This window comes from Anabaena sp. FACHB-1391, assembly GCF_014696755.1.
GTDB classification, from domain to species: domain Bacteria; phylum Cyanobacteriota; class Cyanobacteriia; order Cyanobacteriales; family Nostocaceae; genus Dolichospermum; species Dolichospermum planctonicum.
On the sequence record NZ_JACJQS010000022.1, the window covers coordinates 1 to 57,671 of the forward strand.

Genomic DNA, 57,671 nt, shown 5'->3' on the forward strand with positions numbered 1-57,671 from the left:
AAGGCGCAGGGGAATAGTAATATTCCTGACCAACCTACGAATACAAAGCGATCGCGCTTTAACCAGTCGTCTAATACGTCAAACCACCCTCTACTGGGGGCGCGTCCAACTGCGATGGTCATTTGACTACAATCCTTGGTTTTTTACTAAAATTGCTACGTTTTTTAAGCTGTGTTCCGGCGATTCTACCAATTTATGGTAACTACCGTAAGAAATTCAACGTTTTTTCCAATCTCAGCAGCCTTTGAGAATGTGAGATTGTGAGAACTGACTACTTAAAAAAGTCATCACTTCTTTAGAATTATGTCATGTTCAGCCACCATTAACCAGTAATCTGGGTTTTGTTAGCTTAATGATTCTTAACTTATCACATTCACCGGGGTTTGCGCTGGATACGGGCAAGAAAATTAAATATTTACTATCTCCAATCCTATCAATATCAGAATTTTAACAATTTGACACAAGTTTTCTCAGAATCAGAAGACAGAAAAAATTCTCCCTTATCCCCCAAAGCCCATAATATCCTTGATAACTTGCAATTAAGACGGCTTGAGTGTCAAACTTGAGAAAGATAGTCCAAGGTAGTTTCATGACGGTATCAACAACGATTAACAAAGGCGAGAACCTTCTCTATCAAAAGGTTCTGGGTTCACGTCGGTTCAGCAACTACTGGTGGGCAACTATTGTTACTATGGGAGCCAGTGGTTTTTTCTTAGCTAGTATCTCCAGTTATCTCAAGGTTAATTTACTCATAGTTACTGATCCCACCCAACTGATATTTGTCCCTCAAGGATTGGTGATGGGATTATACGGTGCTGCTGGCTTGCTATTAGCCTTATATCTGTGGCTGGTGATCTTATGGGATTTAGGCGGCGGCTATAATGAGTTCAATCGGGAAACGGGGAAATTAAAAATCTTTCGCTGGGGTTTTCCGGGGAAAAACCGTGAAATCCAAATTGACGGACGTATCCAAGATGTACAATCCGTGCGTATTGTGATTAAGGAAGGTCTTAATCCTCAACGCGCTTTGTATCTCCGGCTTAAGGGTAGACGGGATATTCCCCTCACCAGAGTGGGTCAACCCTTGTCTTTGGCTGATTTGGAAACTCAAGGTGCCCAATTAGCTCGTTTTTTGGGAGTATCCTTAGAAGGACTCTAGAAATTTTGGATTTTGGATTTTGGATTGCTGATCAATCAATAATGATCATGCTCGATCTGATCAGAGTTGTTTTCACGGTTTAAAATCCAAAATTCCACATTTCTGCCAGAAAAGATCGGATGCTTTGAGGATTTACGCAAAACTGAAGGAAAGTAGAGGTAATTCATGTAGCAAGATCCCGCAGGATATTACCCCTACCGAGGAATAGGTTTTTAAGTTTTTTTAGTCCACTGAGGTACGCGGTTCATTCCTGATTCCTGTACCTAAGTAGGATAGGAAATGCTATATATCTTCCGTAAGTCCTAACTTTGATTGATTCAGTCACTAACAATGCAATTAAAATTTCCACAATTTTTTGTAGCTTGGTTGATTATTTTTGCTTTGACTTTGGGAGGATGTACGAGCGGTATAGAATCTTCTAATACATCCCCAACTTCAACAGCTACTACAAGCACAGAAACAGTATCAAAAACTACTAATGAGAGTATTCCCAGTATCAAAGATTTACCACGGCTCGAAGGTAAAGCTACAGTGGTGATGACAGTGAATGGCGCACCAATTACGATTGAATTAGATGGCATAAATGCGCCAATTACTGCGGGTAATTTCGTGGATTTAGTGCAAAAAGGTGTTTATGATGGTTTAGTATTTCATCGCGTTGTCCGTGATCCTCAACCTTTTGTCGCTCAAGGTGGAGATCCACAAAGCAAAGACCCGAAATTTCCTGCCAATAGACTGGGAACAGGTGGTTATATTGATGCTAAAACTGGGAGTGAGCGCCGTATACCTTTAGAAATTAAGCCCAAAGGCGCAAATGAGCCTATTTACAGTCAGACAATTACTGAGAAGCCAGAGTTACAGCATAAGCAAGGATCGATCGCTATGGCCCGATCACAAATGCCTGATTCTGCTTCTTCTCAATTCTACTTCGCTTTAGCAGATTTATCATTTTTGGATGGTAATTATGCTGTATTCGGTAATGTAACTGAAGGCTTTGATGTAGTTAATAACATTAAACAAGGCGATCGCATTGAGTCGGCAAAAGTCACCCAGGGTGCGGAAAATCTGAAAAGTCCTGAGTAGTCATTGGTCATTAGTCAGTGGGAAACATCATTGATAATTGGATTTTATTCCCCATTTTTCAAGTATTCCCACTGCTGACTTGTCACTTGTGAATTTTGACATCAAATCTCAAATCTCAAATCTCAAATCTCAAATTGGTTAAGGTTGTTGTTACTGGTATTGGTTTAGTTTCTGCTTTAGGCAAAAATCTGGAAGATAGTTGGCAAAATCTACTAATTGCTAAAACTGGGATTAAATTACATCAACTATTTCCAGAATTGGGGGTGATTCCTTTAGGCTTAATTGCTGAAAAACCTACGACGTTAAGCGCCATAACGGAAATAGTTGTGACATCAGCTTTACAAGATGCCCAATTAGTACCGCCTTTACCTGATTGTGCTGTAGTCATTGGTTCTAGTCGTGGTTATCAAGCGTCCTGGGAAATGATGGCGCAAAACATACATGAACAAGCGGGAGGAGCAAATTTAGACAATTGGTTAAACACTTTACCCCAAATGAATGCGATCGCTGTGGCCCGACAAATAGGAGCATCAGGGGCAATTCTAGCACCAATGGGCGCTTGTGCAACAGGAATTTGGGCGATCGCTCAAGCTGCTATGTTAATTAAAAGCGGTGAGTATCAAATAGCGATAGCTGGTGCAGTAGAAGCAGCTATTACACCTCTAACAATTGCCGGATTTCAGCAAATGGGGGCTTTAGGGAAAACAGGAGCATATCCCTTTGATTTATACCGGGAAGGCTTAGTATTAGGTGAAGGTGGTGCTGTATTTATCCTCGAATCTGGGGAGTTGGCAAGTCAACGTCAAACCAAGGTTTATGGGGAAATATTAGGTTTTGGCTTGACAGCGGACGCATATCATGGTATATCTCCAGAACCAGAGGGCAAAAGTGCTATGGTCGCAATTAAGCAATGTTTAGAACGTAGTCAGATGACAGCAGCAGCTATAGACTACATTCATACCCATGGTACAGCTACCCAATTAAATGACCGCATGGAAAGTAAAATTATCCAAAGTTTATTTCCAGCAAAATTAGCAATTAGTTCTACTAAAGGTAGCACAGGTCACACATTGGGAGCATCGGGGGCTTTAGGTGTAGCGTTTTCACTAATGGCATTGCGGAATAATATATTACCTCCCTGTGTAGGACTTCAGCAACCAGAATTTAATTTAAACTTGATTAGATCAGCACAAGAAAGTAAAATTAAGAATGTTCTGTGTTTTAGCTTTGGTTTTGGTGGACAAAATGCTGTTATAGCTTTAGGAAATCTGAAAACCTGATATTCTACTAGTGAGATTTTTTTAGCTGATTAATTACTGTATATTACCAGTTAATGGCGATCGCGTTTTAAATTAAAAATAACTTTTTCTAAATACCACTTGGTTGATTTACCTGGATGCTTATTTTGTTCATGTCTCAAAAGTCTTTCTGCAGTTACATTATCTGATTGTAATAGCATTAATAATTGTTTCCAAAGCCTTTTTTCTGCACTTCCAAAAGTGAAACGATTGGGATCTAATTTTCCGGTTTTTTGAGCCTTAGATATACGCCGTTTTTGGCTACGAATTACAGATATTGCAAAAAACAAGGCCGTTATTATTAGAATTAGCCAAAGGGATAAAATCAAGGTGTACATATTCAAGGAAATTAGTATAATTAATTACAAAATATAGGAATTATCTAAATATATACATCCGTAAATATTCTGATTTTATTTAGCTTAAAATTAGACAATCAAGCCAGAAATTCCCGACTTACTTAAATTTATTAAAGTTAACTTAAGGATAAGTTATGAAAGAATTTAAAATACTTAAAAACTTATATTCTCAAGATTTAGAAACCAGAAAAAATTGGTATTCCAACGTAGCAGAAGCTTATAATAAATTCAGACCTTGCTATCCAGAAGAAATTATTAATGGTGCTATAGAAATAGCTCAAATTTCCCCAAAAGCTAATATCCTAGAATTAGGTTGTGGACCAGGAAACGCAACTTTAGCATTTGCTAAATTAGGCTTTTCTATGATTTGTCTAGAACCGAGTTTAGCAGCTTGTCATTTAGCAAGAAAAAACTGTGAAATGTACCCACAGGTAGAAATTCAGCAGACCACTTTTGAAGAATGGGAACTAGAACCTGGAAAATTTGATGCTGTTTTAGCAGCAACTTCTTTTCATTGGATTAATCCTAAATCTGGTAATATCAGAATTGCAGAAGCTTTAAAAAACGACGGCGCTTTAATTTTGCTTTGGAATATGACTCCCCAACCAGAATATGAAATATATCAAATTTTCCGGGAAATTTATCAAAAGTATGCTCCATTTTTAGATAGGTACGAAGATATAAAAACTCAAAAACAGATAGTTGAAAAATTAGGACAAATAGCTATTAATTCAGGTAAATTTAAAAATCTAGTTTCTGAACAAATAGTATGTAAAGCTAATTATTATATTGATGATTTTCTACTACTTTTAAGCACTTATACACCTTACCTAAAACTAGATATAGAAACCAGAAGTTGTTTATTTACAGAATTAAGAAAAAAGATAGAAAACAACTTAAGAGGAAATATTCAAATCACTTATATCTCAGCCTTTCAGGTTGCTAAAAAAGCTGAGATATAGTTTAACTGATACCATTCCTCTTGATTTTCCGGAATGTATAAATGTGAAACTACTTACATACCCTCTACCAAAGTCTGATATTGTTTTGCTGTAAGAGAGTCCTCTATTTCAGCAGCATCATTAGCGCGCACTTTAATGAACCAGCCTTCGCCATAGGGATCATCCGCTACTTGTTCTGGAGCGTTTATTAAAGCTTCATTACGTTCTATGACTGTGCCACTAACAGGTGAATTAAGTGTTTCCACGGCTTTTACGGATTCAATAGTACCAAAGGTATCTCCCTTGGTAATAGTATCACCAATGTCTGGTAGTTCTAAAAAGACAATATCACCCAATTGTTCTATAGCAAACTGAGTAATACCGATAGTAGCAATGTCGTCATCCAGACGAACATATTCATGGGAATCTAAGTATCGCAAATTCTGGGGATATTCAGAAGACATATCACTTTCTCTTCAATATTAAAACAATAGTGTGACGAGCGTAACCTAAACTCATTATTCCTCAAAAACCTCAAAGATTATACTATATTCCTCTACTTGACTGAAGTGGGAAATGCTATATCACTTAATAACACGATTTTTTGAGCGATAAAATGGGCGTTTCACAACTACAGCGGGGTAAGCTTTACCGCGAATTTCCACTTCTAGCTGTTGTTTGACCGTTGCTAACTGACTGGGAACATAGGCCAAAGCTATGGGATAACCAAGTGTCAGGGATAGAGTACCACTTGTTACTTCTCCTACGACTTTACCCAGTGATAATACATGGTAGCCGTGACGGGGAATATTCCGTCCTTCCGTTTGTAAACCTACGAGTTTACGCGGTACTCCTTCGGCTTTTTGCTGTATTAAAACTTCCCTTCCTATAAAATCACCTTTAGTATCTAAATGTACTAACCAACCTAAACCAGCCTCTAGAGGTGTAATGGTATCATCAATGTCTTGTCCATAAAGTGCCATTGCAGCTTCTAAGCGCAGGGTGTCTCTACAACCAAGTCCACAGGGAACAACACCAACATTATATAGATTTTGCCACAAGTCTATACCCACAGCGGAATCTACCATGACCTCAAAACCATCTTCTCCTGTATAACCTGTCCGAGCGAGAAATGCGTATTTTCCGAAAATGGTTGTTTCTAAATGTCCAAAAGCCTTAATTGCTGATAAATCCTCTGTGACTAAAGATTGAAGATGATTAGTAGCTGTTGGACCTTGAACAGCAATTAAAATTTTATCCCGTGAAAGGTCTTGAAATTCAACTGTATTTGGATCAAGATGCGCTAATATCCATGTTTTATCTTTATCAGTGGTTGCAGCGTTGACGATAATTACAACCTTTTGCGTATCAAAACTGTCTGCACCTTGGTAGTAAATAATGATGTCGTCAACAATTCCACCTTGATGGTTTAGTAAAACGGTATATTGTGCTTGTCCAGGTTGTAAACGACTTAAATCTGAAGGAACTAAATACTCAAGTTGGGAAATCAGGTTCTGACCTTGGAGGATAAATTTACCCATGTGAGAAATATCGAACATTCCCGCCGTATTTCTAACACTGTGGTGTTCTTCTATGATACTACTATATTGTATGGGCATTTCCCAGCCACCAAAGCTGGTAAATTTGGCTTTAAGTTCTACACCCATTTGATATAAAGGGGTTCGCGCTAGAGATTGGTTTGTATTTTCTGGATTAGCCACAGGTAGGTAGTTATATTTACGTGGAATAGGAATTCAAAAATTTATACATGAAAGACCTGAAAACTTGACTCCTTTATTAAACCTCTCCCCGTGGAGAGGAGAGACTCAGAACCTTTCAAACCCAGTTTTTAGTCAAAAGCAAGTAGAGTTTCTCACTATTTTGAGTATATCTATCCTAGTGGACAGCTTCTAATTTAGCAGAGAATTACTTCTGACTCCTTCCTGCGGTTTAATGATTAATAGTGGAATTGTTGAGATTTATTAAGCAAAGATGATCAAGTATCGCCCAATATTGGCTAGTATGATTTTAGCCTTGGTGTTGTTTGTTTTCCCTTTATCAGCCCAAGCTGCAAGTTCTTCTAATGTTACTAGTTTTAACATGAATCAGGGAGTCGCGGGAAAGGACTATTCTGGTCAAAGTTTAATTAGAACTGAGTTTACAAATGTGAAATTAGGGAATAGTAACTTTAGTAATGCTGATTTGCGGGGTGCTGTTTTTAATGGTTCTTTATTAGAAGGTGCAAATTTACATGGCATTGATTTTACTGAAGGTATTTCCTATTTAACAAGATTTAAAACCGCTGATTTAAGTGATGCTGTGTTGAAAGATGCAATGATGTTGCGTTCTACCTTTGATGATGTTAATATTACTGGTGCTGATTTTACCAATGCAATTTTAGATATGGTACAGGTGAAAAAACTCTGTATTAACGCCAGTGGTGTAAATTCTAAAACAGGTGTAGATACTCGTCAATCTTTAGGATGTAAATAAATATACTTATCCCCTTCACTACGGAGAAGGGGTTTTCAGAAAAACTTAGTAATTCTAAATTTTAGTAATTCTAAATTATGGTTCTTCAGTATTGACTAATACTGATAAAATCCCAAATAGCTTCGGCCACAACATCAGGACAAGATTCTGGTAAATTACTTTCTCCATGGGTAATATTATGTAACTTAATATTGGGAATTAGTCGAGCATAAGTATTACTTCTAGATATAGCAATGGCGGTATCTTCACCACTTTGTAAAATTAAACAGGGAAATTTAATATTAGGCAGGTGTTTTTCTAAAAATTCTGCTTCTATTTCTGGTTTTTTGCGGTTAAAAAGTAAGTGAGAGGCTGTAGGGTAATCTAACAAAGTTTTTCTTAATTCTAAATCCTTAGTGATTTTTTCTTCCCAACCAATCAATTTAATTAAAGGAATAATTAAGCGTAAAAATTTAATTACCCATGGTGGACAATTCAATAAGCACCGTCTTTTTTCCCAATACTGTTTTTGTCCTTCTGCTGCTACACCCTCCGGGGATAACAGTATCAAACCATATATTTGTTCTGGATATTTTACAGCATAACTAGCAGCAATCCAACCTCCTAAAGAATTACCAACTAAATAGACTTTTTCTAATTTTAAAGCCTCTAGAAAATCAGCTAAACACTCCACTTGTAAATCTATAGAATGGTGAATATTAGGATTTGCTGATTCACCAAAACCTAATAAATCTAGTGCAAAACAATGGATACCCTCCGCTATTGATTCCATTGTTGATACCCATTCGCTACCATCATTCCATGCACCATGCAGAAAAACCACGGGTATTCCATTACCAACCTCGCGCCAGAATAATATCCCTTGAGAAAGTTTTCTGCGGGAGTTGCGAAATAAAATATTCATTTTAATACTCATTTACTCATTTTTGTAATTCCTAATTAATAGACTTTGGATTTAATTTTCAAACCCAAAATCTTCAATTTTCCATCTTTTACGCAAGAGTTGTTAAGCCATTTAAATAGTCTTGTAACTGACGAGAATGATCATGAGACATATCTGGTTGTGGTAGAGAACTAAGGGGAAAAGCTTGGATTTCCATAACTTCTAAATTATCTTTTATGGCCATTTTTCCTGCGACTTCGGCTTCCACAACAATACAGATAGAATGAATACGAGGATCACGATCTGGTGACGAGTAAACTCCCACTAAACGGCGAATTTCGACTAATTCTAGCCCCGTTTCCTCCATTAACTCCCGACAGACTGCATGGGGAACATCTTCTCCCCAATCCACCATACCACCCGGTAATGACCAACAACCATCATCCTTTCTTCTAATTAACACAATTTGACCATCAGGTAAAATAGGGATAATGCTTGTACCTGTAATGGGATGGCGAAATATAATACCCAGTATAGTTTGCCCAAAGTGCCATAAGCTACGTGTGGACTGAATCATTGACTTAAAAAAAATAAGAATGTTCAAAGTTCAAATTCCCTCATTATATTTTAGAACAAGAAACCCGTCCAGAACTACCTATTACCTATCACTTACCCAAATTTAGCTTGACATCAGACTTTTTAATAAGATATAATGGTATGCTGTTCAAAGTGTATTGATTGCAGCACTAGGCTAAAAAAGTATATCAATAATATCGGTAGCTAATATGGCCTAAGTCATGCCTAGATGCCATTTTTTTGTTGTTTATTCATGAGGTGAATATGGCAAAGCGCCGTAACCCGAAGAAAGAGAAGGCGCTACGAAACCAGGCCTACGCCAGAAAGTTTCGTAAACGGACTACTACAGGTAGAATGGGCAGAAGATTCCAGCAAAGATCGCCCAAGAGTGAAGAGGACGAAGGCACAGGGGCAGCAGCAATGGACGCTGCTGATTAATGTATCTGGTTAAATTTTACTCTTTCATATTTTGAATTTTTGGGGTGTACACTAGTACACCCTTACTTGTGTGATTAGTCAGTAGTGCGTTGTTCGTTGTCATTTGTCAAAAGTGAATTACCAATTACCAATTACCCATTACCAATTCCCTGAATTGAAAATTATTTTCCGCTGAGTTGAGTCCGGGCATTAATAATAGCCTCTCTAACTTGAAAAAACCCTGTGCCTCCATAGCTATTGCGGGCTGCAACAACTTGACGAGGGGCTATAGCTTCATAAATATCCGCTGCAAAGGCAGGATGAATTTCTTGCCACTCTTCTAACTGCAAATCTTTAAGTAGTTTATCGGCAGCAATACTGGTTTTCACGACTTTACCAACAATATTATAAGCTTCTCGGAAGGGTACACCACGGGCAGCGAGATAATCTGCAACATCTGTAGCATTAGCAAAGTCCTCTGTAACCGCTGTTGCTAATCGCTGATGACGAAATTCTAAACCTTCTTGCAGTAAAATTGTCATTGCCTCTAAACAGGCTTTAACTGTGTTCACGCTGTCAAAGATACCTTCTTTGTCTTCCTGTAGGTCTTTGTTATAAGCCAGTGGTAAACCCTTCATAATCACTAACATGGCTTGCAAATGACCAAATACCCGCCCTGTTTTCCCTCTGACTAATTCTGGTACGTCGGGGTTTTTCTTTTGGGGCATAATGCTAGAACCTGTAGCACAGCTATCTTTAAGGGTGACAAAACGAAATTCTTCTGAAGCCCACAAAATCACTTCCTCGGAAAGACGGCTGAGGTGAACCATGATTATACTAGCAGCACAGAGAAATTCTATGGCAAAATCCCGATCGCTCACCCCGTCCAAGCTATTAGCATAAACGTGATCAAAATGCAATAAATTGGCTGTATAGTGGCGGTCAATAGGAAAAGTTGTTCCCGCTAAAGCCCCACAACCCAAAGGGGAGATATTCACTCGGCTATAAACGTCTGCTAACCGTTCCCAGTCCCGTTGTGCCATCTGAAAGTATGCTAGTAAATGATGTGCTAAACTCACGGGTTGAGCCCGTTGCAGGTGGGTATAACCAGGAATCAGCGTTTCTACATTTTTTTCGGCTATATCTAGTATAACCCCTTGAAACTCCCGCAATTGCTGGCGAATTTGTTGAATTTGATCCCGGAGGTACAATCTAGTATCAGTACCTACTTGATCATTGCGAGAACGGGCTGTGTGTAGCTTTTTACCGACATCCCCGACAATTTCCGTTAGTCGCTTTTCTACAGCAAAATGCACATCTTCGGAGTCAATACCGGGCTGAAATTGTCCCTGGTGGTATTCTTGACGAATTTGTTCTAAACCTGTAAATAGTATTTCCCCTTCTTCATGGGAAATTATCCCCGTGTGAGCTAACATTTTAGCATGAGCTTGAGAACCAGTAATATCATATTCGATAAGTTCAATATCAAAACCTATACTGGCATTAAAGCGAGCGATCGCCGGATGTAGCGCGGACTCAAACCGCTGACTCCAAGTTTGTTTTTTGGTCATAAATCTGAAGAGAGGAAGAATGTGCTAATAGATATTAAATAGATATTAGAGGATGTTTCTAAAGTCTAAACTAATACATGATTTGGCCTTTGTAAACCTTGATTTTCCCTTATTTCCACTCAAGGAGGACTTTACTGGTGTAGTAGCGTTCCGCAGGTGAAAACAGGAATTTTATCACCAATTACCACTTACCTATTACCAGTCTCAACTAGATAACTAGCAACTTGGGTTATTTTACCTTGTTATCTGACTATGTTTCTGCTGTCAAGCGTAATTTTTCTGAAGTTCTTAAAATTTGTCCCGCTAAAACCGCTGCACCAAAGCCATTATCTATATTTACCACACCTATACCAGCAGCGCAAGAATTGAGCATTGTCAATAGAGGTGCTAAACCGGAAAAACTTGCACCATAACCAATACTAGTAGGAACAGCAATCACTGGACAATCTGCCAAACCAGCTACTACACTAGGTAAAGCCCCTTCCATACCTGCTACGACAATTAATACTGACGCTGATTCTAATAGGTGACGGTTACTGAGTAAACGGTGTATTCCCGCTACACCTACATCCCAAAGACGCTGTACAGAGAAACCAGAAAGTTCAGCAGTGACAGCCGCTTCTTCAGCAACAGCTAAATCAGCAGTACCAGCGGAAAGAATGCCGATTTTACCACGGAATTTGACTTCAATTACCGAGGGAACAATGGCACAGATTCGGGCTTGTTCATAATATTGTATACTTCTAACTTTTTTTTGAATTGCGGAATATACTTGAGGTTCTATACGAGTAGCCATGACTACAGAAGTCCGATGTCGCATTACCTCCATAATTTGAGCAATTTGTTCCGGTGTTTTACCAGGTCCCCAAATTACCTCCGGGAAACCGGTTCTTAATTGACGGTGGTGGTCTATTTTAGCAAACTCACCTACAGATTGATAGGCTAAATCTTTGAGGGAGTCGAAGGCTATCTCTGGGGTTATTTTACCATTAGCGACGGATTCTAAGAGCGATCGCAAATTTTCGGGTTGAGTCATGGGATTTTGGATTTTGGATTTTAGATTTTAGAGTTCTCTTATTCAGTCAACAGTTAACTATTTCGTAACTTTAATTTCATGAATATTCCAAAAAGCACCACCAAGAGCGGAAAATTGGATACCTTGAAACCGGTTCCGAATTCCTGACATAGCGTAGGAATTAACCAAATAAATAAAAGGTAAATATTCCTGGGTTAATTGCTGACTTTCCCAATAAATTTCTTTAACTTTCTCTTCATCAAATTCCTGCGCCCCTTGAATATAAAGATCATTAATTTTGATTTCCCAAGGTGTAACTTCTCTCCCTTCAATTGGTTTCTGTCCGGCTTGAGGTTTTTGATTAAACATATGTAAACCTCCTTCAGGTGACCACACATTTGCACCATCATTTGGTTCTAAACCCCCTGTTAAGCCTATTAAACAAGCATCCCAATCTAAAGTATTAGAAAGTTTGTCTATAAAGGTATTCCAAGCCAAAGGTGTGAAATCTACTTGAATACCGATTTTACTTAAATCCTGTTTAATTTGTGAACCCATTGATTCTCGAATTTTATTCCCAGCATTTGTTAATAATGCAAATCTCACCTCATTACCTTGATCATCTAGTAAGAGATTTTTGTCATTATATTTGAATCCGGCTTGTAGTAGTAATTGTTTAGCTTTATCGGGATTATATTTGTAAACCTTCAAGCCTTTTTCTGGTGGTAAAAAATAAGGACTTTGGACAGAAATAGGAGAATCTTGAGGTGTACCTAAACCACGAAAAGTATTATTTAACATGGTTTGTCTATCAATAGCATAGGCTACAGCCTGACGAAATTGGACATTATTAAACCATTTAGATTTAATAGGATCAACTAATGGCTTATCATTTCTTGTTCCCTTATTTAAATTAAAAGACATAAAGGAAGTAGTAGAACTAGGACCACCATTATATATTTTAAAGTTACCTTGTTTTTCTTGAACTTTTAATAGAGAAAAATAATCAGGGGAAACCCCAATAGCATCTAAATCTCCAGAGCGAAATTGGAGTAAAGCCGTATCAGTTGATTCGACAATTTGCCAAATTATCCGTTCAATATATGGTTGGGATTTACCTTGAACATCTTTACGCCAATAATAGGGGTTACGACGAAAAATTATCCGTTGACTTGTATCATATCTTTCCAGTTTGTAAGGTCCATTAACAATCAGTTCTTCAGGAGGAGTATCAACACCCCATTTACTTAAAAACTCTAGTTTACCATCTTTATTTTTGGTTTTGACTGATTTTTCTAAGATATGAGCAGGTAAAATAGACGATCCTGTACTCAGCAAAAAAGGTCTAAATGGTTCAGGTACACTAAATTCTACTCTCCTATTATCTATTTTTTTAACTGTTGGTAATTTGCGATCTTTCCCCACTCTTAAAACATCTCTAGTGTCTGTGGGTATGTCTTGATTTAGATAAATATCATTGTAGGTAAAGACGACATCATCAACTGTTAATGGTTCTCCATCTGACCATTTTAAACCTTCGCGCATGGTAAAGGTTATTTTGGTTTTATCTGGTGATATTTCCCAAGATTTGGCTAATGCTCCTTCTATTTTACCGTCAATGGGATTTTGGGTTAATAGTCCCTCATAAGTGTAACCAAAAATATTTGGTGATTCGGAACTCAACGCAGCATTAAATGTTTTTGGATCACTAAGAATACTGGTTACTAATTGGGGTACTTGAGCGGTACTGGTTTTTAATTTGGTTGGGTTACAAGCGGTAATTCCTATTGCTGTAAAAGCAATGATTGTTATTAGTAATAAAAACCGTTTTGTGTGATTGAGTATTATTTTAGTTAATGTCATAGTTTCGGTAATTAAATAATTATTTTTAAGTTAATGAACGAGAGTTAAACCAATCGAGAAAATGCTGTGTCATTGTAAAATATCTGATTCCAGCATTGCGTAAAGCATATTTAACTTCAGGTTTATCAAAGTCTTTAGTATTGTTGCTGATAAAAGCCTTTTCTTGCCTAGGAGATGTAGGTAAAGTAGCATGATGAATAATAGTCCGTAAAATCAAGTTATCCATGAGATCATTGTTAACTAACATTTGTCCTGGTTGAGTTAAAATTGCACTACAAGTATCTTGTAGTATATGATTTTCTAGATATATACACTTGCTCTTAGCTTGTTGTCTATCTATTGCTCTGGAAAGACGAGTATCTAAATCGTTCAATAAATAGTTATTATCAATAATTGCTTGGTCTAAATTAACTGCTAGAGATTGAGCATGATTAGAAGAAAGATCGCGTCTAGCTTCCCGTCTTCTTTCATTCATTATTTTTGTGAAATTTGTTATTGCTTGCTTTTTCTGTTTAAATACTGCCATGGCTTCAATATAACAAATATTTGGTATATATATTTGAATAGAAGGTGGAGGATTAAATAATAGTAAATCTGCTTGTGGATCTTGTCCTTCTGCAATGGACATTAAGAAATTAGTTTCTATGTAAAGTATTGTCACCTGGATTCACCTAATAATTAACGTTGATTCTAATTTTATTCATCCTGTGTATAAGTATCTCCATCTTTCATTTTTTCCAATAACCCAATTTTGGATAATTCTTTTGTTCCTGGAGGTATTTCTGATTTCCAATGATATGCTAAATCTCTTAACCAAGCTTCTATAAGTGTTCTCAAGTATAAATACAATATTTTGCTATTGCTAAATTCTGGTTCATAATGGCTAAGAATATCCGCAGAAAACAGAGAAATGACGGGATTTAAAAGGTGTTCACTGTTTGATTTAAAAATAGTTATGTTCTGTAGGTTAGCTGACATGGCAAAGCGAATATCTTTTTCGGCATTCTGTAAATACAATTGTGTAACTTCTGATAACAATTTTTTGGACTGTCTTTCTTGTAACTGAATATCAACTAATAATGCAATTTCTTGATTTTTGTCTACTACAATAATATCTGGTTGAGAAAGGGAAAATAATTTTTCTAATTCCGTAGGTGAATTAGACAAAGTATTTTTGAGACTAGAAATAAGCCTCATTTTAATTAGTTCTTCTGGTTTTTCTAAACTAAACATTCTCTTATTCTCCTATTAGTTATCAATTAATCACCACTTACCAACAAAACCACTGCATAAGCACAAATCCCTTCTTCCCTCCCCGTTGGTCCAAGTTTTTCATTAGTGGTAGCTTTGACACCAATTTGATTTGGTTCTACTGCTAAAACTGCTGCTAATGTATCCCGCATTGAATTAATATGAGGTTTTAATTTGGGACGTTCAGCAACTACAACAGAATCAATATTGCCGATTTTCCAACCTTGATCAAGAATTAGCTGATTGACCTGTTTTAATAATACAAGACTATCAGCCCCAGCCCATTGGGGATCTGTGGGGGGAAAATAATGACCAATATCCCCTAGAGATAATGCTCCCAACATTGCGTCTATAATTGCGTGAGTGAGAACATCAGCGTCACTGTGTCCTAACAAACCGAGTTCATGGGGAATGTGAATACCGCCTAAAATTAAATTGCGATCGCTCACCAATCTGTGTATATCGTAGCCATTACCAATTCTAATGTTCATAGTTAGTTGTTATTTGTTAATGGGGGAATCTTCTCCCTGTTACCTGTTACCCGTCGCCTGTCACCTGTCACCTGTTACCTGTCACCTGTTACCTGTCACCTGTTACCTGTCACCTGTCACCTGTTACCTGTCGCCTGTTCCCTGTTCCCTCTCTTCTTGCCATTTTTTCAGTAAATCGGGACGACGTAAAGCAGTACGTTCAATTTGTTGTTGAAAACGCCAACGGGCTATTTTACCATGATTACCACTTAGTAACACATCTGGAACTTTCCAACCGCGAAAATTAGCAGGACGAGTATACTGGGGAAAATCTAACAAACTTTCTTCAAAACTTTCAGTTTTGAGAGATTCCTCCTTACCTACAGTTCCCGGTAACAGACGCATCACGCCATTAATCAAAGCCATAGAAGGAATTTCGCCCCCAGTCAGGATAAAATCTCCTAAGGACACCTCACGAGTTACTAAATTTAGTACCCTTTCATCTACTCCTTCATAGTGACCACAGATGATAACTAATTGGTCGTAATTCGTGGCTAATTCGCGCAGCAAGGGCTGGTTAATCGTTTGTCCTTGGGGACTCATGAAAATCACATCTCGACGGGCTAGAATGGGCAAAGACTCCACAGCAGCAAAAATAGGTTCTGGCTTCATCAACATTCCCACCCCGCCGCCATAGGGTTCATCATCTACTTTGTGGTGCTTATCGGTGGTAAAATCTCTAGGGTTAGTCAGATGCACCTGAGCAATCTGTTTAGCTAAGGCCTTACCCAATAAACCAGAATGGAGAATTGAAGTAAAACAGTCAGGAAAAAGTGTAACTATATCAAAACGCACAGTAATTCGTATTCGATAGAACTAATCTTAGTGGTAGATACTGAGCAAACACAATAACTAATAGCTTAGACTGGCCTAAGCCATAGAAACGGCTAAAATCAAGAAAAAATCTACCAATAGTATCTAAAAGTACCATAACTTTTAGTTCTTTGGTGAAATCAAAAGTTTTTCTAATCACTGGATTTGTGTTTAAATTGTGTTTAAATATTGTCACCACTAAATTTAAGTTAATAATCCCACTAAAGTTAACAACTTCCGGGATGCATCCAGCCAGCCATGGCTACGCTATCAAAAGTAAGAGTGTCAAAACCTACTAAAGCCTAAATCTAGAAGGGAATTGTAGTTGGACTAAGACTATGAAAGCCCCATAGAAGTCGTAGATAGGTAAAAAACAATGGCACTGGCTATGAGAAAGACGGACATGATGTCATAGTTGAAGCCTCATGTCCGTCAAGCCGTGTCCTCTCACACCAAGCAAAAGGCGAAAATTAACAAGTACCAAACCTTGTTCAATTGACCTGAAGTTGTTGACTCCCTCAAGCACAAACACAATGCCGCAGTTAGAAGTTAAATCGCTGGAAATGAGGACACCCCAAGCAACTAAAACCGCCGTTATGGTTATCGGAGGCGCCGAAGATAAAGTTCATGGACGAGAAATTCTGAGAACTTTTTTTATTCGTGCTGGTGGTAACAAGGCGTATATTACAATAATTCCATCAGCCTCTCGGGAGCCTGCCATTATCGGTGGTAGGTATATCCGCATTTTTGAAGAAATGGGTGCGGAAAAGGTGGAAATTTTAGACATTCGTGAACGGGAACAATGTGAAAATCCTGAGATTAAAGCATCCCTCGAAGCCTGTAGTGGTGTCTTCTTGACAGGAGGAGACCAACTGCGCCTTTGTGGAGTCCTCTCCGATACACCAGCCATGGAAATTATCCGCCAACGGGTGAGAGCCGGACAACTGACTCTAGCAGGTACAAGTGCTGGAGCAGCTGTAATGGGCCATCACATGATCGCTGGCGGTGGGAGTGGTGAAACACCCAATCGTTCCCTGGTGGACATGGCAACCGGCTTAGGATTTATTCCTGAAGTGGTAGTTGACCAACATTTCCATAACCGGAATCGCATGGGACGACTTGTAAGTGCCATCGCCTCTCACCCTGATCGCTTAGGCATTGGTATTGATGAAGATACTTGTGCTGTGTTTGAACGGGATGGTTGGTTGCAAGTTATGGGTAAAGGTAGTGTTACTATTGTTGACCCCACAGAACTAACCCATACCAACGAACCTAATGTCAGTGCAAATGAACCATTGACTGTACATAATTTACGACTACATATCCTCAGTTACGGAGATCGCTTCCATCTTTACCAACGTACTGTTTTACCTGCTGTGCATCGCATCTCTAGCTAACGGGATAGAGTATCTAAAGTGACACTGACTTGACCGCGAATTGATTTCTTGCTGTCCCCAGATCCAGATTTAGATATGATCTCACCAGAAAAACTGTTCAAAATGAACAGTTTAGCGGTCAATTCCAGTCAGAAACTAGAATTTTGGTTCCGAATCTCCATCTACCTATTCCCATGAGAATCCTCAAGATCCAGACCTTACGCGGCCCAAACTACTGGAGCATTAGACGGCACAAGCTGATCGTTACGCGCCTCGACTTAGAGAATATTGCCGAAACTCCCTCCAATGAAATAACTGACTTTTATGAAGGATTAGTAGAGGCTCTGCCAAGTTTAGAGGGTCACTATTGTTCCCCCGGCTGTCGTGGTGGTTTTCTAATGCGGGTGCGAGAAGGCACTATGATGGGTCATATAGTGGAACACGTAGCCTTGGAACTCCAGGAATTGGCGGGAATGCACGTAGGTTTCGGTCGCACCCGTGAAACTGCCACACCTGGGATTTACCAGGTAGTGATTGAGTACCTAAATGAAGAAGCGGGTCGTTACGCAGCACGGGCAGCAGTAAGGCTATGTCAAAGCATTATTGACCGAGGCCGTTATCCGAAAGCCGAATTAGAGCAAGATATCCAAGACTTAAAAGACTTTTGGCGCGATGCAACTCTTGGACCTTCAACAGAAGCCATTATTAAAGAAGCTGAGAAAAAAGGCATTCCCTGGATGCCTTTACCAGCAAGGTTTCTCATTCAGTTGGGCTATGGTATCCATCAAAAACGGATTCAGGCCACAATGACCAACAACACAGGCATTCTCGGTGTAGAATTAGCTTGTGATAAAGAGGCCACTAAACGTATTCTCTATGCCAATGGTATACCAGTTCCTAGAGGTACAGTCATCAATTTCTTTGACGATTTGGAAGAAGCTATTGAATATGTTGGCGGTTATCCAATCGTTATTAAGCCTTTAGATGGCAATCATGGCCGTGGTATCACCATTGATATCAGAAACTGGAAAGACGCAGAAGCAGCCTACGAAATGGCTAGACAAGTTTCTAACTCAATCATTGTCGAGCGATATTATCTTGGCCGCGACCATAGGGTATTAGTAGTAAATGGCAAAGTAGTCGCTGTAGCAGAAAGAATCCCCGCCCATGTCGTGGGTAATGGCAAGTCTACTATTCTAGAACTAATTGAAGAAACTAACCAAGATCCTAAGCGCGGTGAAGGTCATGATAATGTCCTCACTAAGATTGAACTAGACCGTAGTAGCTATCAGCTACTAGAAAGACAAGGTTATACTATCAATAGTGTGCCTCCATCAGGAGCAATTTGTTATCTACGGGCAACGGCAAATCTAAGCACAGGTGGTAGTGCTGTAGACCGTACGGACGAAATTCACCCAGAAAACGTTTGGTTAGCACAACGGGTAGTCAGAATCATCGGTTTAGATGTTGCTGGTATAGATATTGTCACTTCTGATATTAGCCGTCCTTTGAGAGAATTAGATGGTGTGATTGTCGAAGTTAATGCCGCTCCTGGTTTCCGAATGCACGTCGCCCCCAGCGTGGGTATACCCCGCAATGTCGCTGGTGCTGTGATTAATATGCTATTCCCCAATGATCAAGCCAGCCGTGTTCCCATTCTCTCAGTAACCGGGACAAATGGCAAAACCACTACTACCCGCCTATTGGCACACATTTATAAGCAAACAGGTAAGGTGGTTGGTTATACGACCACAGACGGTACTTATATCGGTGATTTCTTGGTAGAATCAGGGGATAATACTGGTCCTCAAAGCGCCCATGTCATCCTCCAAGATCCTACTGTAGAGGTGGCGGTATTAGAATCTGCTCGTGGTGGTATTCTCCGCTCTGGACTCGGTTTTGATAATGCTAATGTGGGTGTAGTATTAAATGTATCTGCGGATCATCTGGGTATCGGTGATATAGATACTATAGAGCAATTAGCCCATCTTAAAAGCGTAGTTGCTGAAGCTGTATTCCCTGATGGTTATACTGTACTCAATGCTGATGATCCACGGGTTGCGGCTATGGCAGAAAAAACTAAGGCCAATGTTGCTTATTTTACCATGAATCCCGATTCAGAACTGGTGCGAAAGCATATCCAAAAGGGAGGAGTAGCCGCAGTCTATGAACATGATTATCTGTCAATTGTTAAAGGTGATTGGACACACCGCATTGAAAGAGCGGAAAATATCCCCTTGACAATGGGCGCAAGAGCGCCATTTATGATTGCTAATGCTTTAGCCGCAAGTTTGGCAGCTTTTGTCCAAGATGTCACAATTGAGCAAATTCGTGCTGGTTTGAGAAGTTTCCGCGCTTCTGTAAGTCAAACCCCAGGACGCATGAATTTGTTTAATTTGGGTAAATACCACGCTTTAGTTGATTATGCCCATAATGCGGCTAGTTATGAGGCTTTGGGTTCATTTGTTCGCAACTGGACAACAGGACAGCGTATTGGTGTGGTTGGAGGTCCTGGAGATCGCCGTGACGAAGATTTTGTGATGCTGGGTAAGTTATCGGCGGATATCTTTGACTATATTATTGTTAAGGAAGATGATGATACCAGAGGACGGCCACGGGGTTCAGCCTCGGATTTGATTACTAAGGGTATTAATGAGGTTAAGCCTAATAGTCGCTTTGAATCAATTCTAGACGAAACTAAAGCCATTAACAAAGCCTTAGATATGGCTGCCGATGGTAGTTTGGTGGTGATTTTACCAGAAAGTGTTAACCGGGCGATCAAGTTAATTAAGTTGCGTGGTGTGATAGATGATGAAATACCACTACAAAACTCAATTAGCAATGATTCCCAGACAAAACTTTCTGGGGGGGTAGCACCTTCCTCTGTGGTCAATACGCCGATTTAGTGAACTTGATCTTGTTTGTAAATTGCCCCCGGACTAATTTATAATTTCGGTCTGGGGGTTAATTTTAGCTATAATTCATGTTATTTACGTTTAATAATTAACCAACCTCAGCCGATAAATACAAAAGTGGCAATAATGCTGAAAATTAATCACGGTAGCATTTAGATGAGGCTTCAATACTATCTTACCTCAGAGAGTCCTATACCCAACCAATCACTTAATTCCATAGCTAACCATTCTAATTCTGCTTCAGATTTCAGAGTATCAAGATTAAACTCAAATTTTTTCACTCCCGCCCAAATTTCTAATTTTGCTGGTTGTAGGGTTCTATCTTCCGAATCTCCAGTAAAATGTTGTGGTGTATAAATCAGTTTATTAATACTTGCTCTAGAAGCTGAACGACGACGGATTTTCCATTTTCCTAACCAAGCATTAAAAGTAATTTGTTCTTTATCTATACGTACTTTCACGCTGCCAAATAAAGGGTATAATATGCCAGCATATATCATCGAAAAACCAGCACCCCAAAAAGGTAATGAAAACAAAGCAAAGGGAATATTGGCGGGAAAAGGAGCAGAAAGAGCGCCAATAGTCCAAACTAATATAAATAAATTCCAAAATGTGGCAAAACACCCTATAAATACCATCGAGGGTTTAAAGCCAGTAGGGGGGATGGTAATTTCTAAAAAATCTTCATTTTTTGTGATTTGAATTTCACTACCTGCTGGTTTACCAACAGCTAAAGCTGTAATTTCGGTATATTTTCCCTCTCCCTGTTCTAAAGCTATTAGCGCTTGAGTTGCAGAAGAGAAACGCTTTTCTAAACTCGGTTCTGTGATTTTTTGCAACCAATTAGTAAAATAGGGACTAATATTAGTAAATTGCTCAAACTCAATGCAAAAATCCTTTTGGGGTAAATCTGCTGGGTGAGTCCCCGTCACCAAATAAATTATTGTGCATCCTAAGCTATAAAGGTCAGAAGCGGGAACTGTGCGGCCTCCAAACTGTTCTTGTGGCATATAACCATAGGTTCCGACAATCGTTCTTGTCCCTCCTTCTGCTGCTAAAACAGTCTGAACTGAACCAAAATCTACTAAATAAACTGAACCGACGCTATTACCAGAACGTTCTCCTAATAAAATATTACTAGGCTTAATATCACGATGGATAACTGGTGGATTTAAGTTATGTAAATATATAAGAATTTCTAAAAGTGCTTTGGCAATTTCTTGGACTTCAACTTCTGTAAATTTTCTCCCAGTTTGTAAATATTGTTCTAGGGTTTGGGCTGGGATATAAGTCTGGACGAGGGCAAATCCTTTATATATAGGGGAATTAACCTCAAAATAGTCTAAGTAAGCTGGAATAAAAGGATGTGATAAAGATTTTAAAGTTTGGGCTTCCCTTTCAAATAATTTCAGATCATCCCATTCAAAATCACCACCAAAAGCAAGTAACTTGACAATTACCGATTTTCCAGTTACTACATCAGTAGCTAGGAAAGTGCTTCTACCAGCTTTTTTGCCTAACTGTTGTTGAATCTCGTAACGATTGGCTAATATTTCCCTATTCATGATCATTACAGTATCCTTGTGTCACTCATGAGCATAAATACCAAAATTATCTTACCCATTCCTGATTTTAATTTAATTGTTAATTTAATTGTTAATTTTAATTTTTAATTGCTTATGCCTTCCCCACTTTGGCCTTATATTACTCCAGGGATTCCCGATGAATTATTTGAGCATTTACCAGGTATTCCCCTCAGTCAGCGAGAATTAAGATTGTTGTTGATTTCTCAACTGCGACTACAAGCAGATTCAATATTGTGGGATATTGGTGCGGGAACGGGTACAATTCCTATAGAGGTGGGTTTATTGTGTCCCCAAGGACGGGTAATTGCAATTGAACGTGATGAGGATGTAGCTAACCTGATTAAACGCAATTGCGATCGCTTTGAAGTGAAAAACGTAGCAGTTATTGAAGGTAGCGCCCCGGAATGTTTAAAGCAAATCAAGTTACAACCTGATCGTATTTGCATTGAGGGGGGAAAAGCGATAAATGAAATTGTCCAAGCTGCATGGCAATATTTACCCACATCTGGACGAGTAGTGGCAACAGCTGCTAATCTAGAAAGTCTGTATGCTATTTCTCAAAGTTTTTCCCAATTGAGAGTGAGAAATATCGAAGTTGTCCAGTCAGGGGTGAACCGTTTGGAAACACGGGGTTATTCTCAAACTTTTGTAGCTGGAGATCCCATTTTTATTCTCAGTGGTGAGAAATTAGACTAAATTTGAATGAATTAAAACTTCTGCGGTTTTCGGTTTTGGATTCAATCCAAAATCTAAAATCCAAAATCCAAAATACTATTATGCCCTGGTCTCGAATTGTTAGTGGAATTATTGCGATTGTCATGGCGCTGTCTTCAACCCTATTAGGGGGGTGGTATTTCACCATAGCGATCGCTATTGTTGTATTTTTAGGTCAACAAGAATATTTTAACTTAGTGCGTTCTCGCGGCATTACACCAGCAGTAAAAACTACTATGTTTGTCAGTCAAGTTTTATTGGCAATTTGTACTCTTAATGCTAGTTTAGCTGATGCAATTATGCCCATAGCAGGAACACTGATTTGTTTTTATCTACTTTTTCAACCTAAACTAGCCACAATTGCCGATATTTCCGCTTCTATTATGGGTTTGTTTTATGTAGGTTATTTACCAAGTTACTGGGTACGCTTACGGGAAATTAATCATGATCTTACCAGCAATTTGCCTTTAGGTGGTTATTGGCCATCCCATTGGGAGGATATTGGACAAGGCAATTTTAGCGCCCTATCAACAGGTTTAACAACCACTATCCTCGCTTTTTTGTGTATTTGGGCTGCTGATATTGGTGCTTATATTATTGGTAAATTCTTCGGTAAAACTCGTTTATCGGATATTAGTCCCAGAAAAACCGTAGAAGGTGCAGTTTTTGGTATTGCTGCTAGTTTGGCCGTGGCTGTGACAGGTGCTTATTTTCTCCATTTTCCCTACTGGTTAATTACCGGTTTAACATTGGGTTTGATTATTGGTATTGCTAGTTTATTAGGTGATTTAACGGAATCGTTACTTAAACGTGATGCGGGTGTGAAAGATTCTGGACAATTAATCCCCGGACATGGTGGTATTTTAGATCGGACTGATAGTTATATTTTTACCGCTCCTTTAGTTTATTATTTTGTGACGTTGCTTTTGCCGCTTTTACAAACAACTCTGTAATTCGTAATTTGCGGTTTATTGTCACATATCAGTATGAAATCCTGAAAATCCTTAAGTCCTGGATATCCTGATTCAGGCAGATGCCTATGGGTTAATGTTAATGCGTCCATAACAAATCAGTTGTCCCGGTATCAGAGAGATTTCTTTAATATCAACATCTGTCCCCAGATTTATAATATCAGGAGCATATCCTTCTAGAATAACTTCTTCGTCGCTTTTGATCTCAACTTGTGTCAATTGCAGTTCTTGTCCGTTGAGTAGTTTTAAGTATAAATGAATATTAAAGAATGTTTCTTGCTTATCAGAAATAGTTATACCATGCAGGATCAATAACTGATTGTCAAGGGTAATTTTTCGCCAACTAAGGGACTTGAAATTTATTCCAGATTGTGGTATTAAGGTAATCAGTAAATCATTTATAGCCGTCAATAATAATGGAGATGAGAGGGAGTTATTAAGATCCTGTTCCTCAACTATTAGTTTACCAACAACAGGTACTATTTCTAATAATTGCAGCGGCTGTCCTCTCAATATTGATGAGACATTAAGTTGTATTTTTTCGGCATAAAGTTCGATTTCTGTGATATGAATTCCTCGATACACAGCTTTACTAGCAGAAATAGATACCCCAGGAATACAACCAGAAAAAAGTTGGCGATCGCTCGCTTTGATATGTACATCTAAACCCGATACTTGATTTAACTGGGTTCTTATCCATAACTTGATTGCTGAAGTCAAAACTTTTGTAATGAGCTTAAATTTGTTATTATCTGTATTTGGGGAACTTGTTTCTATCATTTTCCAGTAATTATATGTAAATATGTTTAGCTATTAAGTCAGGACTTACGCAACTGGCACATTAGCAAGGTGCATGACTACCGTCTACAATAGAATTTTAGTGTGACACTTGCGCAAGTGCTATAAGTATCTTAAATAGTTCTTAACTGTAATATAGGAGTTTTTTCACAAAAAAGTCAAAAAATCAGTAATATAATAGTATTCAATGAGAAATAAAAGTGACAATTAAAACATGGAGGAACGATTACAAAAAATTTTAGCTCAATGGGGCATTGCCTCCCGTCGTGAAAGTGAAGAAATGATTAGACAATCAAGGGTGCGTGTTAATGGCATATTGGCACATTTAGGTCAAAAAGTCGATCCCCAACGAGACAAAATCTTGATTGATGATCTACCAGTCCTGACGGAACAACGTCCATCTTTGATCTATTTATTGCTGCATAAACCAGCAGGATTTGTATCTACTTGCCATGACCCCCAAGGAAGACCAACTGTCCTGGATCTGCTACCCTCAGAATTAAGAGAGGGATTGGGTATTCACCCCGTTGGTCGTTTGGATGTAGACTCTACAGGAGCGTTAATCCTGACAAATGATGGGGAATTAACTTATGGACTTACCCATCCTAGTCATAGTATTTCTAAGAGCTATCGTGTTACTGTCCAAGGACATCCCCCCGCAGCAGTTATTCAAAGGTGGAGTCAGGGTGTAATTCTGGAAGGAAAAATCACCAGACCAGCCCGGGTGCGTTTAATTGAAACTTATATTAACCAAAGCTGTTTAGAAATTGTTTTACAGGAGGGAAGAAATCGGCAAATTCGTCGTGTAGCCGAACAGTTAGGATATCCAGTTATCAAGCTACATCGGACGGCCATCGGTTCAATTCAATTAAAGACGGCAATAACACCATTTTTGCAAGTTGGTGAATATCGTCATTTAACTCAAGACGAGATGATTTTTTTAAGCAAGCAGATAAATCGCACACCCATAAAGACAAAGCTGAGTTAAGGAGTAAAGGAAAAACATGAAATGGTTCAGAAAGAAGGATGAACAGCCAATCAAACCTTCTATCAAGCAACATCAAAGTGAAAAGTTGATACAGCTTGGCTCTCAACTGGCTTCCCTACGTCAGGAAAAGAATTTAACTCTTGATGAGTTAGTCCTCTTCACCAGAATTCCTCGACGACTTTTGCAAGCCATTGAAGAAGGTAATTTAAGCGACCTACCAGAACCAATTTATATTCAAGGTTTAATTAGGCAGTTTGCAGATGCTTTAGGAATTAAGGGGAGGGAATTTGCCAGTCATTTCCCGATTGGTTATCAACCAGTGGCTTTTAAATCCACTTGGAAAAACCAAAACATTGCTCAATTCCGTCCTATACATCTTTACCTGTTTTACATTGTTTTGATTTTCTGCTCTGTTAACAGTTTATCTCATTTATTAAATAATGCCACATTGCAGTCCAATAATCGCCAAATTCAATCAAAGACAGCACAGCCATCAACAGAACAAGAAACATCTTCTAATAAACAGCCCAGTAGTAAACAGGATCAGTCTGTACAAGTTGGTGTTACCTTAAAAGCCTCCTCATGGATTAGTGTGGTGACAGATGGTAAAACGGCTTTTGAAGGAGTTTTACCACAAGGTTTTAGTCGTACTTGGAAAGCTAGTCAGCAGCTGATAGTAAAAACTAATAATGCTGGTGGGGTGTTAATGAGCGTGAATCGGCAGAAAGCCAAAGAAATGGGGGAAATTGGCAAAACCGAGGAAATCAAGATCGCTGCTGGACCAAACTAACCGGAAATCATCATCATCGTTAAATTTTGGCTTATTTTGGCTTTTGGCTTGATCTCAATCAAGGGTGGTTTGATCAAAAACTTGGGGTTTTCGTCTATTCAGTCAAACCAGGACAAAATAGCGAAAACATCAGTTTTTTTTCGCGTTTATTAGCCCAAATTTATTTAACTAACTTAGGATTGTCTAGGGGCGCGTCCACAACGCAGGGTGAGAGTTTTTAAGCGATCGCTTAATTCTTGGGTTAATACACCCGCTTGATAACGCCATTGCCAATTTCCCTCCGCTGTACTTGGAAAATTCATTCTTGCATCAGTTCCCAAACCTAATACATCCTGTAAAGGTATAATCGCCTGATTAGCGATAGAACTCAAAGCTAATCTAATTAAATCCCAGTTTATGCCGTCAGGACTAATACAACCTAAATACAACAATAAATTTTGCTTTTCGTAATCATTTGCAACATTAAACCAGCCCACAGTTGTATCATTGTCATGAGTGCCAGTATAAACTACAGCATTACGATTGTAGTTAAAGGGTAAAAAGGGATTTCCGGGATCAGAACCAAAAGCAAACTGTAATACCTTCATTCCTGGAAACTCAAATTGATCTCGTAGTGCTTCCACTTCTGGGGTGATAATCCCCAAATCCTCCGCGAGCACAGGTAACTTACCTAACTGCTTTCTAATAGTTTCAAATAAAGCCACACCGGGTGCTTTAATCCATTCACCATTCATAGCAGTTGTTTCACCTTGGGGTACAGCCCAATAAGCCTCAAAACCCCGGAAATGATCAATGCGAATGATATCTACATAATCCAGCATGGCCTCAAAACGCAGCACCCACCATTTAAAGTCTTGTTTTTGTAATTCTTCCCAATTATACACCGGATTTCCCCATAATTGACCAGTGGCACTAAAATAGTCTGGTGGGACTCCGGCCATTAACGCCGCTGCTCCTGTTTCCTCGTCTAGAGCAAATATCTCAGGATTAGCCCAGACATCAGCGCTATCATGGGCTACGTAAATGGGGATATCACCAATAATTTCTACACCATTTTCATTAGCATAGTTTTTCAGTTCTGACCATTGACGGAAAAACTCATATTGGACAAACTTATAATAAAAAATTTCTGCCGCTAACTCTTGTTCCATCGCAGCTAAAGCCGCTGGTTCACGCTTTGCCAATTCCGGCTCCCAATTATGCCAGCCTGCACCATTTTGGGCATCTTTAAGAGCCATAAACAGAGCGTAATTATTTAACCAATAGCCTTTATCAGTACAAAACTTGCTAAAAGCTTGTTTTTGAGTTAAAGTTGCCTTAGTTTTAAAATCTTCACAAGCTTTAATCAGTAAATTAACCTTAACCCGGATAACTTCCTGAAAATCTACATAATCTGCCGGAAAATCTGGTAAATCAGCCAAATCTGATTCAATTAACAAACCCTCCTCTAGCAACTTGTCGGGACTAATTAAAAAGTAATTTCCCGCCATTGCAGAATAGCACATATAGGGAGAATTACCGTAACCAGTCGGACCTAGAGGTAAAACTTGCCAATATTGCTGGTGACTATTTTTAAGAAAATCAATAAAATCATAGGCTTCCAGTCCTAAATCCCCAATACCAAAACGACTGGGGAAAGAACTGGGATGTAGTAGAATACCACTGGATCTAGGAAAAGGCATATTTAACCTGAAATATAGGAAAGGGTAATCGTTTATCAGTTACGCATCGAATTTATCATGGCATGGTTAATCTTGACTGTTGTGATTTGTGAAGAAATAAGAAGATGAATCACAATAATCTATTGTACTCACTCAGATCCCCATTGAACAAGTCGAGGATCTATAAACCTACATATTAACAAATGAACAATGACTTATAGAAATCCTGCACCCACTGTTGATATCATTATTGAGTTAATTGATAGACCTCATCGCCCTATTATTCTCATTGAAAGACATAATGAACCTTTAGGGTGGGCGCTACCTGGTGGTTTTGTGGATTATGGTGAAACTGTGGAAAAAGCTGCAATTAGGGAAGCAGAGGAAGAAATAGGGTTAAAAGTAGAGTTAATTCAACAATTTTTAGTTTATTCTGATCCCCGTCGTGATTCTCGTCAGCATACAATTAGTATTGTGTTTTTAGCAACAGCTACAGGTCAACCTTTAGCGGGTGATGATGCTAAGGGTGTGGGTATTTTCGAGCCTTGGTGTGTTCCTAGTGATTTGTGTTTTGATCACGACCGGATTTTGCGAGATTATTGGCAATATAGAAATTATGGGATAGGTCCTAGATTGGGGTGAGGGATTTTAATATCATGTCCGGTTGAACACTTATTATATCTGTTGAGGCTGGTAATGGGTAATTGGTAATTGGGAAAAGGCAATACAATGACGAACTATATCGTCAGTGATTAGGCAGACACGATATAACAGTAAATTCATCTGAACCTAAGTAAATATAGGCAGCTATTAATTCCAAATAGAAAGAGTTATTAAACCACTTATGTGACATAGTTTAACTAATCATTAATTGATAACAAACCAGGGGGAGGGGTAATTTCAACGCGACGATTTTCCAAATCCACAACAGGGACAATTTCCATCACAAAGGGAATTAAAACTGTTTTTCCGGCTTTATCTTCAGCAAAAGCAGAATCTAATTTTACTTCTAATAAATCATGACCTGAAGGTAATATATCTACCAGTGTTCCCACCAACTCCCCAGAAGATTGCATAAAAACCTGCAATCCTAACAAGTCTATCACATGAAACTCACCCGCTGCCAATTTAGGGCGATCGCTTATAGGCACAAAGAACCGACAATCACGCATATTTTCAGCTTGAGAGCGATCGCTTAAATTTTTAGTTTATTCTGATCCCCGTCGTGATTCTCGTCAGCATACAATTAGTATTGTGTTTTTAGCAACAGCTACAGGTCAACCTTTAGCGGGTGATGATGCTAAGGGTGTGGGTATTTTCGAGCCTTGGTGTGTTCCTAGTGATTTGTGTTTTGATCACGACCGGATTTTGCGAGATTATTGGCAATATAGAAATTATGGGATAGGTCCTAGATTGGGGTGAGGGATTTTAATATCATGTCCGGTTGAACACTTATTATATCTGTTGAGGCTGGTAATGGGTAATTGGTAATTGGGAAAAGGCAATACAATGACGAACTATATCGTCAGTGATTAGGCAGACACGATATAACAGTAAATTCATCTGAACCTAAGTAAATATAGGCAGGTATTAATTGCAAATAAAAAGATTTATTAAAACACTTATGTGACACAGTTTAACTAATCATTAATTGATAACAAACCAGGGGGAGGGGTAATTTCGACGCGACGATTTTCCAAATCCACAACAGGGACAATTTCCATCACAAAGGGAATTAAAACTGTTTTTCCGGCTTTATCTTCAGCAAAAGCAGAATCTAATTTTACTTCTAATAAATCATGACCTGAAGGTAATATATCTACCAGTGTTCCCACCAACTCCCCAGAAGATTGCATAAAAACCTGCAATCCTAACAAGTCTATCACATGAAACTCACCCGCTGCCAATTTAGGGCGATCGCTTATAGGCACAAAGAACCGACAATCACGCATATTTTCAGCTTGAGAGCGATCGCTTACTCCTTTTAATCTAATCACATAGAGATTTTTACTCTCAATATAGCGTCCACTTAATAATTCTACAGGTTGAAGTTCCGTTTCTCCTGGACGTAATAACCAGCGTCTTCCTGGTTCTTCAAAGCGTTCGGGAAAATCAGTATCAGGATAAACCCGCAACTCCCCATTTAAACCTTGAGGTGCGACAATTTTACCAATTTCTAACCAATCATCAAGATTAGGAATTGGTTGAGAATGGGGTTTCTCAGCCCTTACCGCACCAGGAAGAGGTGATTTTTGAGCTTTTACCGCTGCTGGCTGCTTCCTGCTTCCCTGCAATATTTTCTTCGTGTTCTTTGCGTCTTCGTGGTTCATTTCTCTTACACACTTATAGCCGCAACTTGATAAACCCGTTCAGCAACCTTAGCTAAACGCTGCATACCGATAATAATCTCCTCATCACTACCAGTCAAACTAATTCTGAGACATTGGTGTTTGTGTTCCCATTCCTCTTGTAAACCGGGGAAGAAACTACTACCAGGAACAACAATCACACCAACTTTCTTTAATTCCTGGTAAAATTCCCAATCAGTCATGGGTAAATCTTGCAACCACAACCAGCCAAAAATCGCTCCTTCACCACGATGTAAGAACCAGGGTAAATTTTTTGGCATTGCCAATGCTAATGTACTTTCTAACACATCAAACTTTTTCTGGTAGAAAGGACGAATCACATTTTCAGCGATATTTGCTAATATACCTGATTCTATGGCGCGAGCGGCGATCGCTTGACCATATCGAGAAGAATGAATTCCCACATTAGTTTGGAAACATTCTAAGACCTGAATTAGCTTTTCATCACCAATAGCCACCCCAATGCGTTCTCCAGGCAATCCCGCCTTTGATAAACTCATACAGTGGAGGATATTCTCCCCAAATACGGGAGTCATGTCTGTAAAATTCAAAGCTGGGAACGGAGGCGCGTAAGCAGAATCAATTAATACAGGAACATGATGAGGTTCAGCTAAGGCGGTGATTTTGTTCACTTCATCACTAGTTAAAACATTACCAGTAGGATTACAAGGACGAGAAAAGATCACACAACCAGTATTTTCTGTAATGGAAAGTTGGTTAAAATCAGGACGATATTTAAAACGGTGTGCGTCCTTATCAATATCCAAAGTAGGCTTATAAGCGACTAAAGCTTCTGGGAACAAACAAACACCACCATAACCAGTATAATCTGGACTTAAAGGCAGGACAATTTCCTTTAAATTACCATCTTGAGTATAACCACCGAAAGCATTAGCAGCATAAAAATAGATAGTTTGACTACCCGCAGTAATTAAAATATTCCGGTCAGTTAAACTTAACCCATAACGCTGGTTAAAGTCCTTGACAATTGCGTCAATTAATGGTGAATAACCTTGACTTGAACCGTAACGACAAACAACCTCACCATATTCAGAACTAGCTAATAAATCTGCCGTACAATCCCGCCATAACTGTTCCACCTCTGGTAAAATCAGGGGATTCCCGGCGCTCAAATTATATAATTCCTTTCCCTTACTAGCTCTGAGGGTTTCGTTAATATCTTTCATAATCGCTCTTACGCCAGTTAAGTTAGACATTTGAGCGCCAATTTTAGTAAGGGCAGGTTTGATCATGTTTATTACAGATTTCATTAATCGCCAAAGTGGGTAGTTGCAGCCAAGATCAAGTTTGTGGTCATAATCGCTAAAATAGCTGCTGCCTTCAACCAATCTAAACCGTAGTTAATCAGATAGGATATTTTTCTGGCAATGCCCACCACTTTAGCATACATAGAACAATTTGACAAGTAATCATGAAAAATATTCCTCTTCGCGCCTGGAGTGCCTCTGGGTGAGATAAAATTACGTAAATCCTCGCCAATCAAGAGAATCAAATGGAAATCAAAGCAGCAGTAGCATACAGTCCAGGAAAACCCTTAACAATTGAAACCGTCCAATTACAAGGACCACAAGCAGGGGAAGTATTAATTGAGATTAAAGCTAGTGGAGTATGTCATACGGATGCTTTTACCCTTTCTGGTGATGATCCTGAAGGTTTATTTCCGGCAATTTTAGGCCATGAAGGTGCTGGTATAGTTGTGGAAGTAGGGGCTGATGTCAAAAGTCTTAAACCTGGAGATCATGTAATTCCTTTATACACCCCTGAATGTCGTCAATGTGATTATTGTCTCAGCTTCAAAACTAATCTTTGTCAAGCAATTCGCGGCACACAAGGACGGGGTTTAATGCCAGATGGTACTAGTCGTTTTAGTATGGGTGGCGATATTATTCACCATTATATGGGTACATCCACCTTCGCTAATTATACGGTATTGCCAGAAATTGCTGTCGCCAAAATTCGAGAGGATGCCCCTTTTGATAAAGTTTGTTATATTGGTTGTGGCGTAACAACAGGTATTGGCGCGGTAATTTATACAGCTAAAGTAGAACCAGGTGCAAATGTAGTAGTTTTTGGTTTAGGGGGGATTGGTTTAAACGTCATCCAAGGAGCGCGAATGGTGGGTGCAAATAAAATTATTGGTGTAGATATTAATCCTAAGAAGCGGGCTTTAGCTGAAAAATTTGGTATGACAGATTTTGTCAATCCTCAAGAAATTGCGGGTGATTTAGTTCCTTATTTAGTAGACTTAACAAAAGGTGGTGCTGACTATTCTTTTGAATGTATTGGCAATGTTAATACCATGCGTCAAGCTTTAGAATGTTGTCATAAAGGTTGGGGTGTAAGTGTGATCATTGGTGTTGCTGGTGCGGGACAAGAAATCAGCACTCGTCCATTTCAATTAGTAACTGGAAGAGTTTGGAAAGGTTCGGCTTTTGGTGGTGCTAGAGGAAGAACTGATGTGCCAAAAATTGTAGATTGGTATATGGATGGTAAAATTAATATTGATGATTTAATTACTCATGTTATGCCGATAGAAAAAATTAATGATGCTTTTGATTTAATGCACAGGGGTGACTCTATTCGCAGTGTTGTGACTTTTTAGGTTTTTGTTTCGCGCTAAGACGCTAAGGAGCAAAGGCACAAAGTAAGAAAAGCTTTGTAATTAGGTTTAAGTTGACAAAAAAGATGTAGATTTTGATCCAGATGGATATCTGGTATATTTTACTTGCCAATCTACTTTCTATTATGTGACGTTAATGTGATCAGTAATAATCTCTAATTTGTCAATTTTCACAACTGGTAAACTGGTAAACTGGTAAACTGGTAAGAATTTTTATTTTTGGCTTATTTACCGATGTATCTTTATTCAGCCAACAGTCTTCTGGAGTGATTATGAGCGATTAGTACAACTGAATACTGACAAGCAATCAAGAATAATGATAAAGAAGGTAAAGGACAATAGAAGACCATAATTTATGGTTTAACTTGATGATGTTAAAAGTTTCCACAGTTAAACCGGAAAATGGTCAGAAGTTCGCTATGGTATTGCAAAGAAACAGCATCATGTAATGATAATGCCATGAACAAAACTGTTGAAGTTCACACCAGCGTGTCCGAACTAGTCCAACGGGCGCTAGAATTGATCCTGTCAAAAGTGGAAACTGCTATTAAGGAACGGGGACAATTTACAATTGCTTTATCAGGTGGCAGCACACCAAAACCTTTGTATGAAGCCATGGCCATGCAGGAGTTGCCCTGGGATAAAATTCATGTATTCTGGGGAGATGAGCGTTATGTGCCACCAGATCACCCTGATAGCAACGAACTGATGGCGCGACGTGCATGGTTAGATCAGGTTGCTATACCAGCAGCTAATATTCATGCTATCCCCACTTTGTCCGCTGATCCAGAAGTGGACGCAGCTAAGTATAACCAGCATCTGCAAACATTTTTTAATTCCGTATCTGGAGAGTTCCCGGCATTAGATGTAGTTTTATTGGGAATGGGTGATGATGCCCATACTGCATCTTTGTTTCCCCACACAGAGGCTCTCAATGTGTGCGATCGCTTAATTACTGTTGGTAACAAAGGGGACAGTCTCCGCATCACCTTTACTTACCCATTGATTAACGCGGCTCGCAGTGTGATTTTTATGGTTGCTGGTGCTAACAAAAGGCCAGCGCTGGCGCAAATTTTCGCACCAGTAGCAGATGATTTTGCTTATCCATCTCGCTTGATTAAACCCCAGGGAGAACTTTACTGGTTGCTAGATACAGCTGCTGGTTTAGAACTCAAAAGCTAAATGTTTTCACTCTAAGTAATTATTAGCATCAAAAGCTAAAGTTACTTCTGTGCTTGTCAGTAATATTTTTACAACGACCTTGACTAAGGCTTAAATCCATGATAGTTTGCCCTAATTGCAATCACCCTAATCCAGATGGGGCTGTTCAATGTGAAGCTTGCTACAGCCCGTTGCCAGCTACAGCTAAATGTCCTAATTGTGGAGCAACAGTACAGTCAGATGCAGCATTCTGCGGTCAGTGCGGTTATAACCTACATTTTCACGCCGCTGCGACAGCAGCAACCACAGTCGCGCCAAGTGCTGCTGCTAATATCCCTGTACAAGTACCGCCGGTTGCTCCTGATCCAATCATGGAACTATTAAAGCCCGATGCCTTGGGAATTGCGAATACCGCCAACCCTCCTGTTAGTGTTAATATACCGCCCATAGCACCCCCACCTGTAGCTGTAGTTCAGGAACAAGCCGTTTATGTTCCCCCCATAGCACCAAAACCAGAAGTTTATATTCCCCCTGTACTGACACCCCCACCCGTAGCTGTAGTTCAGGAACAAGCTGTTTATATTCCTGCTGTACCTGCACCTGTAGCACCAGAACCGGAAGTATATATTCCCGCTGTACTTACCCCACCACCGGCACCTGTAGCACCAGAACCGGAAGTATATATTCCTCCTGTACTTACCCCACCACCGGCACCCGTAGCACCAGAACCGGAAGTATATATTCCTCCTGTACTTACCCCACCACCGGCACCTGTAGCACCAGAACCGGAGGCTTATATTCCCCCTGCTTATGTACCCCAGATAGATCCGCTGACAATTCCTGAAGTAGCCCCAGCCGCACCACCTGCCAAGGTGTCCAACACCCAATTACAACAGGTAGTGGCGCGGTTATTTCATGTTCAAGCTAACCAAGAAATAGAATTACCACAAAATCTCTCGGTTATTCATATTGGTAAGCCTAATGACCGCATTCCTCCAGATATTGATGTTTCAGGATTCGCAAATTCTGAGATTGTTTCCCGGATTCACGCAGATATTCGGATTGAGGGAGATGCTTGTTATATAGAAGATGCTGGTAGTTCCAATGGTACTTACATCAACAATTTACCTCTATTACCAGGAAATAGACATCGCCTCCGTCCCGGCGATCGCATTAGCTTAGGTAAGGGCGATTTAGTGACTTTCTTGTTTCAACTCTCTTAGGAATAGGTAATAGGTAATGGGTAATGGGTAATGGGTAATGGGTAATGGGTAATGGGTAATGAATATCTCTCTGCTCCCTGTCCCACTGCTATCATCACAATAGCTTATTAACTCTAGTTGCTAGTTATCCAATAAACTAGATAATTAGCAACTTGGGTAAAAACATGATTAATGATACAGAGTATATCAGGAAGGCTGAAGCGAATCGCGTCGAAATTCTCAGCGAAGCATTACCTTACATCCAACAATTCGCTGGTCGCACCGTTGTAGTTAAATATGGTGGCGCAGCAATGAAGGATAGCAACCTCAAAGATAAAGTAATTCGGGATGTTGTCTTTTTATCTTGCGTCGGCTTGCGGCCAATTTTAGTTCATGGTGGTGGTCCAGAAATTAATAGTTGGTTAGGTAAATTAGGAATTGAAGCACAATTTAAAAATGGTTTGCGTGTTACCGATGCACCAACCATGGATGTAGTGGAAATGGTGTTAGTTGGGCGTGTAAATAAAGAAATTGTCGCGCTAATTAACCAGGCTGGAGGTATGGCCGTAGGACTTTGTGGTAAAGATGGTAACTTAATTACGGCTCGTCCTCAAGGTGATGAAGGAATTGGTTTTGTTGGGGAAGTTAGCAGTGTCAATATCAAAATTTTAGAAACACTTTCTAGTAATGGCTATATTCCCGTAGTTTCCAGTGTTGCTGCTGATGAAACGGGACAGGCTTATAATATTAATGCTGATACCGTAGCGGGGGAAATAGCCGCAGCTTTGGGAGCAGAAAAATTAATTTTGCTCACCGATACCAGAGGAATTTTAAAAGATTATCATGACCCTTCTACCTTGATTCCGAAAATAGATATTCGGGAAGCCCGACAATTAATTGCTGATGGTATAGTTAGTGGGGGGATGATTCCTAAAGTGAATTGTTGTGTGCGATCTCTAGCTCAAGGGGTGAAAGCTTCACATATCATTGATGGTCGTATTCCTCATGCTTTACTGTTAGAAGTATTTACAGATGTGGGGATTGGGACAATGATTCTTGGTTCTCAGTTGAGACAATAATCAGGATTAATAGTTCTGGTGAATAAAATTCACGGCTACACAAACAAATTCCGCCTCCGCAGACTGCATAAAAACCAGAGATTTCTCACCCACGCAGGTGGGTTTTGTTTGTGTAGATGCGGTTTTTAACCGCCGATTTAACTAATAACTAATAACTAATGACTGAATAACTAATGACTACAGAAAGTTTAGAACTCGCTAGATCTCGTTACCAAATGGGGACAATTGCTTTTGAAAATGGTCAATATCGGGAGGCTGTAGAAAATTTAGAAAAAGCCAGCGCCCTATTAGGAAAAAATACCCGTTTTGCTGGTGAAGTAGAAATTTGGTTGGTGAATGCTTATGAAGCTGCGGGACGTTCAGAAGCAGCAATAAATCTTTGTCAACAACTTGTAGGTCATCCCCATTATGAAATTCGTCAACAAGCAAAGCGCCTAGTCTATATTTTAAAAGCACCCAAACTTAATCGTCCTCAAGAATGGATGACAGAAATTCCTGACTTTGGTATAGTTTCTGATCACAAATCGAAAATAGTTGTCAATTCCCAACCTAAAAAATCTCAACCCAAATCTGTAGAACCAGAATATATTGATCTTAGCACGGTCAATACTAAAGATAATCGCTTTGTTTGGGTAGCTTTAATTGCTGTTTCTTTAACAATTTCCTATTTAGTTTGGTTAAGTTTTTAGCAAATAAGGAGAAACTACAATGAATGTATTCACTTTCATTAAGATAAAATCCGGATTTTTTTCAATTAGTAAAATTGGCAAAATTACCAAAATAAAACCTATTGTATTGATGGTAATACTTTCTTCATTGCTCCTATCTGGTTGTGTAAAATATGATTTAGGAGTAAATTTTAATAGCACAAATAATGGGGAATTAATACAGCATATTCAGTTAGCGGAAAAACTCACCATTTTTAGTGGTGATTATCTATCAGAATGGTTAAAAACTTTAGAAAATCAAGCGCGAACTTTAGGAGGTTCAACACAGAGAATTTCACCAGCGGAAATTATTGTTAAAATTCCCTTTACTAGTGCGAAGGAATTACAAGAAAAATTTACTGTATTTTTCAAAAATCGCAGTTCTCAAGATAGCAATAATTCAGAAATATCAGATATTACCTCAAGTTTGGTAGCAGAAGATAGGAATTTTTTCCTATTTTCTAGAAATCATCTAGTTTATGATTTAGATTTGCGTTCTTTGGCCATGCTTACCACCAAGAATAATAATTCAATTGTCAATTTAGATTTTAGTTTACAGACACCTTGGGGAACAAAAAACATTGACAATAATGAAAATGCTATTAAACCAGAAAAGCATGGTAATCAATTGATATGGACACTTAAACCAGGTGCTATCAATCATATAGAGGTGGTGTTTTGGTTACCTAATTTCCTGGGAATTGGAACTTTGTTAATTATTGGATTTGTGTGGTTGGGGTTCTATTTGAGATATACGTTATTACCAAGTCCGAGTATTCAGTTAACGGTGAAAGAGTTGTAAAATATTGGCATCAGGATGTAATTACATCCTGAAAATGTAAAATGTTGGGTTTTATCAACCCAACCTACAGAATTTAATTGAATCTCTTTAGGTAAAGATGCTAATTCTTTTAAAAATTTCTTTGTATATTCAACTTTCTACATTACTTACCATATCAAAAATAGTGATCACGCTAATTACCATTTAGAAGGATTATTAGGATGTAATTGATCATTTTCCCAAGATAAAGGATTATTTTGGACATATTCTCTAATTCTTGCTAAAGATTCATCATTTCTAATAATATGATCATAATAATTGCGTTGCCAAACTGGATTTTGAGGTGTATTACGAATGATGTTAATTTTCTTGGTTGTTGCTGATTTAAAACCTGCTATTAATGATGATATGGATTTTGGTTTCATTGATATTTTTGTCCGTGATAATTGAATTTGCCGTAGGGGCGAACGGCCGTTCGCCCCTACATTATTATCCTGGAAATCTACATCATTTTTCATAAAATCGCTGTTTATTTCCTGATTAATTATAACAATTCCATGAAAATGATTAGGCATAATTATAAAATCATCAAACTCAATTTCTTCTCGAATTTCTGCTGATTTTAACCATTCTTCTTTTATTAACTGACCAAAATTATTTAATATTATTTGACTATTTATAATATTTCCAAATAAACATTCACGTTGATAACAACAAATTGTAATGAAATAAAGACCAGACTGAGAATAATCATAGCCTTTAAGACGAATTGATTGGCGTTTATGTATATCAGGATTATAGGTCATAAAATTAAATCTTAAATTTAGATATATAAATTTTAGATATATTTTTTATATATTAATTTACATTGTAGGGGTGAACGGCCGTTCACCCCTACCCAATCAATAATGTTAAAAAATTGCCATGAATAAAATTCTTTTCTGGAACAAATCCAATAATTTCTTATAATCTTGACTAATTTCCAGATTATTTTTTAGTGATTCACTTTTGTCGTTATCAGACAAACATTGCTTGGTTTTATCAAATATGATTTTCTCTAAATTTGACCATAATTTTTCATTTATAAATGAAAATGGATCGCTTTTTGGATCAAAAATATATTGATATTTCTGATCCAAATCTGGATCTATTTTTTCTAATTCAGATAAATAAATCTCTAAATAACCTAACTCAACAGCCTCAAAATATTTTTCTACGTATTCTTGAGACTTTGTTTCTGTTCCTTGAAATAATCCTTTTAAACATTCATAAATACTTTTAGAACTAAAAGGACTAGTATTACCATCAAATTCTGAAAGAAACTTCTCAGAAAATATTTTTATAGTGTAAAATTGAATTGCTTGTGACATTTTTTATCCTTTCCATACTTGTTTAATATAATTAACAAGTGATTCCATGTTACTTAATTTTGATAAGTTTTGGATTAATCTTTGTACTTGTTCTCTATCATAATAATCAATCTCAACCTGACCTTGATAGGCTTGTTTAAATTTCTCTAGTTCTTGTCTAGCTGTATTAGTTATTACATTTATCGGGAAAACATAATAATAACCACTAGGCTTTCCTTCTCTTTCCCATCTTTTTTCAACACTTTTAATGGCTGATTTTAAATAGGTTAAATTAATCTCACCACTGGGATCATAAGAAGATTTGCATTCCCAGATATAATTACCTTGTTTAAAGACTTTCGATTCCATATTTCATTTTTGATAATAATCACTTAACAACAATCAATCATTTACGTTACGCAATTTTTCTGTAATGAGCGCTGACAGTATAAGTATTACCTGCTTTACTTACTCTTGTATGTTCCTTAACAACTGTAATTTTTCCATCTAATAAATCTTTCATTAAATTATTAGCTCTTTCTGAAAGAATCACAAAATCTGCACCTGGTTCATTATTACGGGTATCATCCTTATAATCTTCCCCTGGTATCATGCCAAACTCTTTCATCAAATCTTTTACCAAAGACTTAAAATTAGCATCTATTACTTTTCCTTTTTCCTTAGCATCTAGCTTAACAAATTCAGGAATAGATTGTAATGCTTGAGAAAAGGCATTTTTAACTTGTGTGATAGTGTCTCTTAAGTTCCACATAGATTTTGACTACAAATCATTTAATGTCTATAAGTAGATTAGACTATGCAATAGTATAAAGCAATTGTAGTTAATAATTCTTAATATTTTTCGAGTAATGCCATAACCAAATGTAGGGGCGAACGGCCGTTTGCCCCTTAAATTATAAACCACTCTTGTAACAATTCCCTTACAATAAAATAAAGAAAACAAGATATTGCAAATCATGTTAGCATCCCATATTCCGCACTTCATTTTGTAATATGCGAATATTTCCTTAATTTTATTTTTTATTGTTTTTAACAATACATATATTATCAAAGATTTTAAGTTTTAATACGTAATTTTTCCACCCTTATTAAGAATAATGCTTGAAAAGGCTTATACTACATTATGAAGTGCAGAATGTCGTTTAGCATAATATCAACATCAGTTTGTCAGAATCAGGATCTCCAGGATTTGAGGATTTACAGGATTAGTTTATTTTAGAGGATGAGAGATTAAGCGATCGCACGCTTAAATAAATTATAAACAGTAATAGCATTTTAAATTCCCAGAAAGCTATCACACATCCAAATTACCATAAAAGCTATCAAATTTTTACCCTAGATAGGATATAATTTTGAATGATCAAGTTATAGAGGAGCAATCTATGGAATGGCTTAATGCCAAAACATTTGAAGAATTTAAAAACTTAGGAACTTTTAACGCCGTTCGTCAGCAGATAAAAACTGACTTGGGAACAAAGTTAGAACTAAAAGTTCGTGGTTGGAAAGATTTATGGGAAGCTGTTCAAAATGTTCAAAAATTATCTTCATCTACATTCAAAATTATAAATTCAGATATTTCAGATATTAATAGTGAAATTAATATTGAAACTGAAGATAATGTAGATGATTCGTCTTTGTATTTTAAATCTGAATCTGCAAGAATAATATATGCACTTGTAGAATTAGATGAAAGATATAGATTAAATGAATTAGGTGTTGATATAACACATTATCGGAATGCTGAAAAAGCAAAAAAATGGCGTAATAAAATTGCAAAACTTATTCATCCAGATTATTGTCAACATCCAAAAGCAACCTTAGCGATGAATATTCTTACTGATGTATTTAGTAATATGGTGAGATCATAAATTATGAATATGGAAAGAAATAGTAGTGCAATTGTTCCTATTCAGATTCCTGCTTCCGATTTGGAGCTATCATTTATAAAACCAGAAGATAATTATCTTAATGAAAGATGGTTAAAATCTATACATCAAGCTTGGACATCAAGTGCAGGAATAGATAATAATGGTGCTGTTTGGATATCAATAGATAAACTTCATATTATTCTAAGAGTCCAAAAAAATACAGTCGACTATTTGGTTGATCGTGAAATTAATAGTCAATGTAAAAGAAAAATAAATGGAAAAACTTATATTAAAGGAAGCGAAGTTATAAAATCACTTAATCGAATAATTCAAAATGCTGGTTCTATTAAAAGAGAAGGATATGCTAGATACTCAGAAAATATGTATCTTAGAATAAGAGATTCAGAAGATGCACAATTACAGAGAGCAAAAAGATATGAATTTATCAAAGAATATAGAGATGAAATGAGACGTATAAGAATTGCAGCATTTGATCTCGAATATTGTGAATTAACTAATGAACCTCTTATGGACAAACATAATGATTTTTCTCATATAAGAAGTGTAAGCGTTGATTTAGAATTAGCAGATAAGATATGGAATGGTTTAGTTGTTAACAGACAAATACATAAAATAATTACTGAACATTTTATTAATGATGAGGCACAACTACTAGATTTATGTAAAGATAAAGAATGGAGTAAAAATTGGTATGATCATTTCAATCATGAACTGAAGCTCTATTACTTATAATTATTAATAGAAGAATATAGCACAAAACTTTTGAACTTACTTTTTATGTCTTGGTTGGGTCTCAAGTAGGAAATCATAACTAATAATAGCTTTAGCTGGGTAAATTGAATGATTTTTAACAAAACATCCTTCAAAGCAATAAATCTTATTATTTGATTCTATTTTAATATCCTTCTTATAGTTGGGATTAATTCCTTGTCCATTATCTACCGATTCATAAAACCATTGTTGCAATAGTAAATCGGATTTTTGATTGTCTGCTTCAACAGATATTTCTCTTTTACCTTCATTTAAATCAAACTTCTTAAAAGTGTATTTACAATTATTAACGACAATAGTACAATCAGACATTATTTTTACCCTTATTTAATAACATTCTTTAACAATCAACAATACAAAGCTTCTTTGCAAGAAAAACTCTAACAAAATATTATAAACCACAAACTGTCTATTTCTGACAAATTCGTTTACCAGTAACTCCTGTAACAATTCCCTTACAATAAAATAAAGAAAACAAGACATTGCAGGAGAAAGGCTAAATCATGTTAGCAGAATACCAACAACACACCCAAGAACGCGCCCAACTCGGTATTCCCCCCTTACCATTAGACGCAGTACAAACTTCAGAATTATGTGAATTACTGAAAAATCCCGCCCCAGGTACGGAAGAATTATTATTACATTTATTACGCGATCGCATTCCCCCCGGAGTAGATCAAGCAGCTTATGTAAAAGCCGGATTTCTTACTGCTATTGCTAAAGGAGAAATTACCAGTCCCTTAGTCTCTGCTATCCAAGCAGTAGAATTACTGGGAACAATGGTAGGCGGTTATAACGTTCAATCCTTAATTGATTTACTCTCTTCCCCGGTAGCGGAAACCGCAGCAATAGCATTGAGCAAAATCCTGTTAGTTTATGATGCGTTTCATGATGTATTAGAACTATCAAAAACCAACAAATACGCTAAAAAAGTGGTAGACTCCTGGTCCGCAGCGGAATGGTTTACCACTCGTCCCACATTACCAGCATCTATCACCGTCACGGTTTTCAAAGTTCCCGGAGAAACTAACACTGACGACTTATCACCAGCAACCCACGCTACAACCCGTCCAGATATTCCTTTACACGCCTTAGCAATGTTAGAAACCCGTCAACCGGGAAGTTTAGAAACCATTGCAGACTTAAAGAAAAAAGGACATCCTGTGGCCTATGTCGGTGACGTGGTGGGTACAGGTTCATCTCGTAAATCTGCAATCAATTCTGTATTATGGCATTTAGGTAATGATATCCCCTTTGTACCAAATAAACGGGCTGGAGGCTATATTTTGGGTAGTGCGATCGCACCTATCTTTTTTAACACCGCCGAAGATGCGGGAGCTTTACCCATACAATGCGATGTTACAAAAATGGCAACTGGTGACGTAATTACCATCTACCCCTACAAAGGTGAAGTTACCAACGCCGCAGGAGAAGTAATTTCCACCTTCAGCCTCAAACCTGACACCATTTTAGACGAAGTTCGCGCAGGTGGCCGCATTCCCCTATTAATTGGCCGTACCCTCACCGACAAAACCCGTCAAGCCTTGGGTTTAGCACCCAGCGATTTATTTATCCGTCCTCAAGCACCAACCGACACCGGAAAAGGCTACACATTGGCGCAGAAAATGGTCGGTAAAGCCTCTGGTTTACCAGGAGTACGTCCGGGGACATCATGCGAACCAATCATGACCACAGTGGGTTCTCAGGACACTACAGGACCAATGACCAGAGACGAGTTAAAAGAACTGGCTTGTTTAGGTTTCAGTGCAGATTTAGTCATGCAAAGTTTTTGTCACACAGCCGCTTATCCCAAACCGGTAGATATCAAAACCCATCAAGAACTACCAGACTTCATTTCCTCTCGTGGTGGCGTGGCTTTGCGTCCCGGTGATGGTATCATTCACTCCTGGTTAAACCGGATGTTATTACCCGACACCGTGGGAACAGGAGGAGACTCCCATACCCGCTTTCCCTTGGGAATATCCTTTCCTGCGGGTTCTGGTTTAGTGGCCTTTGCTGGTGCATTGGGTGTAATGCCCTTAGATATGCCAGAATCGGTATTAGTCCGTTTTAAAGGAGAATTGCAACCAGGAATTACCTTGAGAGATATTGTTAACGCCATTCCTTATGTAGCTATGCAGAAAGGATTATTAACAGTGGAAAAACAGAACAAGAAAAATGTTTTTTCCGGGCGAATTTTGGAAATTGAAGGATTACCAAATTTGAAAGTAGAACAAGCATTTGAATTAACAGATGCTTCCGCCGAACGTTCTTGTGCAGGTTGTACAATTAAGTTAAGTGAAGAGACAATAGCGGAATATTTGCGTTCCAATATTGCTCTGTTAAAAAATATGGTAGCACGGGGTTATAGTGATGCCAGAACTATCCTGCGGCGCGTGGCAAAAATGGAGGAATGGTTAGCCAATCCTGTATTATTATCTGCTGATGCAGATGCCGAATATGCAGAAGTAATTGAGATTGATTTAAACCAAATCAAAGAACCAATTGTAGCGGCACCGAATGACCCTGATAATGTTAAGTTATTATCAGAAGTTGCGAATGATCCAGTACAGGAAGTTTTCGTAGGTTCTTGTATGACAAATATCGGACATTATCGAGCAACAGCCAAGGTTTTAGAAGGTGCAGGAGCGGTGAAAGCGCGGTTATGGATTGCACCTCCGACAAGAATGGATGAACATCAATTAAAACTAGAAAAAGTGTATGATGTTTTTGTAAGTGCGAATGCGAGAACGGAGATTCCAGGATGCAGTTTATGTATGGGAAATCAGGCAAGAGTTGATGATAATACAACGGTGTTTTCTACCTCAACTCGTAACTTTAATAATCGCATGGGAAAAGGCGCTCAAGTGTATTTAGGTTCAGCGGAATTGGCTGCGGTTTGTGCGTTGTTGGGGCGTATTCCTACAGTTAAGGAATATATGGAGATTGTTGGGGAGAAAATTAATCCTTTTGCTGATAATTTGTATCGTTATTTGAATTTTGATCAAATTGTTGGTTTTGAGGATGAGGGGAGGGTGATTAGTAAGGAGGAACAGGCGGCTTTGGTATAATTTAGGTGAGGGTGGGTCTTGATGGACTCACCTGAAATGTTATAATAGTTTATTATTGGGGTAAACAATGCCAGCAAAAGATATCTACCATGATGGATTTAAAAACGCTTTACTCAAGGATGGTTGGCAGATTATTCGTGATCCTTATACCATTAGATATGAAGGATTAAAACTATTTGCTGATCTTGCCGGAAAAAAGTTGTTTTCTGCACAAAAAGAAGATACTAATATTGTAGTGGAAATTAAAAGTTTCTTGAGTCTGTCCCTAATTCATGAGTTTCAATGTGCTTTAGGACAATATATTTTATACCGTACACTGCTAAGACAATTACATCCTGATTATCGTGTTTACTTAGCAATCGAACAAGAGGCTTATGAAACTTTTTTTCAAACAAAAGGGATTCAACTTGTCATAGAGGAATATAAAATTTTACTGATTGTAATTAATATTGTTCAGGAGGAAATTGTCCAATGGATAAATTAAATAATTATCGTGCAATTGTCAAAAAAATATTAACAGAATATGATCAAATAGCTAGTCAAACTCCTAATATTTCTGGAGTTGATACAGTCTTATCTTTTGATGATGAAAGAGATCAGTATTTATGGTTTGATGTAGGTTGGAATGAAAGAAAACGAGTGAAGGCAATTACTGTTTATGTGAGAATTAAAAATGAAAAGATTTACATTGAGGAAGATTGGACCCAGGAGGGAATAGCAACGGAGTTATTAAGGGAAGGTGTACCAAAAGAGGATATTGTTTTAGCTTTTCATGATCCTGAAACTCGTAAGTTTACAGAGTTTGCTATTGCTTAATAGAGAAAAACTTTGTTAGTATGATTTAGGTTAAGGTGGGTCTGGATGGACTCACCTTAATGTTATAATTTATGTTATGATTAATATTTTATGTGGAAAAGTCAGTTTAAGAAAGCAATATAATCTTTAGAAAGATCGTGTTTCTGTATATTTAGCCGATGTCAAAAAAATGTTACTATAATATCAATGAACTTAAACTAAGGAGGAAAATGGCAAAGGATATCTACCATTTCTTATTTTTTACAATACGAAGATGCCCAACTTTACGCTGATCTACTTGCTGAAAAAACGTTATTAGCTGAACAAAATGATCGTACCATTGTTGTGGAAATAAAAAGTTTTATTAATCCTTCTCTGATGAGGGATTTTGAATTGGCATTAGGACAATATATTGTATATCGTGATATTTTAGATTTATCTGAAAAACATTATGCCATTTATTTAGCTGTTAAAGACACTGTATTTGAGAGCTTTTTTCAAAGAAAATCAGTTAAAGCTATTGTTAAACGTCATCAGGTAGAGTTTATTGTTTTTAATAACGAACAGGAGGAAATTGTATCATGGATAAGCTCACAAGATATGGAGAAATAATCAAAAAAATCTTAACAGAATATTATCAAATTGTTGAAAAAGCTCCTGATTTTCACCCGGAAAATTGTTTAATTTTTGATGACAATAATCATCATTATTTTTGGCGTAGTATTGATTGGGTTAACAAAAAAAGAGTTAATAATACTCATATTTATGTTCGTATTAAAAATCAGAAAATTTACATTGAGGAAGATTGGACCCAGGAAGGAATAGCAACGGAGTTATTAAGGGAAGGTATACCAAAAGAGGATATTGTTTTAGCTTTTCATGATCCAGAAACTCGGAAGTTTACTGAGTTTGCTATTGCTTAATACTTTCTCTTGATCCTCAATTTAATCTACAGGGAAACAAAAATGAATTTTTACACAGTTGTTCTCAGACAAAGTTCCGGTTATTGGGTGGGTTTGTGTTTAGAAAATGGTATTGTTGGACAGGGAGATACTCAAGAAGATGCAGTTAATAAATTAAAGGACGCAATAGCATCTTTTGAAGATGTTTATGAATCAGAAGATAATATTTATAAATCTCCTATTTCTATAGATGAATTACATGAATTTTTGTTAGTTGAGGAAAAAGAAAAACAATCAGAAATCTATGAATTGAGGAAGGTTTATGCCTAAAAATATACCTTCTTTAAAACCCAAAGAATTAATTAAATTATTAGAAAAAGCAGGTTGTACTTTTCATAGAGAGGGAAAAGGTGATCATTTTACAGGTTGATTTTCACATTTTCACAGGTCTGATTTTTACACTTTTACAAATTTTATTTTCACATTTTCACAGGCTAGAAGCCTGTGCCACTTAATTAGATATAATTCTATGAATTTGGATATACTCTAAATATTAATCATGAACAACATCATACTAACACTATGGAAATAGAACAATCTAAACTTTTATCAGTGGAAACTAATCCACAACTAGACATCAAAAAGAGATGTTTACCCCATTGGGAATTAGCGGGATCTGTTTATTTTATAACTTTTAAAACTTGGGATAAGTTGGAATTAAATAATGAAGCAATGCAAACAGTTTTAAACTGTTGTTTGTTTTTTGATGCTAGTCAAAATAAAAATCAAATTAGATATCGTACTTTTGCTTTAGTAATTATGCCAGATCATCTTCATTGGTTAATGCAGCCTTTACCTAAATCAGAAAATGAATGTTGGTCTTTAAGCAGTATTATACATAGTATTAAAAGTTATAGTTCTAAGCAAATTCCCAAAGTTATGAAGCATATTGGCATTGTGTGGCAAGATGAAAGATATGATCGGATAATGAGAAATCATCAAGAGTTTGTGAATACTTGGAATTATATTAGGGAAAATCCTGTTAAAGCTAATTTAGTGGAAACTCCTGAAGATTATTCTTTTTTATGGGAAGAATTTTAGTTAAAATAATTGTGAATTGTGGAACAGGCATCCTGCCTGTTATCTTATGAAAGTAATTAACACTAATCATTTGATAGAGTTAATTTTAAAAATTTTACAGGTTGATTTTGGAATTTTCACAGTTTGATTTTAACAGTTTCACAGGCTAGAAGCCTGTGCCACTATCTATATTTATGAAGCTTCAAAAACTAACATTTTGTTGTCAAAATATTTTTTAAGTTCTACATAGTCTTCTGCTATGTTGAAAAAATCCTCTTTTTTTTCTATTTCTCCAGATTGTTGAAAAATAGCTTCTTTTATAACCTCCCATATTGTTTCATTAACAAAGTAATATCTTGATTTACGGTGTAATAAAATTTCTGATTCACCGATGAGTAATTTTTGTACTTCAGGTATATTAGCGTTGATCATAACATATTCAGTCTCTATATTTTCAGTAAATTTACTGTCTAGTGTTTCATCAATATTTTCACTTTCTTCTTTTGCTAAAATTTTCTTTAACTCTTGTAAAATATCATCATGTTTTTTATCTTTAGTAAATTCTTCAGAAAAATATTTAAGTCTTGCAAAATGAAGAGATGTAGTCATAAATTTTAATTCCTAGCTTGTTTAATATATTCAACTAATTCAGGTAAGCTATTTACTTTTTTCAAGGCTTTTACAAGGCGATCAACTGAATCACAATCATAATATTGTATGTCTATATTAGGAAATTCTGTTTTAAGCTGTTCTAAAATACTCTTATTGTTTTCGTCTAAACGATTAACAGGGAAGATATAACGAAAGCCGCTTGGTTGTCTTCTTTTCAATAGCTTTTTTACGTCATTTATCCATTTTTTAAGACTACCTTGATTAATAGGAGCATCCAGATGATCAGGGGAAGATTTACACTCATAGATAAAATTCCCAGCTTCAAAATATTTTGGTTTCTCTTCAAAAAACATTGATTTAACCTGTTGAATTATTTCAATATAGTTTGTTTACATTTTCTAAAATAGCAGACGAAAAAACAATTAAATAAATTTTAGTTATCCTGACTTTCTAATATCACGAAAATGAGCCCTAACAGTAAATTGATTACCTAATTTACTAACTTTACTATATTCTGAAATAGCTACTATTTTACCAGTTAATAATCCTTGAATTAAATCATCTGCTTTCTGTGATAAAGCTACAAAATCTGCACTTTGCTCGTTATCCTTTAAATTATCAACATAATCAACACCAGGCTTCATATTGAACTGTTTCATTAAATCTTTAAAAATAGATTTAAAAGATTTATCAATTTGCTGTCCTTTCTCAAAGGGATTTAGACTTTTCCAATCTGGCAAAGATTCTAAAGCTTTGCTGAGAGCATTTTTAATAGAGTAATATCCGAAGTTTGACATTAAACACCTCTTAGTAGATTTGCTTATATTAGATATAATCAGGTATATCACATCTGTAATTTATGTGTCAATATATTTATTGTAAATTTATGTGTCAATAAATATATTTATTGTAATTTTAAGTATGATCGCATTCCTCATCGCTATAGGAATCGCACCTTTACCCTATCATACCCGAAATCAGCAACGCCTAATTTTCCTATCTCGCTTAAATTTCCTTGATTTATTACTGACAAATGAATCTCAATTTTTATTACCAGAAAGTGTTAAAGAAGAAATCAGTGCTAAACAAGATCAATCATCTAGACATATTAATTGATACATTAATTACTGAGAATAAATTATTAGTCCAAAAAGTAAAATTGGTTTCTTTAGCTAATAGCTTAAATGAGCGTTTAGGAATAGGAGAATCTGAAGCAATTACTTTAGGTATAGAATTACAAACAGATTATATTATTTTAGATGATTTTGCTGCTAGAAAGGAAGCAATCAGATTAGGATTAAATGTTAAAGGAACTTTGGCAGTGATTCGTAAATTACAGCTAAATGGTAAAATTAATATTTCTGATTTAGATATATTGTACCAACAAATTATGAACGTTAATTTTAGAGTAAAACGAGAAATTTTTGATAGTATTTTTGAGGATTGATAAAGGAATTGTAATTGATGAATATTAAACAAGAACTTAAAGCAATGATTCTACAATTTACTGTATTTGCGATATCTGAAACAAAGCTAAAAATGTACATTCCCAAACTAAACGAGGTTGAGCATAACAAAGTAAATGTTTCCGAGTTTTTTCTAACTGTTGAATAATTTTCGGTTCATGTATTTGTTGCCAATAGTATTGTTGTAAATAATCAATTAACCATAATTGCGCTTCTGTATCTAATTCTTTATCAATTTTCTTCCCTAATTCTAAAGCATGACGATAAGATGTTGGTCTTTTTTTCACCTGTTCCATAAATTCGCTAGGAATATTTTGCAATTGTTGGTAAGATGAAATCGCATTTCCTGGACTACCTGCGGCTATATTTAACACTTCTGGATGTTGCAAAATCTCTGTATTTCCTGTTTGCGTCAATACCTGCTTCATAGCAGCATTATCTAAACGATAAAAAGGAATTTTCTGACAACGAGATACTAAAGTTGGTAATACAGATTCCGGGGAAGGTGCAATTAAAATTAATGTCGCTTTTCCCGGTTCTTCTAAAGTTTTTAATAACGCATTGGCCGCAGATTCTGCCATGGTTTCTGCTTGTTCTAATACTATCACATTTCTCGCCGCTTCTAAGGGTGGACGAGCCAGAAATTGGGTAATTTCTCGAATTTGTTCTAACCGAATTACTGGTGGTGCTTTGCGTTTAACTCCCTTTTGTGCTGCTTCTGCTGGAGTAAATCTTTGTCCTTGATATTGATAAGTTGGTTCTACCCACAATAAAGCTGGATGATTTCTTTGTTTAATTCGATGTTGTAAAATCGGAATTTGATCAGGTTTTACAAAACTGGAAAAAAGTAATTCTATAAAACACTGTGCTGCTAAACTTCTACCCACACCATCAGCACCTACAAACATATAAGCAGGTGCAACTCGGTTCTGTTTAACGGACTGGGTTAGTAATTCTACCGCTTGTTGTTGTCCGATTAATGACGAAAACATAATTATGAAAACAGCCGTTTCTGTAAAATCTTTTGTATATTTTGCTGCACAATTTCTTGACTCCCACTGCTATCTACTCGCACAATTCGGGATGGATAGGATACATATAAATCCTTATATCCCCTTTGTACTCGACGATGAAAAGCAATTGTTTCCTGTTCAATGCGATCTAATGTAGCTTGTCCACGTTTGCGCGATAAACCTACCTCCACATCTACATCTAACCAAATAGTTATATCACTTGTTAAACCTCCAGTAGCAATCTGATTGAGATTATTAATTAGACTCATATCTAAACCCCTGCCATAACCTTGATAAGCAATGGTAGAATCTGTATAGCGATCGCATAAAATATATTTTCCCATAGCTAAATTCGGTTTTAATTCTTCTTCAATATGTTGCGCCCTATCCGCAGCATACAACAAAAGTTCCGTAATATCACTTACTGGCTTATTGGCTGACTTTGACAATAATAACCCCCGTAAATCCTTCCCTAACTCCGTTCCTCCCGGTTCACGAGTCAGCACCACTGAGATATTTAAACTTTCTAGCCACTGAGAACAAAAGTGCATCTGAGTAGTTTTACCACATCCTTCTACCCCTTCAAAGACAATTAATTTACCATTCATGTTGTTAAATTTTGTAAATACTGATTTTCTAGACATCCCTATTTGTATACACTTTATCACAAAAAGCCTGAAAAGAGGCAATTTCATTAATACATATAATGGTAAATCTGTACAGTATATAAATTCAACATTTCTGGTTATATCTGTGTTGTTATGCTATCATGTCTCCTATTACACTGCGGCGTAAGTGAATGAACCATTTTCAAGCTTTGTAATCTATCAAATTTTCGGAGCTTTTAATGGTCATGTTATTTCCGCCAAACTGTACTAGGATTTGTGACTAAAAATTCAAAAATTTACCAAGAGCCATGACTTTAGCTGTGATTAAATTCTCTTCGGAGGATTGTGGGATTTGCCACAAAATGTCTTTTTATGACGAAAAAGTGGCTGGGGAATTAGGTTTGCAGTTTATAGATGTAAAAATGCAGGATACAGCAACTTACCGCCAATACCGTAATATTTTACTGGCTCAGTATCCAGATAAATCAGAAATGGGATGGCCTACTTACATTGTTTGTAATTCACCGGAGGGAGAATTTGAGATTCTGGGTGAGGTAAAAGGGGGACATCCAAAAGGAGAATTTAGAAGTCGTCTTCAAGAAGTGCTAAATAGCATTGATAATGAGGAAGAGACGGGCTAAGTTGCAATCTCCTAACCCCCAAACATCCTGTAATTGACGCGATATGTAAGGGTTTAGCACTGCTAAACCCCTTAACGGGTGACAAGTTATGTATCACTTCTTTGTCAATTTGTCAATAGGGAATTTTTGCGATCTCTCAAATTAGATCATTTCTGAGCAAATTTATGGCTAAAATTGTTGAAGGAATAGCTATTAATTTTGTAAAGTTTTGTATCAGCTTGGGAAATTGATTTCTGAAACCATTGTAAATAAAGGGGTTGGAGACTGACATCTTTTGAAAGATCCAAAATTGACAATAGTAACCCAATTATGAAATTCTCTGAAATTATAGCAAATCGCTGAAAGTATAGCAACCTCGTTGATAAATAGAAAAGATTCTCAATTAATTATTAAGGAAATATAAAGGCAAATTGCTAAAAGTTATAAATATCAAAAGTATTATTGATTTTATATAATTTAAGCTTATCATACAGCCATGATGAATAATATATCTGATAAATAGCATCTAGGATAAAACTAAGAGCATATTATTGATATTATAATTGTGCGATAGCGAAGTGCTGCTGCAAGCAGTTCGCTCGTTTGGCACACAAACCGTAAATCTAGCCAGATTACCAGCTTGGACAATTGAAAATGGTATCATATATTCTCGTTTTGCTTGATTACGCGCGAGGAAATAAGTGAAAGTTTTAGTTATCGGGAATGGGGGACGGGAACACGCTCTAGCGTGGAAATTGCTACAATCTGATCAAATTGAGGAAGTTGTCTGTGTGCCAGGTAATGGGGGTACAGCAACTATGCAAGGTTGTCAAAACTTGTCCCTAGCGGTAGATGACTTTGCAGGTATCAGTGAATATGCGATCGCTAATAGTATTTCTTTAGTAGTTGTCGGTCCAGAAGTGCCTTTAGCTCAGGGAATTACTGATTATCTGCAAAATCAAGGCTTAATGGTATTTGGTCCAAACAAAGCCGGGGCGCAAATAGAAGCGAGTAAAGCCTGGGCTAAAGCATTAATGGCAGAAGCGGGAGTTCCTACGGCCAAAGCTGCGGTATTTACGGAAGCAGCATCAGCAAAGGCATACATTCATGACCAAGGAGCGCCCATTGTGATTAAAGCCGATGGTTTAGCTGCTGGTAAAGGTGTCACAGTTGCCGAAAATATTGCCCAAGCAGAAGCAGCCATTGAGGCGATTTTTCAAGGACAGTTTGGCAGTGCTGGTAATTCTGTGGTAATTGAAGAATGTTTACTGGGACAAGAAGTATCAATTTTAGCTCTAACTGATGGTTTAACAATTCGGCCGTTGTTACCTGCTCAAGATCACAAGCGTGTCGGTGAAGGTGATACTGGAGACAATACTGGAGGTATGGGTGCTTATGCTCCCGCGCCCATTGCTACAGCGGAGTTAATGGCAAGAGTGCAAACAGAGGTATTAGAAAGAACTATCTCCGCTTTACAAGCTAGGGGCATTGACTACCGAGGCGTTTTGTATGCTGGGTTAATGATTACACCTGATGGTGATTTTCGGGTTTTAGAATTTAACTGTCGGTTTGGTGATCCTGAAACCCAGGTAATTTTACCGTTACTGGAAACACCTTTAGAATATCTGATCTTGGCTTGTATAGAACAGCGCTTGGCGGATATGCCACCAATTGCTTGGAAACAAGGTGCAGCAGCGACAGTAGTGGCTGCTTCTGGGGGTTATCCGGGAGAATATGTCAAAGGTAAGGTAATTAATGGCTTGGTAGCAGCAGATATGGCCGGGGCGACCGTGTTTCATGCGGGGACAAAATTAAATGCAGACCAGGAAATTATTACGGATGGCGGTAGAGTGTTAAATGTAACTGGAATTGGTGCGGATTTCCAGGAAGCTTTAGCTCAAGCTTATGCAGGTATTAAAGAAATTGAATTTGATCAGATGTATTATCGTCGGGATATTGGTTATCGGGTTTCTAACGGGTAATTGACGCTCCCCGCCCTATAAAGGGACGGGGATTCTTGTTTCAATTGTTACCAAGTCTGGGTAGAGGGTCATCTCTCCACAAGCGTTAGAAGTTACGGTGCGCCCCACCGTACTTAGATCATAGCCAGTTTGTTTTAGTGCTTTAGTTAGGATGTTAATTGCAGCATTGTGGTCACGGTCAAGTATGCACCCACATTTACAAACATGAGTTCTAACTGATGGGGTATTACGGCGTTTTCTGATAAATTTCGTCTGTGGGGACTTGATCACTTTTGGGTGTTGACATACTCACCGACCTGAAGGTGCGATGATTCTTGACACTTCACTGGAACACGCCACAAGTGGTCTTATCGTCCCTCCATGTCCGTTTAAAGTCTCCCAATGCCATAAGGCGACTATAACCAAATTCTAACATAAAGCCGTCCTAAAAGGACGGGGCTTGTATCCCAGATTTTTGGTCAGTCCAAATTTTTTTTGTGATTGTATCCCAACTTGCGCCGCAAAGGGACAAAACTTTGTATGCTGAATCTATATAGTTGTTGATAATTTTTGATTTAAAAAGGTGCAAGAAGATTTTCGCTTAATTGTTGATTTGGTTTCGGTGTTTGCTGTCGCAGCTTGCGGTGGTCTATTAGCAGCACTTTTAAAGCAACCTGTGTTACTAGGATATATCATCGGTGGTATGGTTGTTGGACCTACTGGACTGGGATTAATTAAGGAAATTGTCCAGGTGGAAACTTTAGCCCAGTTTGGGGTGGCTTTTTTGTTGTTTGCTTTGGGTGTGGAATTTTCTTTGACGGAACTGAAGAAAGTTAAGGCGATCGCCCTGGGAGGTGGTACTTTACAAATTATCCTCACTATTCTCGTCACTGTGTTCGTGTGTGGTGTTACGGGAGCTTGGGGAACTTTACCTGCTAAAGGTGTGTTTCTGGGTTCGATTTTGTCTTTGTCTTCCACTGCTGTAGTCCTCAAATGTCTCATGGAACGCAATGAAACGGAAACACCCCACGGACAGGTAATGTTGGGGATTCTTGTCGTCCAGGATTTGGCTTTAGGATTAATGTTAGCTGTATTACCTGCTCTCCATCAACCAGGAGAAGCTATTGGTGTGGCTGTGGTTATGGCTTTGGTGAAGATTGGTTTATTTGCGGCTGGCGCTTATGCGGCGGGAATTTGGTTAATTCCACGGTTATTAAGGTTATTAGCTGGTACGGAAAGTAAGGAGTTATTTTTATTAGGTGTGGTAACAATCTGTTTGGGAATTGCGCTCTTAACAGAATATTTAGGGTTATCCATTGAAATGGGCGCATTTGTCGCTGGTTTGATGATTTCTGAGGTAGAATATGCTGATGAAACTTTAACTATTGTTGAACCTTTACGCGATATATTTGCTAGTTTGTTTTTTGCAGCCATTGGGATGTTGATTGACCCGGTATTTTTGTGGCAAAATCTGGAGTTAATTCTCGGATTAGTGGCTTTGGTTTTTGTAGGTAAGTTTTTAATTATTACTCCTTTAGTCAGGCTATTTCGCTACCCTTTAAAAACTGCTTTAATTGCTGGTTTGGGACTAGCTCAAATTGGGGAATTTTCCTTTGTTCTCGCTAGTGAAGGACAAGCTTTGGGTTTGGTTTCTCGGCGCATATATTTACTAATTTTGGGAACTACGGCTGTTACTTTAATGTTAACTCCCTTTATCCTGCGATTATTACCTTTTTTATTCGATTTTGCCGAATCTATTCCTTGGCTTAAACCCTATTTAGTCAATGATCAAGCTCTTGATTTATCGGCAGATTTACCACAGAAGAATCATATAGTAGTTTGTGGTTATGGCCGCATTGGTCAGAATTTGGTGAAGTTGTTACAGCAATATCAATTACCTGTGGTGGTTATTGACCAATCGGAAAGTCGTATTCAGCAGTTACGGGAAGCGGGTATACCCTATGTTTATGGTAATTCTGTCAGTCTTCATGTATTAGAAACTGCTGGAGTAAGTCACGCTCAAGGTATGGCCATTGCTCTTCCAGATCCGGCAAGTATTCGGCTGTGTTTAAAACGGGCTTTAGAACTATGTCCAGAATTAGATACAGTTGTCCGTGCTACTCAAGATAAAAATATTGAAGTTCTTTATCAATTGGGAGCAAAGGAAGTAATACAACCTGAATTTGAAGCTAGTTTAGAAATGGCAAATCATCTATTAATTGCGGTTGGTTTGTTGCCAGATTTGGTACAACAGAAAATCCAGGAAATTCGCCAAAATCATTATTTAGATTTACGTCCTGAACGTTCTGCTGCTGAAGTTTCTCAGTATTTACAAAAGGTGACTCGTGATCTGAATCGTCGTTGGTATGATTTACCAGCAAATTCTCCCTTAATTGGGATGACTTTAGAAGAAGTGAATATGCGTTATTTAACTGGAGTCAGTTTAATGGCTATTCGTCGTGCTGATGGTGAAGAAATCGATTATCCTAATCATCAAACTACATTTCTTTTAGGCGATCGCTTGTTGGTGGTAGGATCAAACCAGGAACTTAATGCTTTAATCGCCTTTGCTGAGGGGAAAATCACTATTAAATAGAAAGGATTTTGACGAATGCTGGGTAGTCCTATATCAAATTGATTGGCTGTCATATATTCGTAATCATTAAAATTATCACATCAACTGACAATTGACAAAATACTGCATAAAATTAATGAATCTTTGACTTATCAAAAAACAACAAATGGCCATCGAATTTACTAAGTATCACGGACTCGGTAATGATTTTATTCTCATTGATAACCGTTCCTCATTAACACCAGTATTGACACCAGAGAAAGCGGTACAGTGGTGCGATCGCCATTTTGGTATCGGTGCAGATGGTGTTATTTTTGCCCTTCCTGGACAAAATGGCACGGACTACACTATGCGGATTTTTAACTCCGATGGTTCAGAACCAGAAATGTGTGGGAATGGGATTCGCTGTTTAGCGGTATTTTTGACAGAATTAGAAGGCATTAACCGTACCAAAGATAAATATAGTATTCATACCTTAGCAGGTGTGATTGTACCCCAACTCACAGATGATGGTCAAGTAAAAGTAGATATGGGTGAACCGCGATTATTAGCAGAGGAAATTCCTACTAATTTAGCATCTAGTGGGCTTCAAGTCATTAATCATCCCTTAGAAGTAGCCGGGAAAACTTGGGATGTTACCTGTGTCAGCATGGGCAACCCTCACTGTATCACCTTTGTAGAAGATGTTGCAGCAGTTGATTTAGAAAGCATTGGTTCCCAATTTGAAAATCATCCGGTATTTCCTAAGAAAACCAATACGGAATTTATTGAAGTCGTCAATCGCAACTACTTGAAAATGCGCGTTTGGGAGCGGGGTGCGGGAATTACCCTCGCTTGTGGCACCGGTGCTTGTGCGTCCTTAGTAGCAGGAGTATTGAATGATAAATGCGATCGCACTGCTATGATTGAATTACCCGGTGGGACTTTAGAAATCGAATGGTCAGAAA

General features: G+C 37.6%; 63 protein-coding genes and 3 pseudogenes (1 of these 66 running past the window's edge). 35 read left to right on the top strand and 31 right to left on the bottom strand.

Annotated features, from left to right (window positions below; translation table 11 throughout):
* A pseudogene (locus H6F62_RS11995) lies at positions 1-122 on the bottom strand (photosystem II D2 protein (photosystem q(a) protein)); the annotation flags it as partial.
* 467 nt (positions 123-589) lie between these two features.
* On the opposite strand from H6F62_RS11995, the gene H6F62_RS12000 reads away from it, so the two are divergent.
* The 3 genes from H6F62_RS12000 (at position 590) to H6F62_RS12010 (ending at position 3,522) form a co-directional block, all read left to right on the top strand.
* Positions 590-1,159, top strand: a complete 570-nt coding sequence (locus H6F62_RS12000; RefSeq protein ID WP_028082775.1) for a photosystem I assembly protein Ycf4 — start codon at positions 590-592, stop codon at positions 1,157-1,159.
* A 330-nt stretch (positions 1,160-1,489) separates the two neighbouring features.
* Positions 1,490-2,242 carry a peptidylprolyl isomerase gene (locus H6F62_RS12005; RefSeq protein WP_137907838.1) on the top strand — a complete coding sequence of 251 codons (753 nt, stop codon included), beginning with the start codon at positions 1,490-1,492 and terminating at the stop codon, positions 2,240-2,242.
* 134 nt (positions 2,243-2,376) lie between these two features.
* Positions 2,377-3,522, top strand: a complete 1,146-nt coding sequence (locus H6F62_RS12010; protein ID WP_137907859.1) for a beta-ketoacyl-ACP synthase — start codon at positions 2,377-2,379, stop codon at positions 3,520-3,522.
* 50 nt (positions 3,523-3,572) lie between these two features.
* Here H6F62_RS12010 and H6F62_RS12015 read toward each other — a convergent pair whose 3' ends face one another.
* Positions 3,573-3,884 carry a hypothetical protein gene (locus tag H6F62_RS12015; protein ID WP_137907839.1) on the bottom strand — a complete coding sequence of 104 codons (312 nt, stop codon included), beginning with the start codon at positions 3,882-3,884 and terminating at the stop codon, positions 3,573-3,575.
* A gap of 149 nt (positions 3,885-4,033) precedes the next feature.
* Here H6F62_RS12015 and H6F62_RS12020 point away from each other — a divergent pair, with 149 nt between their 5' ends.
* Entirely contained in the window at positions 4,034-4,861 is an 828-nt protein-coding gene (locus H6F62_RS12020; RefSeq protein ID WP_137907840.1) for a class I SAM-dependent methyltransferase, read from the top strand.
* 53 nt (positions 4,862-4,914) lie between these two features.
* Here the strand turns inward: H6F62_RS12020 and gcvH are convergent, their stop codons facing one another.
* Together gcvH and gcvT are read right to left on the bottom strand one after the other, a co-directional pair.
* Positions 4,915-5,304: a glycine cleavage system protein GcvH gene (gene gcvH / locus H6F62_RS12025; protein WP_190372144.1), complete on the bottom strand. Its 390-nt coding sequence runs from the start codon at positions 5,302-5,304 to the stop codon at positions 4,915-4,917.
* A gap of 120 nt (positions 5,305-5,424) precedes the next feature.
* The gene (gene gcvT, locus H6F62_RS12030) at positions 5,425-6,561 is read right to left on the bottom strand and encodes a glycine cleavage system aminomethyltransferase GcvT (protein ID WP_190372145.1); all 1,137 of its coding nucleotides are present in this window, start codon (positions 6,559-6,561) and stop codon (positions 5,425-5,427) included.
* Between the two features lie 274 nt (positions 6,562-6,835).
* On the opposite strand from gcvT, the gene H6F62_RS12035 reads away from it, so the two are divergent.
* Positions 6,836-7,333, top strand: a complete 498-nt coding sequence (locus H6F62_RS12035; RefSeq protein WP_137907860.1) for a pentapeptide repeat-containing protein — start codon at positions 6,836-6,838, stop codon at positions 7,331-7,333.
* Positions 7,334-7,418: 85 nt separating this feature from the next.
* Here H6F62_RS12035 and H6F62_RS12040 read toward each other — a convergent pair whose 3' ends face one another.
* From H6F62_RS12040 to trmD, 9 genes are all read right to left on the bottom strand, one after another.
* Positions 7,419-8,237 (bottom strand): alpha/beta hydrolase, encoded by an 819-nt coding sequence (locus tag H6F62_RS12040; protein ID WP_190372146.1) that lies wholly within the window; start codon positions 8,235-8,237, stop codon positions 7,419-7,421.
* Positions 8,238-8,325: 88 nt separating this feature from the next.
* A complete protein-coding gene (locus H6F62_RS12045; protein WP_137907843.1) occupies positions 8,326-8,820 on the bottom strand; it encodes an NUDIX hydrolase in 495 nt (164 codons plus the stop codon).
* Positions 8,821-9,391: 571 nt separating this feature from the next.
* Positions 9,392-10,780, bottom strand: coding sequence for an argininosuccinate lyase (gene argH / locus H6F62_RS12050; RefSeq protein WP_190372147.1), 1,389 nt, complete (start codon positions 10,778-10,780; stop codon positions 9,392-9,394).
* Positions 10,781-11,030: 250 nt separating this feature from the next.
* Complete coding sequence (gene larB, locus H6F62_RS12055) at positions 11,031-11,816, bottom strand: nickel pincer cofactor biosynthesis protein LarB (protein ID WP_137907845.1); 786 nt, start codon at positions 11,814-11,816, stop codon at positions 11,031-11,033.
* Between the two features lie 57 nt (positions 11,817-11,873).
* The gene (locus H6F62_RS12060; protein WP_137907846.1) at positions 11,874-13,658 is read right to left on the bottom strand and encodes an ABC transporter substrate-binding protein; all 1,785 of its coding nucleotides are present in this window, start codon (positions 13,656-13,658) and stop codon (positions 11,874-11,876) included.
* 25 nt (positions 13,659-13,683) lie between these two features.
* Positions 13,684-14,319, bottom strand: coding sequence for a PIN domain-containing protein (locus tag H6F62_RS12065; protein WP_137907847.1), 636 nt, complete (start codon positions 14,317-14,319; stop codon positions 13,684-13,686).
* 35 nt (positions 14,320-14,354) lie between these two features.
* Positions 14,355-14,891: a hypothetical protein gene (locus H6F62_RS12070; RefSeq protein ID WP_137907848.1), complete on the bottom strand. Its 537-nt coding sequence runs from the start codon at positions 14,889-14,891 to the stop codon at positions 14,355-14,357.
* A 26-nt stretch (positions 14,892-14,917) separates the two neighbouring features.
* A complete protein-coding gene (ispF, locus tag H6F62_RS12075) occupies positions 14,918-15,400 on the bottom strand; it encodes a 2-C-methyl-D-erythritol 2,4-cyclodiphosphate synthase (RefSeq protein WP_190372148.1) in 483 nt (160 codons plus the stop codon).
* Between the two features lie 123 nt (positions 15,401-15,523).
* Entirely contained in the window at positions 15,524-16,234 is a 711-nt protein-coding gene (gene trmD, locus H6F62_RS12080; RefSeq protein WP_137907851.1) for a tRNA (guanosine(37)-N1)-methyltransferase TrmD, read from the bottom strand.
* 551 nt (positions 16,235-16,785) lie between these two features.
* On the opposite strand from trmD, the gene H6F62_RS12085 reads away from it, so the two are divergent.
* Both H6F62_RS12085 and cphA read left to right on the top strand, forming a co-directional pair.
* Positions 16,786-17,649, top strand: a complete 864-nt coding sequence (locus H6F62_RS12085) for a cyanophycinase (RefSeq protein ID WP_028090521.1) — start codon at positions 16,786-16,788, stop codon at positions 17,647-17,649.
* Positions 17,650-17,822: 173 nt separating this feature from the next.
* On the top strand, positions 17,823-20,534 hold the full coding sequence (gene cphA / locus H6F62_RS12090; protein WP_137907852.1) for a cyanophycin synthetase: 2,712 nt from the start codon (positions 17,823-17,825) through the stop codon (positions 20,532-20,534).
* A gap of 179 nt (positions 20,535-20,713) precedes the next feature.
* Here the strand turns inward: cphA and H6F62_RS12095 are convergent, their stop codons facing one another.
* Positions 20,714-22,108, bottom strand: a complete 1,395-nt coding sequence (locus tag H6F62_RS12095; RefSeq protein WP_190372177.1) for a serine/threonine-protein kinase — start codon at positions 22,106-22,108, stop codon at positions 20,714-20,716.
* A 114-nt stretch (positions 22,109-22,222) separates the two neighbouring features.
* Between H6F62_RS12095 and cbiT the strand changes: the two genes are divergently transcribed.
* Entirely contained in the window at positions 22,223-22,825 is a 603-nt protein-coding gene (gene cbiT / locus H6F62_RS12100; protein WP_190372149.1) for a precorrin-6Y C5,15-methyltransferase subunit CbiT, read from the top strand.
* An 80-nt stretch (positions 22,826-22,905) separates the two neighbouring features.
* Positions 22,906-23,796 (top strand): phosphatidate cytidylyltransferase, encoded by an 891-nt coding sequence (locus H6F62_RS12105; RefSeq protein WP_137907854.1) that lies wholly within the window; start codon positions 22,906-22,908, stop codon positions 23,794-23,796.
* A gap of 84 nt (positions 23,797-23,880) precedes the next feature.
* On the opposite strand, the gene H6F62_RS12110 is transcribed toward H6F62_RS12105, so the two are convergent.
* A complete protein-coding gene (locus H6F62_RS12110; protein ID WP_306420211.1) occupies positions 23,881-24,534 on the bottom strand; it encodes a DUF2993 domain-containing protein in 654 nt (217 codons plus the stop codon).
* Between the two features lie 292 nt (positions 24,535-24,826).
* Here H6F62_RS12110 and H6F62_RS12115 point away from each other — a divergent pair, with 292 nt between their 5' ends.
* Both H6F62_RS12115 and H6F62_RS12120 read left to right on the top strand, forming a co-directional pair.
* Positions 24,827-25,600, top strand: coding sequence for a pseudouridine synthase (locus H6F62_RS12115; protein WP_137907856.1), 774 nt, complete (start codon positions 24,827-24,829; stop codon positions 25,598-25,600).
* A 16-nt stretch (positions 25,601-25,616) separates the two neighbouring features.
* Positions 25,617-26,390, top strand: a complete 774-nt coding sequence (locus H6F62_RS12120; protein ID WP_190372150.1) for a RodZ domain-containing protein — start codon at positions 25,617-25,619, stop codon at positions 26,388-26,390.
* A gap of 173 nt (positions 26,391-26,563) precedes the next feature.
* On the opposite strand, the gene malQ is transcribed toward H6F62_RS12120, so the two are convergent.
* Positions 26,564-28,072, bottom strand: a complete 1,509-nt coding sequence (malQ, locus tag H6F62_RS12125; protein ID WP_190372151.1) for a 4-alpha-glucanotransferase — start codon at positions 28,070-28,072, stop codon at positions 26,564-26,566.
* A gap of 189 nt (positions 28,073-28,261) precedes the next feature.
* Between malQ and H6F62_RS12130 the strand changes: the two genes are divergently transcribed.
* Positions 28,262-28,693 carry an NUDIX hydrolase gene (locus tag H6F62_RS12130; RefSeq protein WP_137908893.1) on the top strand — a complete coding sequence of 144 codons (432 nt, stop codon included), beginning with the start codon at positions 28,262-28,264 and terminating at the stop codon, positions 28,691-28,693.
* A 218-nt stretch (positions 28,694-28,911) separates the two neighbouring features.
* On the opposite strand, the pseudogene rimM (H6F62_RS12135) reads toward H6F62_RS12130, so the two are convergent.
* Positions 28,912-29,250: pseudogene (gene rimM, locus H6F62_RS12135) on the bottom strand (ribosome maturation factor RimM); the annotation flags it as partial.
* A 4-nt stretch (positions 29,251-29,254) separates the two neighbouring features.
* Between rimM (H6F62_RS12135) and H6F62_RS12140 the strand changes: the two are divergent.
* A pseudogene (locus H6F62_RS12140) lies at positions 29,255-29,473 on the top strand (NUDIX hydrolase); the annotation flags it as partial.
* Between the two features lie 218 nt (positions 29,474-29,691).
* On the opposite strand, the gene rimM (H6F62_RS12145) reads toward H6F62_RS12140, so the two are convergent.
* From rimM (H6F62_RS12145) to H6F62_RS12155, 3 genes are read right to left on the bottom strand one after another with little or no spacing between them, the layout of a single operon-like run.
* Positions 29,692-30,381 (bottom strand): ribosome maturation factor RimM, encoded by a 690-nt coding sequence (gene rimM, locus H6F62_RS12145; protein WP_190372152.1) that lies wholly within the window; start codon positions 30,379-30,381, stop codon positions 29,692-29,694.
* 5 nt (positions 30,382-30,386) lie between these two features.
* Positions 30,387-31,670 (bottom strand): valine--pyruvate transaminase, encoded by a 1,284-nt coding sequence (locus H6F62_RS12150; RefSeq protein ID WP_190372178.1) that lies wholly within the window; start codon positions 31,668-31,670, stop codon positions 30,387-30,389.
* 20 nt (positions 31,671-31,690) lie between these two features.
* Entirely contained in the window at positions 31,691-31,831 is a 141-nt protein-coding gene (locus H6F62_RS12155; RefSeq protein WP_162501204.1) for a hypothetical protein, read from the bottom strand.
* 102 nt (positions 31,832-31,933) lie between these two features.
* Here H6F62_RS12155 and H6F62_RS12160 point away from each other — a divergent pair, with 102 nt between their 5' ends.
* The 6 genes from H6F62_RS12160 to H6F62_RS12185 all read left to right on the top strand — a co-directional run bounded on the left by H6F62_RS12160 (position 31,934) and on the right by H6F62_RS12185 (position 38,012).
* A complete protein-coding gene (locus H6F62_RS12160; RefSeq protein ID WP_190372153.1) occupies positions 31,934-33,043 on the top strand; it encodes an S-(hydroxymethyl)glutathione dehydrogenase/class III alcohol dehydrogenase in 1,110 nt (369 codons plus the stop codon).
* Between the two features lie 477 nt (positions 33,044-33,520).
* Positions 33,521-34,243 (top strand): 6-phosphogluconolactonase, encoded by a 723-nt coding sequence (pgl, locus tag H6F62_RS12165; protein ID WP_137908896.1) that lies wholly within the window; start codon positions 33,521-33,523, stop codon positions 34,241-34,243.
* 98 nt (positions 34,244-34,341) lie between these two features.
* A complete protein-coding gene (locus H6F62_RS12170) occupies positions 34,342-35,445 on the top strand; it encodes an FHA domain-containing protein (RefSeq protein ID WP_137908897.1) in 1,104 nt (367 codons plus the stop codon).
* 164 nt (positions 35,446-35,609) lie between these two features.
* Positions 35,610-36,503, top strand: coding sequence for an acetylglutamate kinase (argB, locus tag H6F62_RS12175; protein ID WP_028090507.1), 894 nt, complete (start codon positions 35,610-35,612; stop codon positions 36,501-36,503).
* A 173-nt stretch (positions 36,504-36,676) separates the two neighbouring features.
* Positions 36,677-37,192 carry a tetratricopeptide repeat protein gene (locus H6F62_RS12180; RefSeq protein WP_028082808.1) on the top strand — a complete coding sequence of 172 codons (516 nt, stop codon included), beginning with the start codon at positions 36,677-36,679 and terminating at the stop codon, positions 37,190-37,192.
* A 109-nt stretch (positions 37,193-37,301) separates the two neighbouring features.
* Entirely contained in the window at positions 37,302-38,012 is a 711-nt protein-coding gene (locus tag H6F62_RS12185; protein WP_306420239.1) for a DUF3153 domain-containing protein, read from the top strand.
* A 176-nt stretch (positions 38,013-38,188) separates the two neighbouring features.
* On the opposite strand, the gene H6F62_RS20980 is transcribed toward H6F62_RS12185, so the two are convergent.
* From H6F62_RS20980 to H6F62_RS12205, 4 genes are all read right to left on the bottom strand, one after another.
* Positions 38,189-38,797: a transposase gene (locus H6F62_RS20980; RefSeq protein ID WP_190372154.1), complete on the bottom strand. Its 609-nt coding sequence runs from the start codon at positions 38,795-38,797 to the stop codon at positions 38,189-38,191.
* A gap of 105 nt (positions 38,798-38,902) precedes the next feature.
* The gene (locus H6F62_RS12195) at positions 38,903-39,361 is read right to left on the bottom strand and encodes a hypothetical protein (RefSeq protein WP_190372155.1); all 459 of its coding nucleotides are present in this window, start codon (positions 39,359-39,361) and stop codon (positions 38,903-38,905) included.
* A gap of 3 nt (positions 39,362-39,364) precedes the next feature.
* Positions 39,365-39,709: a hypothetical protein gene (locus tag H6F62_RS12200; protein WP_190372156.1), complete on the bottom strand. Its 345-nt coding sequence runs from the start codon at positions 39,707-39,709 to the stop codon at positions 39,365-39,367.
* Between the two features lie 46 nt (positions 39,710-39,755).
* Positions 39,756-40,112, bottom strand: a complete 357-nt coding sequence (locus H6F62_RS12205) for a hypothetical protein (RefSeq protein WP_190372157.1) — start codon at positions 40,110-40,112, stop codon at positions 39,756-39,758.
* Positions 40,113-40,743: 631 nt separating this feature from the next.
* Here H6F62_RS12205 and H6F62_RS12210 point away from each other — a divergent pair.
* Entirely contained in the window at positions 40,744-41,229 is a 486-nt protein-coding gene (locus tag H6F62_RS12210) for a hypothetical protein (protein ID WP_190372158.1), read from the top strand.
* A 3-nt stretch (positions 41,230-41,232) separates the two neighbouring features.
* The gene (locus H6F62_RS12215) at positions 41,233-41,982 is read left to right on the top strand and encodes a hypothetical protein (protein ID WP_190372159.1); all 750 of its coding nucleotides are present in this window, start codon (positions 41,233-41,235) and stop codon (positions 41,980-41,982) included.
* Between the two features lie 36 nt (positions 41,983-42,018).
* On the opposite strand, the gene H6F62_RS12220 is transcribed toward H6F62_RS12215, so the two are convergent.
* Positions 42,019-42,333 (bottom strand): hypothetical protein, encoded by a 315-nt coding sequence (locus H6F62_RS12220; RefSeq protein ID WP_190372160.1) that lies wholly within the window; start codon positions 42,331-42,333, stop codon positions 42,019-42,021.
* 191 nt (positions 42,334-42,524) lie between these two features.
* On the opposite strand from H6F62_RS12220, the gene acnB reads away from it, so the two are divergent.
* From acnB to H6F62_RS12260, 8 genes are all read left to right on the top strand, one after another.
* Positions 42,525-45,092 carry a bifunctional aconitate hydratase 2/2-methylisocitrate dehydratase gene (gene acnB / locus H6F62_RS12225; protein ID WP_190372161.1) on the top strand — a complete coding sequence of 856 codons (2,568 nt, stop codon included), beginning with the start codon at positions 42,525-42,527 and terminating at the stop codon, positions 45,090-45,092.
* 67 nt (positions 45,093-45,159) lie between these two features.
* The gene (locus H6F62_RS12230) at positions 45,160-45,576 is read left to right on the top strand and encodes an element excision factor XisH family protein (protein ID WP_137908907.1); all 417 of its coding nucleotides are present in this window, start codon (positions 45,160-45,162) and stop codon (positions 45,574-45,576) included.
* On the top strand, positions 45,564-45,908 hold the full coding sequence (locus H6F62_RS12235) for a XisI protein (RefSeq protein WP_190372162.1): 345 nt from the start codon (positions 45,564-45,566) through the stop codon (positions 45,906-45,908). The genes H6F62_RS12230 and H6F62_RS12235 overlap by 13 nt, the downstream gene beginning before the upstream one ends.
* Positions 45,909-46,136: 228 nt before the next feature.
* On the top strand, positions 46,137-46,499 hold the full coding sequence (locus tag H6F62_RS12240) for a XisH family protein (protein WP_236097165.1): 363 nt from the start codon (positions 46,137-46,139) through the stop codon (positions 46,497-46,499).
* Complete coding sequence (locus H6F62_RS12245; RefSeq protein ID WP_190372163.1) at positions 46,469-46,810, top strand: XisI protein; 342 nt, start codon at positions 46,469-46,471, stop codon at positions 46,808-46,810. Before H6F62_RS12240 ends, H6F62_RS12245 begins: the two co-directional genes overlap by 31 nt.
* Before the next feature lie 42 nt (positions 46,811-46,852).
* Positions 46,853-47,119, top strand: a complete 267-nt coding sequence (locus tag H6F62_RS12250) for a type II toxin-antitoxin system HicB family antitoxin (RefSeq protein WP_190372164.1) — start codon at positions 46,853-46,855, stop codon at positions 47,117-47,119.
* Complete coding sequence (locus tag H6F62_RS12255) at positions 47,112-47,219, top strand: type II toxin-antitoxin system HicA family toxin (protein ID WP_199290914.1); 108 nt, start codon at positions 47,112-47,114, stop codon at positions 47,217-47,219. The genes H6F62_RS12250 and H6F62_RS12255 overlap by 8 nt, the downstream gene beginning before the upstream one ends.
* Before the next feature lie 152 nt (positions 47,220-47,371).
* The gene (locus H6F62_RS12260) at positions 47,372-47,890 is read left to right on the top strand and encodes a transposase (protein ID WP_137908912.1); all 519 of its coding nucleotides are present in this window, start codon (positions 47,372-47,374) and stop codon (positions 47,888-47,890) included.
* A gap of 171 nt (positions 47,891-48,061) precedes the next feature.
* Here H6F62_RS12260 and H6F62_RS12265 read toward each other — a convergent pair whose 3' ends face one another.
* The 3 genes from H6F62_RS12265 to H6F62_RS12275 form a co-directional block, all read right to left on the bottom strand.
* Positions 48,062-48,478 carry a hypothetical protein gene (locus H6F62_RS12265; protein ID WP_190372165.1) on the bottom strand — a complete coding sequence of 139 codons (417 nt, stop codon included), beginning with the start codon at positions 48,476-48,478 and terminating at the stop codon, positions 48,062-48,064.
* A gap of 5 nt (positions 48,479-48,483) precedes the next feature.
* On the bottom strand, positions 48,484-48,834 hold the full coding sequence (locus H6F62_RS12270; RefSeq protein WP_190372166.1) for a hypothetical protein: 351 nt from the start codon (positions 48,832-48,834) through the stop codon (positions 48,484-48,486).
* 84 nt (positions 48,835-48,918) lie between these two features.
* Entirely contained in the window at positions 48,919-49,278 is a 360-nt protein-coding gene (locus H6F62_RS12275) for a hypothetical protein (RefSeq protein ID WP_190372167.1), read from the bottom strand.
* A 124-nt stretch (positions 49,279-49,402) separates the two neighbouring features.
* On the opposite strand from H6F62_RS12275, the gene H6F62_RS20985 reads away from it, so the two are divergent.
* A complete protein-coding gene (locus H6F62_RS20985; protein ID WP_242025993.1) occupies positions 49,403-49,597 on the top strand; it encodes a hypothetical protein in 195 nt (64 codons plus the stop codon).
* Positions 49,560-49,928, top strand: a complete 369-nt coding sequence (locus tag H6F62_RS12280; RefSeq protein ID WP_242025994.1) for a DUF3368 domain-containing protein — start codon at positions 49,560-49,562, stop codon at positions 49,926-49,928. Before H6F62_RS20985 ends, H6F62_RS12280 begins: the two co-directional genes overlap by 38 nt.
* A gap of 57 nt (positions 49,929-49,985) precedes the next feature.
* On the opposite strand, the gene H6F62_RS12285 is transcribed toward H6F62_RS12280, so the two are convergent.
* Complete coding sequence (locus tag H6F62_RS12285) at positions 49,986-50,939, bottom strand: DNA polymerase III subunit delta' (protein WP_137908915.1); 954 nt, start codon at positions 50,937-50,939, stop codon at positions 49,986-49,988.
* Between the two features lie 2 nt (positions 50,940-50,941).
* Positions 50,942-51,568: a dTMP kinase gene (tmk, locus tag H6F62_RS12290; RefSeq protein WP_137908916.1), complete on the bottom strand. Its 627-nt coding sequence runs from the start codon at positions 51,566-51,568 to the stop codon at positions 50,942-50,944.
* Between the two features lie 308 nt (positions 51,569-51,876).
* Here tmk and H6F62_RS12295 point away from each other — a divergent pair, with 308 nt between their 5' ends.
* Positions 51,877-52,209 carry a thioredoxin family protein gene (locus H6F62_RS12295; RefSeq protein ID WP_190372168.1) on the top strand — a complete coding sequence of 111 codons (333 nt, stop codon included), beginning with the start codon at positions 51,877-51,879 and terminating at the stop codon, positions 52,207-52,209.
* A 680-nt stretch (positions 52,210-52,889) separates the two neighbouring features.
* A complete protein-coding gene (gene purD / locus H6F62_RS12300) occupies positions 52,890-54,170 on the top strand; it encodes a phosphoribosylamine--glycine ligase (protein ID WP_190372169.1) in 1,281 nt (426 codons plus the stop codon).
* A gap of 15 nt (positions 54,171-54,185) precedes the next feature.
* On the opposite strand, the gene H6F62_RS20990 is transcribed toward purD, so the two are convergent.
* Positions 54,186-54,440, bottom strand: a complete 255-nt coding sequence (locus tag H6F62_RS20990; RefSeq protein WP_347238709.1) for a zinc ribbon domain-containing protein — start codon at positions 54,438-54,440, stop codon at positions 54,186-54,188.
* 292 nt (positions 54,441-54,732) lie between these two features.
* On the opposite strand from H6F62_RS20990, the gene H6F62_RS12310 reads away from it, so the two are divergent.
* Together H6F62_RS12310 and dapF are read left to right on the top strand one after the other, a co-directional pair.
* Positions 54,733-56,745, top strand: coding sequence for a cation:proton antiporter (locus H6F62_RS12310; protein WP_137908919.1), 2,013 nt, complete (start codon positions 54,733-54,735; stop codon positions 56,743-56,745).
* Positions 56,746-56,890: 145 nt separating this feature from the next.
* On the top strand, positions 56,891-57,671 hold the 5' portion of the coding sequence (dapF, locus tag H6F62_RS12315) for a diaminopimelate epimerase (protein WP_137908920.1). It continues 59 nt past the right edge of the window; 781 of the gene's 840 nt are visible here — the first part of the coding sequence; the start codon lies at positions 56,891-56,893; its stop codon lies off the right edge, out of view.

Bases quoted from the DNA above. Each gene is read 5' to 3' on its own strand.
- H6F62_RS12000 (WP_028082775.1), top strand. From the start codon at position 590: ATGACGGTATCAACAACGATTAACAAAGGCGAGAACCTTCTCTATCAA.
- H6F62_RS12275 (WP_190372167.1), bottom strand. From the start codon at position 49,278: ATGTCAAACTTCGGATATTACTCTATTAAAAATGCTCTCAGCAAAGCT.
- H6F62_RS12005 (WP_137907838.1), top strand. From the start codon at position 1,490: ATGCAATTAAAATTTCCACAATTTTTTGTAGCTTGGTTGATTATTTTT.
- H6F62_RS12285 (WP_137908915.1), bottom strand. From the start codon at position 50,939: ATGTTTTCGTCATTAATCGGACAACAACAAGCGGTAGAATTACTAACC.
- H6F62_RS12020 (WP_137907840.1), top strand. From the start codon at position 4,034: ATGAAAGAATTTAAAATACTTAAAAACTTATATTCTCAAGATTTAGAA.
- H6F62_RS12270 (WP_190372166.1), bottom strand. From the start codon at position 48,834: ATGTTTTTTGAAGAGAAACCAAAATATTTTGAAGCTGGGAATTTTATC.
- H6F62_RS12155 (WP_162501204.1), bottom strand. From the start codon at position 31,831: ATGTATGCTAAAGTGGTGGGCATTGCCAGAAAAATATCCTATCTGATT.
- H6F62_RS20980 (WP_190372154.1), bottom strand. From the start codon at position 38,797: ATGACCTATAATCCTGATATACATAAACGCCAATCAATTCGTCTTAAA.
- H6F62_RS12205 (WP_190372157.1), bottom strand. From the start codon at position 40,112: ATGTGGAACTTAAGAGACACTATCACACAAGTTAAAAATGCCTTTTCT.
- H6F62_RS12085 (WP_028090521.1), top strand. From the start codon at position 16,786: ATGCCGCAGTTAGAAGTTAAATCGCTGGAAATGAGGACACCCCAAGCA.
- larB (WP_137907845.1), bottom strand. From the start codon at position 11,816: ATGACTCAACCCGAAAATTTGCGATCGCTCTTAGAATCCGTCGCTAAT.
- argH (WP_190372147.1), bottom strand. From the start codon at position 10,780: ATGACCAAAAAACAAACTTGGAGTCAGCGGTTTGAGTCCGCGCTACAT.
- H6F62_RS12180 (WP_028082808.1), top strand. From the start codon at position 36,677: ATGACTACAGAAAGTTTAGAACTCGCTAGATCTCGTTACCAAATGGGG.
- H6F62_RS12220 (WP_190372160.1), bottom strand. From the start codon at position 42,333: ATGTCTGATTGTACTATTGTCGTTAATAATTGTAAATACACTTTTAAG.
- H6F62_RS12295 (WP_190372168.1), top strand. From the start codon at position 51,877: ATGACTTTAGCTGTGATTAAATTCTCTTCGGAGGATTGTGGGATTTGC.
- cphA (WP_137907852.1), top strand. From the start codon at position 17,823: ATGAGAATCCTCAAGATCCAGACCTTACGCGGCCCAAACTACTGGAGC.
- ispF (WP_190372148.1), bottom strand. From the start codon at position 15,400: ATGAACATTAGAATTGGTAATGGCTACGATATACACAGATTGGTGAGC.
- argB (WP_028090507.1), top strand. From the start codon at position 35,610: ATGATTAATGATACAGAGTATATCAGGAAGGCTGAAGCGAATCGCGTC.
- H6F62_RS12210 (WP_190372158.1), top strand. From the start codon at position 40,744: ATGGAATGGCTTAATGCCAAAACATTTGAAGAATTTAAAAACTTAGGA.
- tmk (WP_137908916.1), bottom strand. From the start codon at position 51,568: ATGAATGGTAAATTAATTGTCTTTGAAGGGGTAGAAGGATGTGGTAAA.
- H6F62_RS12060 (WP_137907846.1), bottom strand. From the start codon at position 13,658: ATGACATTAACTAAAATAATACTCAATCACACAAAACGGTTTTTATTA.
- H6F62_RS12215 (WP_190372159.1), top strand. From the start codon at position 41,233: ATGAATATGGAAAGAAATAGTAGTGCAATTGTTCCTATTCAGATTCCT.
- H6F62_RS12245 (WP_190372163.1), top strand. From the start codon at position 46,469: ATGGATAAGCTCACAAGATATGGAGAAATAATCAAAAAAATCTTAACA.
- malQ (WP_190372151.1), bottom strand. From the start codon at position 28,072: ATGCCTTTTCCTAGATCCAGTGGTATTCTACTACATCCCAGTTCTTTC.
- H6F62_RS12200 (WP_190372156.1), bottom strand. From the start codon at position 39,709: ATGGAATCGAAAGTCTTTAAACAAGGTAATTATATCTGGGAATGCAAA.
- H6F62_RS12105 (WP_137907854.1), top strand. From the start codon at position 22,906: ATGCCCTGGTCTCGAATTGTTAGTGGAATTATTGCGATTGTCATGGCG.
- H6F62_RS12250 (WP_190372164.1), top strand. From the start codon at position 46,853: ATGAATTTTTACACAGTTGTTCTCAGACAAAGTTCCGGTTATTGGGTG.
- H6F62_RS12195 (WP_190372155.1), bottom strand. From the start codon at position 39,361: ATGTCACAAGCAATTCAATTTTACACTATAAAAATATTTTCTGAGAAG.
- acnB (WP_190372161.1), top strand. From the start codon at position 42,525: ATGTTAGCAGAATACCAACAACACACCCAAGAACGCGCCCAACTCGGT.
- H6F62_RS12160 (WP_190372153.1), top strand. From the start codon at position 31,934: ATGGAAATCAAAGCAGCAGTAGCATACAGTCCAGGAAAACCCTTAACA.
- H6F62_RS12070 (WP_137907848.1), bottom strand. From the start codon at position 14,891: ATGTTTAGTTTAGAAAAACCAGAAGAACTAATTAAAATGAGGCTTATT.
- H6F62_RS12230 (WP_137908907.1), top strand. From the start codon at position 45,160: ATGCCAGCAAAAGATATCTACCATGATGGATTTAAAAACGCTTTACTC.
- H6F62_RS12040 (WP_190372146.1), bottom strand. From the start codon at position 8,237: ATGAATATTTTATTTCGCAACTCCCGCAGAAAACTTTCTCAAGGGATA.
- H6F62_RS12185 (WP_306420239.1), top strand. From the start codon at position 37,302: ATGGTAATACTTTCTTCATTGCTCCTATCTGGTTGTGTAAAATATGAT.
- H6F62_RS12235 (WP_190372162.1), top strand. From the start codon at position 45,564: ATGGATAAATTAAATAATTATCGTGCAATTGTCAAAAAAATATTAACA.
- rimM (WP_190372152.1), bottom strand. From the start codon at position 30,381: ATGAACCACGAAGACGCAAAGAACACGAAGAAAATATTGCAGGGAAGC.
- H6F62_RS12265 (WP_190372165.1), bottom strand. From the start codon at position 48,478: ATGACTACATCTCTTCATTTTGCAAGACTTAAATATTTTTCTGAAGAA.
- H6F62_RS12260 (WP_137908912.1), top strand. From the start codon at position 47,372: ATGGAAATAGAACAATCTAAACTTTTATCAGTGGAAACTAATCCACAA.
- H6F62_RS12115 (WP_137907856.1), top strand. From the start codon at position 24,827: ATGGAGGAACGATTACAAAAAATTTTAGCTCAATGGGGCATTGCCTCC.
- pgl (WP_137908896.1), top strand. From the start codon at position 33,521: ATGAACAAAACTGTTGAAGTTCACACCAGCGTGTCCGAACTAGTCCAA.
- gcvH (WP_190372144.1), bottom strand. From the start codon at position 5,304: ATGTCTTCTGAATATCCCCAGAATTTGCGATACTTAGATTCCCATGAA.
- H6F62_RS12120 (WP_190372150.1), top strand. From the start codon at position 25,617: ATGAAATGGTTCAGAAAGAAGGATGAACAGCCAATCAAACCTTCTATC.
- H6F62_RS20985 (WP_242025993.1), top strand. From the start codon at position 49,403: ATGATCGCATTCCTCATCGCTATAGGAATCGCACCTTTACCCTATCAT.
- H6F62_RS12170 (WP_137908897.1), top strand. From the start codon at position 34,342: ATGATAGTTTGCCCTAATTGCAATCACCCTAATCCAGATGGGGCTGTT.
- H6F62_RS12255 (WP_199290914.1), top strand. From the start codon at position 47,112: ATGCCTAAAAATATACCTTCTTTAAAACCCAAAGAATTAATTAAATTA.
- cbiT (WP_190372149.1), top strand. From the start codon at position 22,223: ATGCCTTCCCCACTTTGGCCTTATATTACTCCAGGGATTCCCGATGAA.
- H6F62_RS12130 (WP_137908893.1), top strand. From the start codon at position 28,262: ATGACTTATAGAAATCCTGCACCCACTGTTGATATCATTATTGAGTTA.
- H6F62_RS12095 (WP_190372177.1), bottom strand. From the start codon at position 22,108: ATGAATAGGGAAATATTAGCCAATCGTTACGAGATTCAACAACAGTTA.